63 protein-coding genes and 1 pseudogene (2 of these 64 running past the window's edge) are annotated in these 56835 nt (G+C 36.6%); 19 read left to right on the top strand and 45 right to left on the bottom strand.

The annotated features are described in order from the left end of the window. The 10 genes from mog to B9N62_RS03805 form a co-directional block, all read right to left on the bottom strand. Positions 1 to 424, bottom strand: partial view of a molybdopterin adenylyltransferase gene (gene mog, locus B9N62_RS03850; protein ID WP_087584448.1) — the 5' portion only. Its footprint begins 116 nt before the window's first position; only the first 424 of its 540 coding nucleotides appear in the window; the start codon lies at positions 422 to 424; its stop codon lies beyond the left edge, outside the window. Positions 425 to 434: 10 nt separating this feature from the next. After that, a complete protein-coding gene (locus B9N62_RS03845; protein ID WP_374188101.1) occupies positions 435 to 2111 on the bottom strand; it encodes an ATP-dependent metallopeptidase FtsH/Yme1/Tma family protein in 1677 nt (558 codons plus the stop codon). After that, on the bottom strand, positions 2074 to 3312 hold the full coding sequence (mtaB, locus tag B9N62_RS03840; protein ID WP_087584447.1) for a tRNA (N(6)-L-threonylcarbamoyladenosine(37)-C(2))-methylthiotransferase MtaB: 1239 nt from the start codon (positions 3310 to 3312) through the stop codon (positions 2074 to 2076). Before mtaB ends, B9N62_RS03845 begins: the two co-directional genes overlap by 38 nt. After that, positions 3312 to 4901 (bottom strand): mechanosensitive ion channel domain-containing protein, encoded by a 1590-nt coding sequence (locus tag B9N62_RS03835; RefSeq protein ID WP_087584446.1) that lies wholly within the window; start codon positions 4899 to 4901, stop codon positions 3312 to 3314. Before B9N62_RS03835 ends, mtaB begins: the two co-directional genes overlap by 1 nt. Beyond that, complete coding sequence (aroB, locus tag B9N62_RS03830; protein ID WP_087584445.1) at positions 4898 to 5935, bottom strand: 3-dehydroquinate synthase; 1038 nt, start codon at positions 5933 to 5935, stop codon at positions 4898 to 4900. Before aroB ends, B9N62_RS03835 begins: the two co-directional genes overlap by 4 nt. 2 nt (positions 5936 to 5937) lie before the next feature. After that, positions 5938 to 7356 (bottom strand): COG3400 family protein, encoded by a 1419-nt coding sequence (locus tag B9N62_RS03825; protein ID WP_087584444.1) that lies wholly within the window; start codon positions 7354 to 7356, stop codon positions 5938 to 5940. A gap of 93 nt (positions 7357 to 7449) precedes the next feature. Further along, positions 7450 to 8010 (bottom strand): ABC-type transport auxiliary lipoprotein family protein, encoded by a 561-nt coding sequence (locus B9N62_RS03820; RefSeq protein WP_087584443.1) that lies wholly within the window; start codon positions 8008 to 8010, stop codon positions 7450 to 7452. Beyond that, entirely contained in the window at positions 8007 to 8939 is a 933-nt protein-coding gene (locus tag B9N62_RS03815) for an MlaD family protein (protein ID WP_087584442.1), read from the bottom strand. The genes B9N62_RS03820 and B9N62_RS03815 overlap by 4 nt, the downstream gene beginning before the upstream one ends. Beyond that, a complete protein-coding gene (locus B9N62_RS03810; protein WP_087584441.1) occupies positions 8940 to 9680 on the bottom strand; it encodes an ABC transporter ATP-binding protein in 741 nt (246 codons plus the stop codon). After that, positions 9677 to 10783: an MlaE family ABC transporter permease gene (locus tag B9N62_RS03805; protein ID WP_087584440.1), complete on the bottom strand. Its 1107-nt coding sequence runs from the start codon at positions 10781 to 10783 to the stop codon at positions 9677 to 9679. Before B9N62_RS03805 ends, B9N62_RS03810 begins: the two co-directional genes overlap by 4 nt. Before the next feature lie 79 nt (positions 10784 to 10862). Between B9N62_RS03805 and tgt the strand changes: the two genes are divergently transcribed. Both tgt and B9N62_RS03795 read left to right on the top strand, forming a co-directional pair. Further along, positions 10863 to 11993, top strand: coding sequence for a tRNA guanosine(34) transglycosylase Tgt (tgt, locus tag B9N62_RS03800; protein ID WP_087584439.1), 1131 nt, complete (start codon positions 10863 to 10865; stop codon positions 11991 to 11993). After that, complete coding sequence (locus B9N62_RS03795) at positions 11983 to 12681, top strand: CorA family divalent cation transporter (protein ID WP_087584438.1); 699 nt, start codon at positions 11983 to 11985, stop codon at positions 12679 to 12681. The genes tgt and B9N62_RS03795 overlap by 11 nt, the downstream gene beginning before the upstream one ends. 198 nt (positions 12682 to 12879) lie before the next feature. On the opposite strand, the gene rplS is transcribed toward B9N62_RS03795, so the two are convergent. From rplS to B9N62_RS03710, 17 genes are all read right to left on the bottom strand, one after another. Next, positions 12880 to 13236, bottom strand: coding sequence for a 50S ribosomal protein L19 (rplS, locus tag B9N62_RS03790; RefSeq protein WP_087584437.1), 357 nt, complete (start codon positions 13234 to 13236; stop codon positions 12880 to 12882). Between the two features lie 8 nt (positions 13237 to 13244). Continuing rightward, positions 13245 to 13937, bottom strand: a complete 693-nt coding sequence (trmD, locus tag B9N62_RS03785) for a tRNA (guanosine(37)-N1)-methyltransferase TrmD (RefSeq protein WP_087584436.1) — start codon at positions 13935 to 13937, stop codon at positions 13245 to 13247. After that, positions 13934 to 14464, bottom strand: coding sequence for a ribosome maturation factor RimM (gene rimM, locus B9N62_RS03780; RefSeq protein ID WP_087584435.1), 531 nt, complete (start codon positions 14462 to 14464; stop codon positions 13934 to 13936). Before rimM ends, trmD begins: the two co-directional genes overlap by 4 nt. Continuing rightward, a complete protein-coding gene (locus B9N62_RS03775; RefSeq protein WP_054196581.1) occupies positions 14457 to 14699 on the bottom strand; it encodes a KH domain-containing protein in 243 nt (80 codons plus the stop codon). Before B9N62_RS03775 ends, rimM begins: the two co-directional genes overlap by 8 nt. Then, complete coding sequence (gene rpsP, locus B9N62_RS03770) at positions 14699 to 14926, bottom strand: 30S ribosomal protein S16 (protein WP_087584483.1); 228 nt, start codon at positions 14924 to 14926, stop codon at positions 14699 to 14701. The genes B9N62_RS03775 and rpsP overlap by 1 nt, the downstream gene beginning before the upstream one ends. A gap of 71 nt (positions 14927 to 14997) precedes the next feature. Further along, a complete protein-coding gene (gene ffh, locus B9N62_RS03765) occupies positions 14998 to 16338 on the bottom strand; it encodes a signal recognition particle protein (protein WP_087584434.1) in 1341 nt (446 codons plus the stop codon). Positions 16339 to 16400: 62 nt separating this feature from the next. Further along, positions 16401 to 17159: an RluA family pseudouridine synthase gene (locus tag B9N62_RS03760; protein ID WP_087584433.1), complete on the bottom strand. Its 759-nt coding sequence runs from the start codon at positions 17157 to 17159 to the stop codon at positions 16401 to 16403. Next, complete coding sequence (gene waaA, locus B9N62_RS03755) at positions 17156 to 18292, bottom strand: lipid IV(A) 3-deoxy-D-manno-octulosonic acid transferase (protein ID WP_087584432.1); 1137 nt, start codon at positions 18290 to 18292, stop codon at positions 17156 to 17158. The genes B9N62_RS03760 and waaA overlap by 4 nt, the downstream gene beginning before the upstream one ends. A gap of 8 nt (positions 18293 to 18300) precedes the next feature. Beyond that, positions 18301 to 19008 (bottom strand): zinc ribbon domain-containing protein, encoded by a 708-nt coding sequence (locus tag B9N62_RS03750; RefSeq protein ID WP_054196578.1) that lies wholly within the window; start codon positions 19006 to 19008, stop codon positions 18301 to 18303. 17 nt (positions 19009 to 19025) lie between these two features. After that, positions 19026 to 19748 carry a Nif3-like dinuclear metal center hexameric protein gene (locus B9N62_RS03745; protein ID WP_087584431.1) on the bottom strand — a complete coding sequence of 241 codons (723 nt, stop codon included), beginning with the start codon at positions 19746 to 19748 and terminating at the stop codon, positions 19026 to 19028. A 6-nt stretch (positions 19749 to 19754) separates the two neighbouring features. Continuing rightward, positions 19755 to 20615, bottom strand: coding sequence for a glycine--tRNA ligase subunit alpha (glyQ, locus tag B9N62_RS03740; RefSeq protein WP_087584430.1), 861 nt, complete (start codon positions 20613 to 20615; stop codon positions 19755 to 19757). An 18-nt stretch (positions 20616 to 20633) separates the two neighbouring features. Further along, positions 20634 to 22172, bottom strand: coding sequence for an AbgT family transporter (locus B9N62_RS03735; RefSeq protein WP_087584429.1), 1539 nt, complete (start codon positions 22170 to 22172; stop codon positions 20634 to 20636). 5 nt (positions 22173 to 22177) lie between these two features. Then, a complete protein-coding gene (locus tag B9N62_RS03730) occupies positions 22178 to 22597 on the bottom strand; it encodes a GyrI-like domain-containing protein (protein ID WP_087584428.1) in 420 nt (139 codons plus the stop codon). A gap of 3 nt (positions 22598 to 22600) precedes the next feature. Next, positions 22601 to 23074 (bottom strand): DUF3972 domain-containing protein, encoded by a 474-nt coding sequence (locus B9N62_RS03725; RefSeq protein ID WP_087584427.1) that lies wholly within the window; start codon positions 23072 to 23074, stop codon positions 22601 to 22603. Positions 23075 to 23086: 12 nt separating this feature from the next. After that, positions 23087 to 23581, bottom strand: coding sequence for a 5-(carboxyamino)imidazole ribonucleotide mutase (gene purE / locus B9N62_RS03720; protein WP_087584426.1), 495 nt, complete (start codon positions 23579 to 23581; stop codon positions 23087 to 23089). Continuing rightward, positions 23578 to 24837 carry a peptidase U32 family protein gene (locus B9N62_RS03715; protein WP_087584425.1) on the bottom strand — a complete coding sequence of 420 codons (1260 nt, stop codon included), beginning with the start codon at positions 24835 to 24837 and terminating at the stop codon, positions 23578 to 23580. Before B9N62_RS03715 ends, purE begins: the two co-directional genes overlap by 4 nt. Continuing rightward, positions 24837 to 25595 (bottom strand): chemotaxis protein, encoded by a 759-nt coding sequence (locus B9N62_RS03710; RefSeq protein WP_087584424.1) that lies wholly within the window; start codon positions 25593 to 25595, stop codon positions 24837 to 24839. Before B9N62_RS03710 ends, B9N62_RS03715 begins: the two co-directional genes overlap by 1 nt. 135 nt (positions 25596 to 25730) lie before the next feature. Here B9N62_RS03710 and B9N62_RS03705 point away from each other — a divergent pair, with 135 nt between their 5' ends. The 3 genes from B9N62_RS03705 (at position 25731) to B9N62_RS03695 (ending at position 29977) form a co-directional block, all read left to right on the top strand. Next, on the top strand, positions 25731 to 26510 hold the full coding sequence (locus B9N62_RS03705) for a histidinol-phosphatase (protein ID WP_087584423.1): 780 nt from the start codon (positions 25731 to 25733) through the stop codon (positions 26508 to 26510). 88 nt (positions 26511 to 26598) lie between these two features. Then, complete coding sequence (gene glnA, locus B9N62_RS03700) at positions 26599 to 28029, top strand: type I glutamate--ammonia ligase (RefSeq protein WP_087584422.1); 1431 nt, start codon at positions 26599 to 26601, stop codon at positions 28027 to 28029. Positions 28030 to 28339: 310 nt separating this feature from the next. Then, on the top strand, positions 28340 to 29977 hold the full coding sequence (locus B9N62_RS03695) for a DNA polymerase III subunit gamma/tau (protein ID WP_087584421.1): 1638 nt from the start codon (positions 28340 to 28342) through the stop codon (positions 29975 to 29977). Here B9N62_RS03695 and ccoS read toward each other — a convergent pair. Then, positions 29974 to 30204, bottom strand: a complete 231-nt coding sequence (ccoS, locus tag B9N62_RS03690; RefSeq protein ID WP_087584420.1) for a cbb3-type cytochrome oxidase assembly protein CcoS — start codon at positions 30202 to 30204, stop codon at positions 29974 to 29976. The genes B9N62_RS03695 and ccoS overlap by 4 nt on opposite strands. Then, positions 30204 to 32585: a heavy metal translocating P-type ATPase gene (locus B9N62_RS03685; protein ID WP_087584419.1), complete on the bottom strand. Its 2382-nt coding sequence runs from the start codon at positions 32583 to 32585 to the stop codon at positions 30204 to 30206. Before B9N62_RS03685 ends, ccoS begins: the two co-directional genes overlap by 1 nt. Before the next feature lie 300 nt (positions 32586 to 32885). On the opposite strand from B9N62_RS03685, the gene rho reads away from it, so the two are divergent. Next, positions 32886 to 34226, top strand: coding sequence for a transcription termination factor Rho (gene rho / locus B9N62_RS03680; protein WP_021090510.1), 1341 nt, complete (start codon positions 32886 to 32888; stop codon positions 34224 to 34226). A gap of 155 nt (positions 34227 to 34381) precedes the next feature. Here the strand turns inward: rho and B9N62_RS03675 are convergent, their stop codons facing one another. Continuing rightward, positions 34382 to 34594 carry a transcriptional regulator gene (locus B9N62_RS03675; RefSeq protein ID WP_087584418.1) on the bottom strand — a complete coding sequence of 71 codons (213 nt, stop codon included), beginning with the start codon at positions 34592 to 34594 and terminating at the stop codon, positions 34382 to 34384. A 158-nt stretch (positions 34595 to 34752) separates the two neighbouring features. Here B9N62_RS03675 and B9N62_RS03670 point away from each other — a divergent pair, with 158 nt between their 5' ends. After that, a complete protein-coding gene (locus B9N62_RS03670; RefSeq protein WP_087584417.1) occupies positions 34753 to 35355 on the top strand; it encodes an outer membrane beta-barrel protein in 603 nt (200 codons plus the stop codon). Between the two features lie 48 nt (positions 35356 to 35403). Here B9N62_RS03670 and B9N62_RS03665 read toward each other — a convergent pair whose 3' ends face one another. Together B9N62_RS03665 and nusA are read right to left on the bottom strand one after the other, a co-directional pair. Further along, positions 35404 to 35883: a GNAT family N-acetyltransferase gene (locus B9N62_RS03665; RefSeq protein WP_087584416.1), complete on the bottom strand. Its 480-nt coding sequence runs from the start codon at positions 35881 to 35883 to the stop codon at positions 35404 to 35406. Then, positions 35883 to 36986: a transcription termination factor NusA gene (nusA, locus tag B9N62_RS03660; protein WP_087584415.1), complete on the bottom strand. Its 1104-nt coding sequence runs from the start codon at positions 36984 to 36986 to the stop codon at positions 35883 to 35885. Before nusA ends, B9N62_RS03665 begins: the two co-directional genes overlap by 1 nt. Positions 36987 to 37158: 172 nt before the next feature. On the opposite strand from nusA, the gene B9N62_RS03655 reads away from it, so the two are divergent. From B9N62_RS03655 to B9N62_RS03625, 7 genes are read left to right on the top strand one after another with little or no spacing between them, the layout of a single operon-like run. Further along, positions 37159 to 37401 (top strand): HP0268 family nuclease, encoded by a 243-nt coding sequence (locus B9N62_RS03655; RefSeq protein ID WP_002941786.1) that lies wholly within the window; start codon positions 37159 to 37161, stop codon positions 37399 to 37401. After that, positions 37401 to 38702 (top strand): tRNA (N6-isopentenyl adenosine(37)-C2)-methylthiotransferase MiaB, encoded by a 1302-nt coding sequence (miaB, locus tag B9N62_RS03650; protein WP_087584414.1) that lies wholly within the window; start codon positions 37401 to 37403, stop codon positions 38700 to 38702. Before B9N62_RS03655 ends, miaB begins: the two co-directional genes overlap by 1 nt. Then, positions 38683 to 39462 carry a lysophospholipid acyltransferase family protein gene (locus tag B9N62_RS03645; RefSeq protein ID WP_087584413.1) on the top strand — a complete coding sequence of 260 codons (780 nt, stop codon included), beginning with the start codon at positions 38683 to 38685 and terminating at the stop codon, positions 39460 to 39462. Before miaB ends, B9N62_RS03645 begins: the two co-directional genes overlap by 20 nt. Further along, positions 39452 to 39898: a hypothetical protein gene (locus B9N62_RS03640; RefSeq protein WP_087584412.1), complete on the top strand. Its 447-nt coding sequence runs from the start codon at positions 39452 to 39454 to the stop codon at positions 39896 to 39898. The genes B9N62_RS03645 and B9N62_RS03640 overlap by 11 nt, the downstream gene beginning before the upstream one ends. Before the next feature lie 57 nt (positions 39899 to 39955). After that, entirely contained in the window at positions 39956 to 40960 is a 1005-nt protein-coding gene (locus tag B9N62_RS03635; protein ID WP_087584411.1) for a hypothetical protein, read from the top strand. Beyond that, the gene (locus tag B9N62_RS03630; protein WP_087584410.1) at positions 40957 to 41478 is read left to right on the top strand and encodes a hypothetical protein; all 522 of its coding nucleotides are present in this window, start codon (positions 40957 to 40959) and stop codon (positions 41476 to 41478) included. Before B9N62_RS03635 ends, B9N62_RS03630 begins: the two co-directional genes overlap by 4 nt. Next, entirely contained in the window at positions 41471 to 42007 is a 537-nt protein-coding gene (locus B9N62_RS03625) for a hypothetical protein (RefSeq protein WP_087584409.1), read from the top strand. Before B9N62_RS03630 ends, B9N62_RS03625 begins: the two co-directional genes overlap by 8 nt. A gap of 4 nt (positions 42008 to 42011) precedes the next feature. On the opposite strand, the gene B9N62_RS03620 is transcribed toward B9N62_RS03625, so the two are convergent. From B9N62_RS03620 to B9N62_RS03590, 7 genes and pseudogenes are all read right to left on the bottom strand, one after another. Further along, positions 42012 to 42530, bottom strand: coding sequence for a hypothetical protein (locus tag B9N62_RS03620; RefSeq protein WP_087584408.1), 519 nt, complete (start codon positions 42528 to 42530; stop codon positions 42012 to 42014). A 32-nt stretch (positions 42531 to 42562) separates the two neighbouring features. Then, positions 42563 to 43000 (bottom strand): hypothetical protein, encoded by a 438-nt coding sequence (locus tag B9N62_RS03615; RefSeq protein ID WP_141083199.1) that lies wholly within the window; start codon positions 42998 to 43000, stop codon positions 42563 to 42565. A gap of 40 nt (positions 43001 to 43040) precedes the next feature. After that, a pseudogene (locus B9N62_RS10735) lies at positions 43041 to 44417 on the bottom strand (MBOAT family O-acyltransferase). A gap of 2 nt (positions 44418 to 44419) precedes the next feature. After that, positions 44420 to 45049, bottom strand: a complete 630-nt coding sequence (locus tag B9N62_RS03605; protein ID WP_087584406.1) for a tetratricopeptide repeat protein — start codon at positions 45047 to 45049, stop codon at positions 44420 to 44422. Continuing rightward, the gene (locus B9N62_RS03600) at positions 45050 to 45703 is read right to left on the bottom strand and encodes a tetratricopeptide repeat protein (RefSeq protein ID WP_087584405.1); all 654 of its coding nucleotides are present in this window, start codon (positions 45701 to 45703) and stop codon (positions 45050 to 45052) included. A 10-nt stretch (positions 45704 to 45713) separates the two neighbouring features. Further along, positions 45714 to 47054: a dihydrolipoyl dehydrogenase family protein gene (locus B9N62_RS03595; protein WP_087584404.1), complete on the bottom strand. Its 1341-nt coding sequence runs from the start codon at positions 47052 to 47054 to the stop codon at positions 45714 to 45716. A 2-nt stretch (positions 47055 to 47056) separates the two neighbouring features. Further along, positions 47057 to 47377, bottom strand: a complete 321-nt coding sequence (locus B9N62_RS03590) for a type II secretion system protein (protein ID WP_087584403.1) — start codon at positions 47375 to 47377, stop codon at positions 47057 to 47059. 77 nt (positions 47378 to 47454) lie between these two features. On the opposite strand from B9N62_RS03590, the gene B9N62_RS03580 reads away from it, so the two are divergent. After that, positions 47455 to 48006, top strand: coding sequence for a tetratricopeptide repeat protein (locus B9N62_RS03580; RefSeq protein ID WP_087584402.1), 552 nt, complete (start codon positions 47455 to 47457; stop codon positions 48004 to 48006). A gap of 24 nt (positions 48007 to 48030) precedes the next feature. On the opposite strand, the gene prfB is transcribed toward B9N62_RS03580, so the two are convergent. After that, positions 48031 to 49131, bottom strand: a complete 1101-nt coding sequence (prfB, locus tag B9N62_RS03575) for a peptide chain release factor 2 (protein ID WP_087584482.1) — start codon at positions 49129 to 49131, stop codon at positions 48031 to 48033. Positions 49132 to 49253: 122 nt separating this feature from the next. Between prfB and panC the strand changes: the two genes are divergently transcribed. The 3 genes from panC to tilS are packed head-to-tail and all read left to right on the top strand — an operon-like array spanning position 49254 to position 52365. Beyond that, on the top strand, positions 49254 to 50075 hold the full coding sequence (panC, locus tag B9N62_RS03570; RefSeq protein ID WP_087584401.1) for a pantoate--beta-alanine ligase: 822 nt from the start codon (positions 49254 to 49256) through the stop codon (positions 50073 to 50075). 2 nt (positions 50076 to 50077) lie between these two features. After that, positions 50078 to 51388 (top strand): 30S ribosomal protein S12 methylthiotransferase RimO, encoded by a 1311-nt coding sequence (rimO, locus tag B9N62_RS03565; RefSeq protein WP_087584400.1) that lies wholly within the window; start codon positions 50078 to 50080, stop codon positions 51386 to 51388. Beyond that, complete coding sequence (tilS, locus tag B9N62_RS03560; RefSeq protein WP_087584399.1) at positions 51385 to 52365, top strand: tRNA lysidine(34) synthetase TilS; 981 nt, start codon at positions 51385 to 51387, stop codon at positions 52363 to 52365. Before rimO ends, tilS begins: the two co-directional genes overlap by 4 nt. 59 nt (positions 52366 to 52424) lie before the next feature. Here the strand turns inward: tilS and B9N62_RS03555 are convergent, their stop codons facing one another. Then, a complete protein-coding gene (locus tag B9N62_RS03555; RefSeq protein WP_072594149.1) occupies positions 52425 to 53351 on the bottom strand; it encodes a ribose-phosphate pyrophosphokinase in 927 nt (308 codons plus the stop codon). 226 nt (positions 53352 to 53577) lie between these two features. Between B9N62_RS03555 and B9N62_RS03550 the strand changes: the two genes are divergently transcribed. Continuing rightward, on the top strand, positions 53578 to 53937 hold the full coding sequence (locus B9N62_RS03550) for a DUF488 domain-containing protein (protein ID WP_087584398.1): 360 nt from the start codon (positions 53578 to 53580) through the stop codon (positions 53935 to 53937). 9 nt (positions 53938 to 53946) lie between these two features. On the opposite strand, the gene B9N62_RS03545 is transcribed toward B9N62_RS03550, so the two are convergent. The 4 genes from B9N62_RS03545 to B9N62_RS03530 form a co-directional block, all read right to left on the bottom strand. Continuing rightward, complete coding sequence (locus B9N62_RS03545) at positions 53947 to 54771, bottom strand: pyridoxamine kinase (RefSeq protein ID WP_087584397.1); 825 nt, start codon at positions 54769 to 54771, stop codon at positions 53947 to 53949. Further along, positions 54772 to 55689: a radical SAM protein gene (locus B9N62_RS03540; protein ID WP_087584396.1), complete on the bottom strand. Its 918-nt coding sequence runs from the start codon at positions 55687 to 55689 to the stop codon at positions 54772 to 54774. Next, positions 55679 to 56701, bottom strand: a complete 1023-nt coding sequence (gene hemE / locus B9N62_RS03535; protein ID WP_087584395.1) for a uroporphyrinogen decarboxylase — start codon at positions 56699 to 56701, stop codon at positions 55679 to 55681. Before hemE ends, B9N62_RS03540 begins: the two co-directional genes overlap by 11 nt. A gap of 92 nt (positions 56702 to 56793) precedes the next feature. Further along, positions 56794 to 56835: the final stretch of a YqhA family protein gene (locus tag B9N62_RS03530; RefSeq protein WP_087584394.1), read on the bottom strand. The gene runs 465 nt beyond the window's last position; 42 of the gene's 507 nt are visible here — the last part of the coding sequence; the start codon falls outside the window, past its right edge; the stop codon is at positions 56794 to 56796.

Genomic DNA, 56835 nt, shown 5'->3' with positions numbered 1-56835 from the left:
AGCACTCTTTTATCGCCTTTGGTTGACCTGGTAAATTTATGATGAGCGCGTGGCCTCTGATACCTGCTGTTTGGCGCGATAGGATCGCTGTTGGGACGTATTGCAGGCTTGCAGCTCTCATGAGCTCACCAAAGCCTGGCATCATCTTCTCGCAAACCGCCTCAGTAGCCTCTGGAGTAACGTCTCTCACCGCCGGTCCTGTACCACCGGTAGTTAGCACAAGGTCGCAACCAAGCACGTCCACCATGTGCACAAGCCTCTCTTTTATAAGCTCAAACTCATCTGGAATCACCTCATAAAAGTACTCATGCTCGCTCACTATCCAGCTATCAAGCACATCTTTGATCGCTGGACCTGATTTGTCCTCGTATGTGCCTTCGCTTGCACGATCAGATAGAGTTAGTATGCCTATTTTTGCTTTCACTTTTTCTCCTTTAGTAGTTTTCATTTAAAATTTTTGCCAGCGTCTCTTTATCCACGCTCTCGTAGGCCAGTAGATATGAGCTAATCTTTGCAATTTGCTCGTTTGTACCCTTTAAAAAGGACGTTATCTCTTCTTTTGCTTGCTTTAAAATTTCTTCTACATCGTTTGGATTTGGCACAAAAGAGCTTCCCATGCCATATTCATAAACCATCTTTGAAGCGATCTCTTTGGCTAAATTTAGATCGCTGCTCGAGTTTGAAAATATATCGTTCTCATCTATCTCAAGTTTGCACATACCAGCTATGAGCACCTTGATACGAGATATCATCTGTGACTTCGACTCGATCTCTTGCTCTGTGGCCATAAACCTATCTTCTATAAGAGAAATTTTTTCAAATTTTACATCAAACCAGTAAGCACTTAGTGCCTTTGCTCCTTGATAGATGGCTTGAATTTTCTTCTCGTTTTCGCTGTAGCTTAGCACCTTTTTCTTGCCAAGCAAGACCTTATTTAAAACAGCCTCAAAGTCTCTTATTTTTAGTACACTTTCATTATTTCTTAAAGCATTTATCGCAGCTTCATTTACAAGCGTACTAAGTGCTGCACCTGAAAAGCCAACGCTCATTTTAGCGATATCCTCAGCCCCTACTTCACACTTTTTATCTTTTAAATATGTGTTTAAGATCGCCACCCTGTCGTTATAATCAGGCATTGATAAAAATATACGCCTATCAAAGCGGCCAGATCTAAGCAGCGCTTCATCGATCATTTCGATCCTATTTGTTGCAGCTATGACGATGACGCCTGAGTTGTCTTCAAAGCCGTCCATCTCGGTTAGTAGCTGATTTAGAGTGGCTTCTCGCTCGTCATTTCTAGTACCACCCCTGCTCTTACCAACGGCGTCTATCTCATCGATAAAGATAATAGACGGAGCATAGGACTTAGCTTTACTAAAAAGCTCTCTTACTCTTTTTGCACCCATGCCAACATAAATTTGCACAAAACTAGCACCATTTTGATAGAAAAATGGTACATTTGCCTCGCCTGCAACGGCCTTTGCCACAAGTGTCTTGCCAACACCTGGAGGACCTACCATTAGCACACCTTTTGGCATTTTGATACCAAAATTTCTGTATTTTTGTGGATTTTTCAAAAAGTCAACTATCTCACTAAGCTCGCTTTTGACCTCACTAATGCCAGCCACATCACTAAATCTAACATTTGAAATAACTGGCATCACATTTTGATTTAGCACGCTTTCTATCTCTAAAGCACCATCTTTTTTATTAAAAAGACTCTCGCTTTTTTTATTAATACTCCTAAAAATGTAAGCGTACCAAAGAATAAAACAAACAAAGATGATAAATCCCCAAACCATACTAGGAGTAATGTATTGCTTCGTCTTTTCAACAGGCACTTTTTTGATAAGCTCTTTTAAATCAATGCCCTCTTTTATGATAGAAAAGCGATTGTTTTGTGCATAAAGCACGACTTCATCGTCATTGATTACAGCGCGGTCTATAAAATTTCCATCCATTAGCTGCATATATTGCGAATATGTGATATTTCTTGGTTCTTTACTAACGGCAAATAGCAATACGCTGATTAATGCGATAGCTGCGATTATTAGGATATTTTTCTTATTAAATTTAAATTTTTGCATAATTGGCATCTGGCTTAACTTCATATTCGCTTACCTCCACCCACTCTTTTGTTATATCTTTTTGGCTTAAAATTTTAGCTTTGTTGTAAAACTGATCAAAACCCTCGTAAAACTCACCATTTTTTTGCTCGACTAAAATTTTCAAAGCTCCGTTATGCTTTTTTCTAAAATTTTCATTATTTTGCAAAGCTATGCCTTGTAAAATTTTTAGCCTACTTTTTGCCACATCGCCGCTAACATCGCTTTTTAGCGTAGCTGAGTGCGTATCACGCCTTGGCGAATAGACAAAAGCATGCAGATGTGTGATAGGAAATTTTTTAAAATTTTCCACCGCCTCTGCCCAAATTTCCTCACTCTCGCCTGGATGACCCACGATGTAGTCCGTACCAAGCGCAAAGCCAAGTGAGCTTAGCTCATTAAAAAGCTCCAAATCGCTAAATGCGTTATTTCGTCTTCGCATGATCTTTAACATCGCCTGACTCGTGTGCTGAAGTGCGATGTGCAGATGACGCTCCAGCCACTCTTCTTTTAAAATTTCTCTAAAGCTCTCATCTATCTGGCTTGGCTCAATACTTCCAAGTCTAATGCGCCTTATGCCAGAAATTTTACCTAAGTTTGCCAAAAGCTTACCAAGAGAGCTATTTGTATCTTTGCCGTAACTGCCTATGTTTGTGCCAGTTAGTACGAGCTCATTATAGCCGTTTTGAGCTAAAATTCTTGCCTCTTTTAATATCATAGCCTCATCCATGCTTCTAGCCTTACCACGAACTGAAGGAATGATGCAGTAGCTGCAACTAAAGTTGCAGCCTTCTTGAATCTTTATAAAAGCCTTTGTGTGATTTTCGTAATTTGTAACTATATTTTTATCGACTGAGTTTAAATTCCCAAGCTCAAAAAATGGCTTTTCTTGCTTTAAAAGCTCATTTAGATCGCTCTTTTTGCTAGCTCCTAGCACACCAAATATACCGCTATTAAATAGCTCTTTGCCCTTGCTAACCGCTCCACATCCAGTCAGCACTACCTTTGCTCCACGCCTTTTTACGCCGTTTATGTAGTTTCTGACACCGCTATCGGCAGAATTTGTAACAGTGCACGAGTTTATGACCACGATATCAGCAGCATCTTCATCATTTGTAATCTCGTAGTCCTTGATGTAGCTTTTTAAAAGCTCGGTATCATAGATATTTGTGCGACATCCAAATGTTTTAAAAAATATCTTTTGCATTAAGAATTTTCGCTCTCTTGCTCACCATGGGCTGTATGATCGCTTGGATTTTCTTTTTTACCTACAAACATGGTTTGCGTTGGATAAGCGATCTTTATATCATCTTGAGCCAAAAAAGCCTCGATGATCTCAGCACTTATCGTGCTTCTAAGTGCTAACGTGGCATAGGAATTTGACATAAACCAGCATGAGATATTTATGCCATAAGGCTCAAAAAACGTATAAATTCTTGGCTCGACATTTGGATTTTTGATGCTGTATTGGCTTCTTAGCTTATTCATTTGACGTTTTGCAATATCGGTATAGCCTTTTGAGTATTTCTTGACGACATTTCTTGCTAGATAGACGGCTTTTTTATGGTTGCTATCAAAGCTTATCATGATATCTATGCCATCCCAAACGGTCTTCATGCCATAGTGAGCATAGTTTGCGATTAGGTCTGTAAAGATATAGTTATTTGGTACAAAGATGATCCTACCTGCACGGCGGTTTGTCTTATATGTTGAGTAGCTAACATCCTCAAAAACAGTTAAGCGAAGTAGCGAAATATCAATGACGTCGCCTACAAATTCGCTCCCATCATGAAATACCCTGATCCTATCGCCTACATGTATAGAGCCACCAAACATGATCACCATCCAACCAAGCATACTCATAAACATATCTTTCATTGCAATGGCGATACCAGCCGAAGCAAAACCTAGCACGGTTACTAAATATGTGACGTTTTCGATATACGAAAAAAGTAAGATTATGATGATAACGGTGATATTTAAAACGTTTAAAAATTTATTGACCGTGTAAAATCTCCCATTATCAGTAATCGTTCTTTTAACGATAAATTTAGCGATAAATGTTAGCCCGATCGTCAAAAGGATGATGATAGCTGTATAACCCATGCTTAAAAACTGAGCTTTTATATCAGAGGTGGTTAAATTTATAGCCTCATCAGCCCTTTTTTCATAGACATTATAAGTTGTATCAGCGATCTGTTTTGCCGCTTTAAAGTCGCCTATTTCTTGTTTTACCAAGTTTAGGCTTTCTCTATTTTGCTCATTTTCTTCGATCAAATTTAGTCTATTTAATAAATTTTCTTTTGTTTCAAGCTTTTCTAAAAGCGTATCGAGCTCTTTTATATGCCTTTGATACTCGATCTTATCACTCTTTATCTTTTTGATATACGAAAAGCCAGATATAAGTGCAACAGGACTTGTTATCCTTGGTGGAGTATCCATTTCAGGAGCTGCTAGCATATTTGAAAATGGCGTTTTTTCATACTCTTTTAGTAAATTTATCTGCTCTTTTAGAGTTTGGATTCTTTTTATGATATCGCTGCCTCTTCTTGAGCTTTTATCCAGTTTCTTTAGTTCATTTTCATTTTTTTCAAGCTCATCAATAAGCCTTTGATAAGTGTTATAGTTAGCATACCTTGTAATCCAGATATTGTTTTTTAGGGAGTTATCTAGATTTGAAATATCTTTTATAAGCTCGTTATTTTGTAAATTTTGCGAGCCATTTTGCTCAAGCGTAACGTTTTCTTCAGCATAAAGGGCAAAGCAAAAAAGTATTAAAACTAGGATCTTTTTCATTTAAATTCTCTTAAAATTTTTAAAACATCTTCTTTTTTGACGTCATTTTTGATGATCGCACTACCGATTTTATCTGCAATGATGAAATTTATCTTATCATCTTTTGTCTTTTTATCCATAAAAAATGCCTCGTAAAATGCATATTCATTTTCTATTTTGTAGTTTACTGGAAGGCCAAATTTTACCAAAACCTGCCTGATCTCTTCGGCATCTACCTCGCTCATGAGACCTAGTTTTACGCTTAGGCGATTTGCCATATTCATACCTATCGCCACCGCTTCGCCGTGCAAAAATTCTTTGTAATTTGTCTCATTTTCTATAACGTGAGCAAAGGTATGTCCGTAGTTTAGGATGGCTCTTAGCCATTTTTCTTTCTCGTCTTGCTCAACCACTTTTGCTTTTAAAATTACCGACTTCTCAACTAGCTTGGCTAAATTTTCATCATCTAAATTTATGCTCTTTAACCAACCAAACATCTCTTTATCAAAGGTTATCGCCATCTTTAAAGCCTCAGCCACGCCAGCTGCAAATTCTCTCTTTGGCAATGTCTTTAAGAAATTTATCTCGCAAAAAACTGCCTTTGGCTGATAAAAAGAGCCTATTAAATTTTTGCCAAATTTATTATTCACACCAGTCTTTCCGCCCACACTCGCATCAACTTGCGCTAGAAGCGTAGTTGGGATATTTATGAAATTTATTCCTCTTTCATAGATGCTCGCCGCAAAGCCAGTCATATCGCTTATGACGCCACCACCAAAGGCGATTAGCGTAGATGAGCGATCAAATTTACTCACAAAAAGATGCTCTAAAATTTGCTTTATCGTTGTTAAATTTTTATACTCCTCGCCGTCAGGCACACTTATGATAAATTTCTCATCACACTTCAAAATACTAAGTAGCTTTTCAAGATGAAGCCCCGCTACTTTAGCGTTTGTGACGATGCCAACCTTGCCTTTTATCTCTAGTCTCTCAAGCTCGTTTATATAAATTTTATAGCTTGACGCTTTTTCTTTAAGATTTAAATTTATCTGCATTTTTACTCACTTACTGGCACAAAAAGCTGTGCATTTTGGCTTAGTTTTTTATAAAGCCTATTTAAATTTGTCGATAAAAAGGCAAATGTTCCACCATTTGCCACGCTTTTAGTAAACATTACAAAATGAAGCAAATCTTTTGTATTTTTTAGTTTTACAAGCGGATTTTTAAGATTGTGATTTTCTATCTTTATACGCTTAGAAAATAGCGCGCTAATGCTCTCAAAATGCTCTCTTAACGCTTCTTCATCGCTATGTTTATTGTCAAAGTAATAAAATTTCATCTCAAGATCAAGCTGCGCACAACAATCTGTTATCACGGCTGATTGATTCTCCACTTCTTGACTTTGATCGCCTAGTATCACGCCCTCTTTTATATTTGAGAGCAAAATTTTGCCTGTTTTTAGCACTGGAAGTTTTAGCTCGTAAAATAGCTTTTTAAATTTAAAAAAGTATTTATTATCGCTTAAGATTAGGCCGATGTCGTGCTTTAAAACATCATATTTTATAGATTTGTTATCACTATTAAAATAATCCATCAAAACAATGATATTTTTCTCTTTTATCGCTTTTAAAGTATCTAAATTTTCACCTAAAGTTGGATTTATCACTCTAAAAAAAAGGCGTTTATTATTTAGCTTTGAATGCAAATACAAGCTATCCTTTATGAGCTTGCTAACACGTTCTTTATCCATTGAGATCATATCGATCAGCACATAGATGTTGCTACCAAATGGACTTGGAAACTGTCCACTTTCACGCTTGATCGAGCGATAAACATTTTGAAGCACATTTGGATCACCAACGATTAGTAATATATCGCTTGGCTGTATCATTACATTTGGCTTTGGCAAGATGATCTCACTGCCTCGATATATGAGAGCTATTCGCCATTTTTTTTGAGCTACTGAGCTAATGTGACGATACATATAAGAGCTACCTATTGGTACCTTAACTTCCATGATCTCACCCTCGCTAAGCCCGATATTATCGGCTAAAACTGGCAGATCTGGTAAATAGTCCATAAGCCTTGATGCTGCAATATCTCTGATATCAACTACACTTAAGTGTTTATCGCTTGCAAATATTTCTTTACATTTTTCATCAAGCTCCCATGAGCTCATAAAAACAGTCTCGGTCTTTGTGCTAATCTGTCTTAAATTTTCATAAACAGCAATCGCCTCATTTTTATCATCGCAAACTATACAAAACTGACTAAAATAGCCATCACTCACGCTTTTTAGCTTTGAGAAGCTAGTTGGGTCAAACTGGTAAAACGTAAAATTTTCATAATTTGATTTTTGGCTGTAATCTTCACTTGAAACAACGATATAGTGATGTAAATTTGATTTTGTTTCAAGCAGTCTGTTTAAAAAATTTCTTGCGAAAGTTCCATCTGCGATTATTAAAATTTTCTTCATCAATTCTCCGTATTTTAAAGCTCACATTATAACAAAAGGTCTTTAAAATAAGCTATTTTGGCTATAAATTTAGAAATTTACAGCCAAGAAAATTTAAGATATTATTTCAGAGATTAGCGTATCGATTGCTAAATTTGTAGCCTTATTTATCGTATCAAAAATAGTACTTGAGCTTGGATCTGGACAAAAAATTTCTTTTGTGATCATGCCAGATTTTAGCGAGGTGTTTGCATTAAACAGCTCATAAGCTAGTGAAACTTCGGCCTTGTCGCCTCTTATCTGAAGTGAGATGATGCTAACTTTTAGTCTAAGATCCTTTGCATTTGGTGAAAATATCGGCTTTGCAGCGCAGTTTGAATAAAGCCCTTTTACAAGTGATTTATAGACCATTTCGCTTGGCTCAGATACAAATTTAGCGTCGCTTAGATATCTGATTTTATTATTTTCAGCTACGATCAAAATTTTTCTAGTATCGACCATATCAAGAGCACTTACATTTTCGATGAAGACATTTTTTAGCTCTTTTTGCTTGTTTTCAGCTGAGCACTCTTTGTTTGAGTAATGAATTTCATACATCGTTGCAACTGGCACATCTGTCTTTAGCGAGCAGCCAAAAAATAAAAGCGTAGCCGTTAGAAAGATTAAATTTCTCATTTTTTATCTCCTTTGTCATTTGGCACTGGATTTGTGAAGAAAAACTCGTAAGGATTATCTTCAAGCCTTTGAAGTGCGCCTCTAAATTCACGAAGTGTCTTGTCAAATCCATTTAAAAAATCACTCGCTTCTCTTAATAACGGCCCAACCGTATTTCTAAGGTCGTATTCACCATCTTTAGCCTTTTTGGCGATGAGCTCTTGCAGCGAATTATATCCGATGATAGCCGAATTTGCCGATACAAAAACTTGGTTTGCATTTGAAATTAGTCTGTTTAAATTTTTAACCAGTTCTTTCGTGTCGGTTTTGTTTAAAGTATCTGTAAAATTTTTTACATTTTTAACGATACTATCAACCTCGCTTAATCCATCTTCGTCTGTTAAAACTTGTGTAAATTTATCGATATTTTTAAGGACTGACTCTACGTGAGCGATATTTTCAGGCGAGAAAAAGTTATCGACTTTATCAAGTGTTTGATTTATCTTTAAAGTAATGTTTTCAGCGTTGTTTCCAAGCTTTGAAAAGAGGCTCTCTTCAAGCTTTAAGATAGGCTTTTGGCCTGATGCAAAGTCTTTTGTGCCACGGCTTATATTTATACTAGCAACACCGCTGATAGCCTGAACTTCGATACTTGCTATGCTATCAGCCTTGATAGGCAGATCCTCTCTTATCTTCATCGTGATGTTTATAAGAGCGTTTTTGTCATCGACAAAATTTATATCACTAACGCTTCCTGCTGGCACGCCGATAAATTTAACCGTAGAATCAACCTTTAGCCCGCTTGGCAGCTCAGTCGTGTGGATGTAGTACTCTTTAAAATCAACCTTTGTATTATTTTTACTAGTCATCCACCAGATAAATATCGCAAATGCTGTAAGGCAAGCCATAAAAAACATGCCAACAATGGTATAAGAATTTCTATTTTCCATCTACTTTTTCCTCATTTTAAATAGCTCTTCAAGCGGGTTATTTTCGAGATATTCAAGCTCTTTTATATCTCCCTCAAAGACTATTTTTTTGTTATCTATTATCAAAAATCTATCCAAAATATCAAAAATACTATCAGCATCGTGCGTTACCATGACAACGGTCACGCCGATACTATCGCGCAGTTCTTTTATAAGAGCGTCCATTTGGCGCGAGCTAACAGGATCAAGGCCGCTGTTTGGCTCATCTAAAAACAGCACCCTTGGACTTAAAACTAAAGCCCTTGCTAGCGCGGCTCTTTTTTTCATACCGCCACTTAGCTCGCTTGGATAAAGCATCGAAACCTCTTTTTTAAGTCCAACTTTTTGTATCCAAAACATTGCTATCTCATCGATCTGGCGCTTGTTAAATTTAGAGTACTCATGGAGCAAAACGCCCACGTTATCAAGTATCGTCATCGAGCTATAAAGTGCTCCAAATTGAAACATAGTTCCGCTTTTTAGCTTTATCTCTTGCTGCTCTTCTTGGCTACTTTTCCACATATTGACGCCATCAAACGCTATATCGCCACTATCAGGTTTTTTTAGGTATATCATCGTCTTCATGAGCGTCGTTTTACCAGTGCCGCTGCCGCCCAAAAAGCCGTAAATTTCAGCCTCTTTGACGCTCCAGCTCACATTATCGTGCATGATCTTATCGCCATAACTTGTCGTTATGTTTTTTCCAACTATTATCTCGTTCATATCTTTAGCCACATAAAAATTATCGCAAAAAAGGCGTCAAGCGCGATGACCCAAAATATCGCATTTACAACGCTAACGGTTGTCATTGCTCCAAGGCTTTGGGCGTTTTGGCTAACGCCAAATCCTCTCATGCACCCAATGATCGCTATTACTGCGCCAAAAAATGGAGCTTTTATCATACCAACGGTAAAATGCCTAAGCTCAACCATCTCGCGAAATCTATTTAGATAGTCACTAAAACTAATATCAAGTATCGTTTGACAAATGATCATCTGCCCCAAAATACTTATCGCATCAGCTATAAAGATAATGACTGGCACGCAAAGCACCATGGCGATGATGCGAGGTAGCACCAAAAAGTTAAAGGGTTCAAAGCCCATCGTCTTCATCGCGTCGATCTCTTCAGTTAGCTTCATAGCGCCTATTTGTGCGGTAAAACTTGAGGCCGATCTGCCTGCTACAACGATAGCAGCGATGAGCGGAGCCACCTCTCTAAGCGTTAGCATACCCATGATCTCAACTATAAATATACTTGCCCCAAAGCTTGCAAGCATCGCACTGCCAAGATATGCAAGCACGATGCCTATCAAAAAAGCGGTGAGCGATACGATAAAAACGGCATTTACACCGCCATCTTTTATGTAGTTACTAAATTCTCTAAACCTTAAATTTGCAGGATTAAATAAAATCCTCACACTTTTTATCAAAAACTCGCCCAAAAACGAGCCAAACTCAAGCAAATTTACAAAACCTTCACAAATTTTTTCACCAAGTCGTGAGAAAAAATTTAGACTATTATGCGGTGGCATGTAATTAAAATCGATCTTTTCATCATTTAAAAGTTCGCCCATCGCTCTTATCTTGGGATCATTTGTAATAATCTCAAATTTCTTACCATTTAGTGCATTTTTTAAAAGTATCAAAACAGCATAGTCGATACTTCTGAGCTCACTAAAATCAAATTTGACACTACCTCTAAATCGTGAAATTTTCTTAAAAATACCTTGTAAATTTTTCGCATCTTTATAGCTAAACTCACCTGCAAATTTTATGGTCGCAGTGCCGTTTGCTTCGGTAAAAACGATATCATTTCTCTTTTGCAAAAAGTTCCTTTGCCTTAAAATTTCTGGATTATATTATAAATTTTGTTAAAATAAAAAATCAAAAAATTAAGGGACTTAGATGAAATTTGAAGTTATAAAAAAAGATGGCAACGCAAGGCGAGGCGTCCTAACAACCGCTCACAGCGTGATACAAACGCCAGTTTTCATGCCAGTTGGCACGGTTGGCGCAGTTAAAAGCCTTGACGCCTTTGATATGAGTGAAATTTTAGACGCAAAGATAATTTTAGCAAACACCTATCATATGTATCTGCGCCCTGGCAGCAAGGTCGTGCGTGAGTTTGGCGGACTGCATGGATTTTCTAAATTTGAGCGCTCGTTTTTAACTGATAGCGGCGGCTTTCAGGCATTTTCGCTTAGATCAAATACCAAAAATGACGATGGCGGGATAAAATTTAAAAGCCACATCGACGGCAGCACGCACTACTTCACGCCAAGATCCGTCCTTGACACACAGTATGACCTAGGCAGCGACATCATGATGATACTTGATGATCTAGTGGCTTTGCCTGCTGAGCCAAAAAGGATAGGTCTTAGCATAAAACGGACGATAAAATGGGCAAAAGAGGCTATTGATTATCACAAATTTATGCAAAAAAAGGGCGTTGGACTAAACCAAAATATCTTTGGCATCGTTCAGGGTGGAACCGATTATGCTGCGCGTAAATTTTGCGCTGAGGCTTTAAATGAGATGCCATTTGACGGCCTTGCGATCGGCGGTCTAAGCGTTGGCGAGAGCAACGAGGCTATGTATGACACGGTTGAGGCGGTTATGCCATTTATGGATGAGCTTAGACCTCGCTACCTAATGGGCGTTGGCACACCTGAAGATTTGGTCGAAAATGTCGAGCGAGGCGTTGATATGTTTGACTGCGTTATGCCAACAAGAAACGCAAGAAACGGCACGCTTTTTACTAGCTTTGGCAAGATAAATATAAAATCAGCCAGATTTATAAACGACCACGCGCCGATCGATCCAGCCTGCCAGTGCTACACCTGCAAGCTATACTCAAGAGGCTATCTAAACCACCTTTTTAAGGCTAGAGAGCTCACGTTTTTTAGACTAGCAAGCCTTCATAACCTACACTACTATCTAAATTTAATGAAAGAGATGAGAGAGGCAATAGAGGCTGGCGAATTTGCTAAATTTAAGCGAAATTTCTACGCAAAAAGGAGCACAGATGAGCTATAAAAGTTCAGTTTGTGGATATTTCTATGGCGATGAATACGACTATATTTTGCTTGTTTCTTTCACACAAAAGCAAAGCTATAAATTTTTATTTAAAAATGGCAAAATTTATAAAGAAGATTTTGATCACGAATGCGATAAAAACGAGTTTGAAGCGGCTCTTAAAAAACTATGTAATGAATATGCAAACAAAATTTTAGAACATCAAGATGAGCTAAACGAGTATGAAAAAATTTATGCTAGTCGAAAAAACTTTAATCAATTTATCAAAAGACACCACTTTCTAAAATATGAGATTAGAAAATTTCAAAACAAGATATCTCACTTTTATGAGACACTTTCGATTTGCCAAAGTGAGCAACAAAATTTAAAAAAAGAGCTTAAAAATAGTACTCATGAGGCAAATGTTTTTAGAACAATGGCTAATGAATATGCCTGTAGAATCGATGATATTTATACATTTATACAAAGTATAAAAAACGACAAAATCAATCAAAACATTTACATTTTAACAATGATATCGGCTGTAATGCTACCACTAAATCTGATAACTGGTTTTTTTGGTATGAATACACAAGGCTTGCCATTTAATGAAACCAAAAATGCTACTATGATAGTTGTATCAATAATGTTTGGAGTAATTCTTTGTTGTGTTGTTTTTTTATTTTGGTATACAAATAAGAAGAAGTAGAAAATAAATAAATTTAGTATATAAGGTATCTGAAACTTTATATAGAAATTTGTTATATATTTTAAATTTTTATAGACTAGCGGTAAAAACAATAAAAATAAATAGATATTTTAATATTAAAAAACAAAAAAAATTAAAAAAATTAAATTTAAAAAGAAGATTAAAAGTCCTGAATAGACTTCAGGACAGATAGTAAGATTATTTTCTAAGTTCGCGGATTTTAGCAGCTTTACCACGAAGGTCACGTAGATAGAATAATTTAGCTCTTCTAACACGACCTTTTCTAAGAACCTTTATCTCTTCAATAGAATCACTAAAAATTGGGAAAATTCTCTCAACGCCAACACTATTAGCGCCAATTTTTCTAATGATAAATGTTTCACCAGTACCGCTACCACGTCTAGCTATACAAATGCCTTCAAAATTTTGAATTCTAGTTTTATCACCTTCGTGAATACGAATAGCAACACGCAATGTATCTCCTGCACGGAAGTCAGGAATATTTTTACTAGCAATTTGAGCATTTTCAAATGCTTCAATGTATTTATTTCTCATGTTTTTCCTTATTTATGTGGCTTAAGCTTTTGATATAAATCAGGGCGAAAGAACCTTGTTTTGCAGTGAGCCATCTTGTTTTTTAAGTTGTGGATTTTAGCATGATTACCCTTTAAAAACTCTGAAACCACAAAGAGGGATTTAAAATTATCAGGTTTTGTAAAAGATGGAGCTTCAAGTAGATTGTCCTCAAAGCTCTCTATTTCAAGGCTCATGTCGTTTCCTAAAACACCAGGCACGTTTCTTGATATCGCATCACTCATACAAAGTGCAGGCAGCTCTCCGCCAGTTAAAATAAAATCACCTACGCAAAAAACTTCGTCCGCCCAAAGCTCGACAACTCTCTCATCAAGACCTTCATATCTACTGCAAACAAAGCAAATATGATCTTTTTTAGAAAGTCTTTTTGCGTCATTTTGGTTAAATTTTTTACCAGCTGGTGTCAAAAAGATCACGTGAGCATTTTTATCTTTTTCTTTTACAAATTTGAACGACTCATCCAAAGGCTGTGGAAACATCAAAAGCCCTGCTCCGCCTCCGATCATATAATCATCAACTTTATTGTGCTTATCGTTGGTAAAATTTCTTGGATTTATAAAATCAATTTCAATAAATTTATTACTAATCGCACGTTTTAAAATAGAATCGCAAAAGTAAGGTTTGACTAAATTTTCAAAAAGTGTAATAAATGTAAATTTCATGAATTTTCTAAGATATCTCTAGCACCTTTTACCAAAATCTTCCCACTTTCCAAATTTACGCTTTCAATAAAATGCTCCAAATATGGAATATAAAAACTCTTTGATTTTCCGACTGTAATAAGCTCTTCGTCTGTTTTTATATATAAAAGTGAATTTGCAAAATTATCTTGAATATCTTCTACAATACCCAAAATTTCACCATTTTCCACTACTTTTAATCCAATAATATCAAACTGAAAAAATTCATCTTTTTTTAGTTTACAGTTTTTTCTAGTAAGCTCTTTTGTAGTATAGATGGTTCTATTTACAAGTGTTTTGGCAAGGTCTAAGTCATCAAAATTTTCAAACAAAACCAGCTCTTTTTGCCTATTATAGTCTTTTATGATTAGCTGATCATTATTTTTATCAAAAAAAGTTGCGCCTTTTTTAAATTGTTCTGGAAAGTCGCTCTTGTTGTGAAGTTTTAAATAACCCCTTAAACCAACACATCTTCCGATAGTAGCGACTTCAACAATATCACTATTCAATAGCTTTTACCGTTACCCTATAGCTTGTATTATCCTTGGCTTTACAACCAATAATAACGGTCTTTATAGCATTTATCATTTTACCGTCTTTACCGATAAGTTTTCCAGTATCAATCTTGTCAGCATTTATAATAATTTCAACAAAATTTTCACCAAGTTCCTGACGCTCTATAGTCACCTTTTCAGGAAAGTCAGCTATTAACTTGGCGTATTCGTATAAAAAATTTTCAACCATTATTTTGTAATTTGTGCAACTCTGTCGCTAAGTTTAGCACCAACGCTTTTCCAGTAATCCAATCTCTCTTTGTTGAAATTTATAATATTTGGCTCAACCATCGGGTTGTAATAGCCAATGCTCTCTATCCAACCGCTATCGCGTCTTTTTCTACTATCTGTAACAACTATACGATAAAAAGGTCTTTTTTTACGTCCCATTCTTGTTAGTCTTACTACTGTTGCCATATTATATTCTCCTCTTGTTTTTAAATAAAGCTTAAATTTAGATAACAAATATCCAAATTTAAACCCTTTTATCAAACAGGTCTTTTTAAATTTGCTTGAGAAAGCATATTTGCAAGTCCCTTTGCTCCACCTTTTCCTGAAAATTTTTTAGCAAGCTTCGAAGCATTTTCAAACTGCTTTAAAAAACGATTTACCTCTACTTGAGATAGCCCAGAACCAGCTACCAAACGCCTTTTTCTGCTATTGTTTAAAAGGTCTGGATTTTCACGCTCTTTTTGTGTCATAGAGTTTATCATAGCCTTAATATGCAAAATTTCTTTTGAATTATCAAGATCTATATCTTTTATCTGACTTGCAATATTTGAAAGTCCAGGTATCATCCCCATCAAAGACTTCATGCTGCCAAGCTTTTTAACGCTTTCCATTTGATCTAAAAAGTCGTTAAAGTTAAACTGACCTTTTTTTATCTTTTGGTTTAGACGTTTTGCCTCTTTTTCATCTATAATAGTCGAAGTTTTCTCGACCAAAGTAGCTAAGTCGCCCTCACCCATTATACGGCTTACGATACGGTCTGGTATAAAGCTCTCGATATCAGCCACTTTCTCGCCAGTGCCAACAAATCTAAGCGGAATATTTAGCTGTTTTGCGATGCTAATAGCTACGCCACCCTTTGAATCAGAGTCAAATTTAGAAAGGATAACTCCAGAAATTCCTAAAATTTCATTAAAACTTGTAGCTGTCTTTACGGCGTCTTGACCACTCATGGCGTCAGCTACATAGAAAATTTCATGTGGATTTATCGCATTTTTTACATCTTTTATCTCTTGCATCAACTTTTCATCGATCGCAAGACGACCAGCGGTATCCACTAAAAGTACATCATAAAGGCCACTTTTTGCCTTTTCTAATGCCTCTTTTGCTACTTTTATAGGGTTGTTTTCATTTTCTATATAAAAAAGATCGATCTCGTTTGCAACACAGAGCTGTCTTAGCTGCTCAACCGCCGCTAATCTTTGCAAGTCACAAGCCGCAACTAAAACTTTTTTCTTTCTTAGTTTTAGATAATTTGCAAGCTTTATGGTTGTCGTTGTTTTACCACTACCTTGCAAACCAGCCATCAAAACAATGGTCGGTGCAACTGGTGCATAGACAAAGCCTTGATTGCCAGGAGCTGTTAAGATAGTCGTTAAATTTGACTTGATCGCATCTAGGAAATTCTTTTGACCAACTCCGGTTTGCTTTAGTTCGCTTTCGATAGACGCGAGTAGATCTTTGGTGACTTTATGGTGAACATCAGCTTTTAAAAGAGCTTTTTTGAGCACGTCAAGTGCATTTTTTAGAGCTTTTTCATCATCTACAAAACGTATCTTGCTAACGGCTAATCTAAAAGACTCGCTAATTTGTTCGAACACTAATCACCTTTCTAAGTTGTTATTAAAGGGCGTATATTACTAAATAATTTCTTTATTGCTCTTTAAATTTCAAATTTATTAGATAGCTCAAATCCAAGAGAGTTAAATTCTCTTGGGATCGGCGCTTTAAATTTATAGTTTAAAAGAGCAATAGAATAGGCATGTAAAAACATTCTATTTGCTCTATTTTTGCCGTATTTCTCATCACCAATGATAGGTAAATTTAAGCTGGCTAGATGTACTCTTATCTGGTGTGTTCTGCCTGTTTTTATGGCAACTTTTACAAGCGTTTTTTTGCCCACAACTATGAGTGGTGAAATTTCGCTGATCGCCTCTTTACCATCTTTTGATATCTTTGAAAAGGCGCCATTTTTATTTTTTATAGTTAAGATCGGCTCATTTACGACCACTTCCTCGCTCATGATGCCCCTAACTGCAGCCACGTAAATTTTCTCAACCTTCATCTTTTTAAACTCACTTATCGCAAGTGTTGCGAATTCATCATTTTTTACAAGAAGCAGTACGCCACTCGTGTCTTTATCGAGTCTATGAAGGAGTGGAAATTTATAAATTTGACTAATTTTTTCACTAGTTATGGCAGCTGGCTTACTGATTGCTATTAAATTTTCATCTTCAAAAATAATGCTTGGTTTTGGCATCTCTTCGACGCTAAATTTGGTATTTTCACTCATTAGTGCTCGAGCTATCATCACCTTTTGCCCCTTGGCATAGACTAGACCGCTATCTATTAGCTCCTTTGCCTCGTTGTTTGAGATATTTTTTTGCTTAGCTAAAATTTTATACGCTTTTTCTTCGCTCATAAAGTGCTCCTTATATCTTCTATGATCGCATCAGCACTTGCTTGCACGGCGATCTTGCTCTTTTTAGCATCACTATCTATTATGCCACTGATCTCACTGGCCTTTGCGATATAGATGTTTTCAACTAGGCTAAATAATGCCTTTTGGTTAAATATAAACTCGCCGCTAATTACCACTGGGTTAAATTGTGCGCACTCGATTGGATTGTGCCCACCGATATTTGGCACAAAACTGCCGCCAAGCACGACTACATCGCTAATAGCATAGACATTTACAAGCTCACCTAAAGTGTCAAGCAAATTTACCTTCGCTTCAAATTTATGCTTTTGACTAAATTTAGCAAAGCTAAGATTATGCTTTGTGGCATACTCGCTTGCTATTTTTGCGACCTCTGCAAATCTCTCAGGATGACGCGGCGCAACAATTAGAAGATCTTTTTCTTTTAAATTTAAATTTTCTAAAATCATCTCTTCTTCGCCCGCATGCGTGCTTGCTAGCACGATCACTCTAGCTTTTAGCTTTTCATAAATTTTACTCACGCTTGGCAAAAATGCAGCTTTTATGTTACCAACGACCTCTGTTTCACCTGCACCAAGTGACTTTAGCCGCTCTTTATCAAGCTCACTTTGAGCGTAAATCTTATCTATAAATTTAAAAAGATACCTATAAAAAAAGCCAAATTTCAAGTAGCTTTTGTAGCTTCTGTCTGAAATTCTCGCATTTATTAATATCACACGGCTGCCTTTTAGCTTTGCCATGAAAACTAGCATAAGCCAAAGCTCAGCCTCAAAAATAACTAAAATTTTGCTCTTTTTTAGCCAAAATGGCAAAAAAATTTCAAATGGCAAAAATCTCGCGTTAGAGCAAATTTTACTTGCCGCTTCAAAGCCAGTATTTGTCACCACACTTATGGCTTTGCTATCAAATTTTTGCATCAAAGGTTTAAGTGCTTGCACTTCACCAAACGAACAAGCGTGAAAATGCACATCTGCATCTTGAAATTTAGGATTATTAAAGAGGAAAAAACGTGCTGGAATCGACTTATGATACTTTTTTTTAAAACTTAAGATGAGTAGAAAGATAGCCCCAAATAGATAGAGTATTGAGGCTAGAAAGTAATATATTATTATCACGAAATGTGTTATTGCTCTTGTTTATACAAAATTCTGCCACAATGCGGACATGTAACGATATCTTCACCCTTGATAACAGCAGAGAAAGTTTTGTCATTTATCTGCATAAAGCAGCCATAACAAGCTTGTTTTTTTACAGGAACAACAGCCGTATTGTGAGCCCATTTTCTAATTTTTTCATAAAATGCGAGAATTTTTTGATTCATAGTGGCGATAAGCTTGTCTTTTTTAGCATAAACTTCTTCACGTTCTTTCCCTATATTTTCAAGCTCAGATGAAGTTTTGCTCTTTATATTTTTTAAATTCTCTTCAAGCTCAGCTTTTTTTGCACCAAGCTCATCTTTTTGACTGTTTTTACTATCTATTAGCTTCTCAAGTCTAGCAATCTCTTCATTTGCTGCTTCAAGTTGCTCTTTTGCAATATCCTCTTCAAGACTTAGAGCTTTTATCTCCTTTTCACTTTTTGCACTTGAGCTTTTTTTGGCTACATCTTTTATCTTTGCGCTAAACTCGGCAATATGAGCATTTGTGCCTGATTTTTGAGATTTTAGGTCATTTACCTCTTCATCTAGTCTTTCTATATTAACCGTTATGGTTTCGCACTCTTCTTCTATATTTTTATAAGCCTTTTCTATGTCTTGAATGCGTGGTATAAAGCCATCTATTTGTTTATCAAGATCAGATAATTCAACTAATTGTTGTAAGTATTTATTCATAATGTTTCCTTTTTTTGTTAGCAATATGTAAATGGATTTTTAGAATTGCGTATTATAACTTCAATTTTCAGATTTTGCAAATATTTTGCTAAAAAATCACCAAAATAACGTTCACTTTCATAGTGATTTATATCGATTAAATTTAGCCCGTTTTCCTTTGCATAAAGAGCTTGGTGATACTTTAGATCGCCTGTCAAAAAGGTATCTGCTTTGACTTCTTGTATGAGATCTGCGCCGCTTCCAGTGCAGATACAAATTTTAAAAATTTCATCTTTTGCATGAACTACTCTTAAATTTTCTAGCCCAAGTTTTTCTTTTACAAATTCACAAAGCTCGCTAAATTTCATCTTCACATCAGCATAGATCAAAAAGCCCTCTTTGTTTGAAATTTCAAGCCCCAAAACCTGCGTCACAAATTTTTCATTTAAAAATACGAGGTCAGCATTTGTGTGAAGCGAGATGAGCGAGATATTTTTTATCATCATCTCCCTTACGAGTGAGCTTGGATAAAGGCTGTAGTCTAGGCTTTTTAGTCCCTTAAAAATAAGCGGATGGTGAGTGATGATGAGCGAATTTGGCAAGACATTTTGCAAAAGTTCGCTATCTAAATCAAGACTTAGATAAATTCGCTCAAATTCGCTATCAAATGAGCCAACTTGTAGGCCACTATTATCCCAGGACTCTTGGCTCGCAAACGGGCAAATTTCATCTAAAATTTTATAAATTTCAGCTATTTTCATAAAATTTTACTTTTGTTCTAGGCTCTCTTTATAAGTTAGCGCACACTCTTTTGCAAGCTCTCGAATTTTTAAGATATAGTCTTGCCTTTGTGTAACACTTATCGCCCCACGAGCGTCAAGAACGTTAAATGTATGAGCCGCAAGCATGCAATAATCATATGCCGGCAGTGAAATTTTAGCCTCTAAGCAGCGTTTGCACTCGTTAAATGCGTTTTCAAACTGGTTAAAAAGCATATCAACATTTGCTACTTCGAAGTTGTATTTGCTCCACTCATACTCACCTTGTTTGTGAACGTCGGCATAGGTTACGATGTTTCCATTTGAGTCATCCCAAACGATGTCGTAGACACTATTTACATCTTGTAGATACATGGCCAAACGCTCAAGGCCGTATGTTATTTCGCCAGAGATCAGCTCGCATGCGATGCCGCCCACTTGTTGAAAATACGTAAACTGAGTCACTTCCATGCCATCTAGCCAGACCTCCCAGCCTAGCCCCCAAGCGCCCAGCGTTGGGCTCTCCCAGTTATCCTCGACAAAGCGGATGTCATGATCTTTTAAATTTAACCCAAGCTTTTCAAGACTTTTTAGATAAAGCTCTTGGATATTTTCTGGACTTGGCTTTATAAGCACCTGAAACTGATAATAAGCACCTAAGCGGTTTGGGTTTTCGCCGTATCTACCATCAGTTGGACGGCGAGATGGGGCAACGTATGCAGTAGCCCACGGCTTTGATCCGAGGCTTCTTAAAAAAGTCGCTTGATGATAAGTACCAGCACCAGCAGGCATGTCGTATGGCTGAAGTATAACGCAACCTTGCTCTTGCCAATAGTTTTGAAGGGTTAATATTATTTGTGAAAATGTCATTGCTTTCCTTTTAAAATTTTACTTTACATAGTGTATAACTGCACCAGGTCCTAGTGGTAGATCAAAAACGTACCAAAATGACATTAGTGCTGTCCAAGAAATTAAAAATGCAACCGTATAAGGAAGCATAATAGAAACCACTGATCCGATTTTTAACTCTTTATTGTATTTTTGCATAAAAGCTACTATCAAAACAAAAAATGGCATCAAAGGCGTTATGATATTTGTAGTAGAGTCGCCTATTCTAAAAGCAGCCTGTGTAAGCTCTGGCGAGAGTCCAAGATTCATAAACATTGGTACAAAAATCGGAGCCATCATCGCCCACTTTGCAGAATCAACAGCTATAAATAAATTTATAAAAGCGATCAAGAAAATAAAAACTATGATAAGGCTAAGTCCAGTCAATCCAATCTCTTTTAGAAAAATGGAACCTTTGATAGAAAGCACTAGCCCAATATTTGAGGTATTAAAAAGATATGTAAACTGAGCTGCGAAAAATATCAAAACCAAAAATCCTGATAGCTCAGAAATAGATTGCTCCATAAATTTTATGGCGTCATTACTGCTTTTTATACTCCTAGCACCTACACCGTAAGTTACGCCTACCACTATAAAAAGCAACATCATAAAAACAACAATAGAATGCATAAAAGTAGATTTCATAAAGCTTTCATTGCCTTTTGCTCCAAATAAAGAGCCTGAAGGCAAAATAGCCACAAGCAATAAAATTACAAAAACAATCAACGCTATTAGCGAAAATTTTAAGCCACGTTTTTGCTCTGCACTTATCTCGCTATGCTCTTGTAAGCTAAAATCACCCAAAAAATCAAATTTTCCAAGCCTAGGCTCTACGATTTTATCTGTCACAAACCAGCCAACAAATACGATCAAAAATGTCGAAGCGATCATAAAATACCAATTTGCAGTTGCTAGTACCACATAATCCGGATTTAGCACGCTAGCTGCTTGCATAGAAAATGCCGCAAACATCGGGTCATTTGTACCGATTAATAAATTTGCCGACCAGCCACCGCTAACACCAGCAAAAGCAGCAGCTAGTCCAGCAATTGGATGGCGACCAAATCCAGCAAATAAAATAGCTCCAAGCGGAATTAGCACGACATAGCCAACCGAGGAAGCAACATTTGACATTACGCCAAGGAAAATAACGATTGGAGTTACCCATATTTTGGAAGATTTTAAGGCAATCTTTGTCATAAGTGCTGACAAAAGTCCGGACTTGTCTGCGATACCAATACCTAGAATAATCGCAAAGACTACTCCCAAAGGATAAAAATTAGTAAAATTTTTAAGCACAGACGAAACAAAAGATCTAAGACTATCAGCAGAAAGCAAATTTATAACATTTGCATTAAGCTGTGATATTTGTCCGTCTTTGATAGCCTGATAGCTTACACCAACGCCCATCTTTTCTAATACAAACGATATTATTATCGTAATAATCGAAAGATAGATAAAAAGCATAGTTGGATTTGGTAATTTGTTACCAAAATTTTCGATAAAACTTAAGATTGAACTATTGTTTTTTTTATTCATTTTTCCTAACCCAAAATAGATATAAAAATTTTTATCTCGTCGCTGCCGTAAAGCTCAAAGTCTGTTTCATAGGCTCTTTTTAGCTCACTACTTTCAAAATGCTTCCAAATTTCACCCCAAAATTTTGCAACATTTTGTGGCTCACTCGGAAAGCTAAAAACGGCATATTTGCCACTTTTTATCTCTAAAATTTCATCACTTTTGTGGCTTGATCTTGTGCCGATGAAGTTATCGTAATATCCATCAAGATCGCTTTCATAGTTGCAGTAAACGCTATAAATTTCACTCTTGCCATCATAGTGTTCACTCATAAATTTAGACCATAAAGCCGGAATTTTACCCTTGCCGTCTATCTCATCTTTATTTTTAGTGCGAGTTTTTACTCCGTAAATTTCAAAGCTTTCCTCTAAATTTATAATCTTCATAAACTACTTTTGTCCGTTAAAATTTTCAACCGCTTGGTTCCACATGAGCTTGTATTTTCGTTTTAGAAATTCAACTTCATCCTGTGAAATTTTAAGCTGTTTTGTAAGCGTCTCGACCGTTTTTCTATCCTCATCATAGAGTTCTTGCATCGAAATGAGCGCCTCTTTTAAAAATTTATTCTCATTTCTTAAAGTCTCAAGCGTCTCATCCTTTGCGTCAAGCACCTTTTCGTGTAAATTTAGTATCGTTCCGATCGTCTTTTCAACGAAGCTGATACCATCTTGGCCTTGCGGTTGCATAGATAAATTTTGCGAAACACTAGGCACAACACTCATCGTTCCCTCGCTCGCTTCTATCAAAATTTCTCCATTTTCCTCTTTGGTTTTCAAAACGCCACGATTTATCATATCCTCGATAACTTCGCGCTCCAAGTGCACAAGTTTGCAAAATTCATCAACTCCAAGATAGGTCTGCACCGCTTCTCCTTTTTACAGTATCACTTCAACCTTTGAAGAGTCTTCCTCTAAGGCCTTTATCTTTGCCTCTCTATCGGCTTTGAGCGCATTTGCTAGCCCCTCATCTTCAAGAGCTAAAATTTGCACCGCCAAATAAGCTGCATTTATAGCACCAGCCTTGCCGATAGCTAGAGTTGCCACTGGCATACCACTTGGCATTTGTACCGTTGAGTAAAGTGCGTCAACGCCGCTCAGAGCTGAGCCTGCCATAGGTATACCGATAACTGGCTTGGTTGTATTTGCTGCGATTGCACCAGCTAGGTGAGCCGCCATACCAGCAGCCGCAATAAAGACTTTTGCACCCTTTTTCTCAGCATTTGCGACGTACTCGCTCGTTCTTTTTGGACTTCTGTGAGCTGAGCTGATTATTAGTTCATATTTTACGCCAAATTTTTCTAGAGTTTTTGCCGCTTCACTAACGATCTCGTAATCACTCTTACTTCCCATTATAATAGAAACAAATTTCATATTTTCTCCCTCAAAAAGCTAAATTTTGGTAGCTTGACACCAAGACTTATCTCGTTTTCATTGCCACTATGAATTTCGCTCATAACTTTACCTTTTTTAGTTATAAGCTGTTTAAATTTGATAAATTTCTTACCATCTTGTGAATAAATCTCAGAAATTTCATTTTCACTATCTTCTGTAATCGATCCAGTAGGAGCCACGATCTCGTAGCTATTGCCTGGAAAAATTTTATATTTACACTTAAAAAACTCGCCATCTTCGCTTATTGCATTTACCTGATGTGTACCCTCTTCTAGGCTGCTAACGTGATTTTGCGTATCGGTTCGCTCATAAGGTCTATGAACTAAGTATCCATCCGTAAAGCCACGATTTTTTAGTGTATTTATCTCATTTTCATAAATTTGTGCGTCAAATTTATCGTCCATGGCATCATCTATCGCCATTTTATAGGCTCTTGCTGTGCAAGCTGCGTAGTACTCGCTCTTTGTGCGACCTTCTATTTTTAGGCTATCTATTACGCCACTATCAACGATCTCTTTAATGTGAGAGATGAGGCAAAGATCTTTTGAGTTCATAATATGAGTACCGTTTTCGTCCTCTTCTAAGCGGAAAAGCACACCGCTCTCTTCGTTTTTAGCGTAAAGTTCATACTTAAACCTGCAGTCGTTGGCACAGCTGCCGCGATTTGACATACGTCCGCTTTGCACTGAGCTCACCAAACACCTACCAGAGTAAGCAAAGCACATCGAGCCATGTACAAAAATTTCAATATCAAGAGTTGGAATTTCTTCTTTTATCTTTATGACATCTTTTAAGTTCATCTCGCGTGCTACGACGATACGTTTTGCACCCATGTCATGATAAATTTTTGCATCAAGCACATTCATAACGTTTGCCTGAGTTGAGAGATGTATCTCGATATCAGGAGCGATGGCTTTTGCTAGGCTCATAACTCCTGGAGTTGCGATAATAAAAGCATCTGGCTTCATAGCCGAGATAGTCTGCAAGTGCCTTTTTAGTGGCTCGATCTGAGAGTTAAAAGGAAAAGCATTTATGGTCGCATAAAATTTCTTTCCCTTTGCATGCGTGTAGTCTATCGCCTCTTTGAATGTTTCAAGGTTAAACTCCCTTGCTGATCTAGTCCTTAGTGAAAAGCTAGCCACCGAGCCATAAACAGCGTCAGCTCCATACTCAATGGCGATTTTAAGTTTTGTTAAATTTCCAGCTGGAGATAAAAGCTCAGGCCTTTTTAGCACTATTTTTTACCCAAACTTTCTATCAAGGCTTCGATATCATCGTTGCTGACAAGATTTTCAGTCGTTGTATCACCAGCGATGTGAACAGCAGAGCTAACACGCTTATCATCGTCGATTTTACCTTCAAATAAGGTATTCATATATTTACTTAGCGCTCTCATAACGTTGATAACACGCTCTATCTTTTGTCTGTGGATGTCTTGATACTGCATCATATCCATAGCCATCATGATCTCATCTTGTCCCATTTGTAAATTTCCGATGATATTATCGATCGTGCCAAGAAGCGAGTTGTTTTTCTCCAAAGCCTCACTAAATGCAGCGATATTTGGAAATTTCTCGCTTAGTGTCGTAAATAGCTCAATATTTGAGTTTATTGTGTCTTTTAGGCTATTTGAGTCGCTCTCAGCGTCCATAAAAAAGTTATTTATCGTCTCAAGCTTGTCAAACATCTGAGTAGCTTTTTCTTCGCTATCTCTTGTTACGTCATCAAGCTGATGAACCATTTTGTGATCTTCCGTTGGTGGTGGTGGTGGCCAAACACCATCTGCACTTACTCTATAGTTTTCTACATTCTTTGAATTACTTTCTGATTTTGACTGTGGCTCATCTTTAGTATCAATTGCTTCTGCAACTTCTGTTACCTCGTCCGTATCCTCTTTGACGTCCGCAACCTCTTGGCCAGCATCTTCTTTAGCATTATCTAACTCATCATCTAGCCCACCTGCCATAAGTGCGTCAAGTTCCTCTTGGGTCATAAAAGCTCCTAATAAAATTTGGCTTGATTATATAGGATTTAAATAAAAAGTAAGTTTAAAGGCAATGCTTTTATCTTTAAATTTATAAATTTTTAGATAGCATTTTTAAAAATAAACGACCTTAAAAGGCTAAAAATGACCATCGATCTTCACAACCACACGCCACTTTGCAAGCACGCAGTTGGAGAGCCAAGAGAGTATGTACAAAACGCAATAAAAGCTGGCACAAAATACTTTGGCTTTAGTGATCACGCACCGATGAATTACGATGAAGCTTACAGAATGAGCTTTGATGAAATGCAAGGTTATGAAGATGAAATTTTACATTTAAGAGATGAATTTAGCGGTGAGATAGAAATTTTGCTTGGCTATGAGATGGATTTTTTAGATGGATTTATGGATGAGCGAGTTTTTGCTAGAAAGGTTGATTATCTAATAGGCTCTGTGCATTTTTTTAATGGCTGGGCATTTGACAATCCAGAATTTATCGGTGGTTACGAGGGCAAAGACTTAGATCAAATTTGGCAAGAGTATTTTGATCATGTAGAAAGATCGGCCAAGCTTGGCAAATTTGACATTATGGGGCATATTGATCTTTTAAAACTTTTTAAATTTTTGCCAAAGAAGGATGTTAGGATTTTAGCTAAAAATGCAGTAAATGCGATAAAAGAAGCAGATTTAGTTGTTGAGATAAATGCCGCTGGCTTTAGAAAACCTATCGGCGAGCAATATCCAAGCCTGAATTTACTTGAACTAATAGCCGAAAAAGATATAACCATCACCTTTGGCTCAGACGCTCACACAAAAGAAGATATCGGTAAAAATGGTGAAATTTGCGAGCAAATAGCTAGAGATTTAGGTTATTCAAAATGTGCGATATTTAAAAATAGAGATAGAGAATTAGTAAAATTTTAGATTGGGTTCAAATATAATATAAATTTAATCTTAAATATTAGGTTTTATGATAGAATACGAAAAATTTAAAAATTAAAAGGAGAAAAAAGTGGGAAAATTTGTCCAAAATATAGATCATTTTTTTGATTTTTGTAAAGAAAATGAAGTCAAATTTGTAGATTTTAGATTTACTGATTTAGGTGGTGCTTGGCATAGCATTAGCTACAACATAAAAGCTGTTACGAAAGAAAATTTTATAAATGGCATCCCAATGGACGCTAGCTCTATGCATGGCTGGCAACCAATCGATAAGAGCGACATGATAATGAAGCCAGAAGCTACAACTGCATTTTTAGACCCATTTACTTCTGATATTACAGTTGTTGTTTTTTGCGATATTTACGACATTTACAAGGGTCAAATTTATGAAAAATGCCCTCGCTCAATTGCCAAAAGAGCAATGCAATATGTAAAAGACAGTGGGCTTGGTGATGAGGCATATTTTGGTCCTGAGAATGAATTTTTTGTATTTGATAATGTCAAGATCATCGACAGCCCAAACTGCGCGATGTATCAAGTAGATAGCGAAGAAGGCGAGTGGAACGACGCTGCAGACTTCAAAGATAGCTACAACACAGGTCACCGCCCACGCAGAAAAGGTGGCTACTTGATGACTCAGCCAATCGACAGCATGGTCGATCTAAGAGCTGAGATGATGCAGGTTTTAGAGCAAGTTGGTCTTGAAGTATTTTTAGGACACCACGAAGTCGCACAAGGTCAAGGCGAGATCGGCGTGAAATTTGGTAACTTAGTCGAGGCTGCTGATAACGTTCAAATTTACAAATACGTCGTTCGCATGGTCGCTCACCTAAACGGCAAGACAGTTACATTTATGCCAAAACCACTCTATGGCGACAATGGCAGTGGCATGCATGTGCATCAATCAGTCTGGAAAAATGGTAAAAATTTATTTTACAAAGAGGGCAACTACGCAAATTTAAGTGACTTTGCAAGACACTACATCGGCGGCGTTTTAAAACACGCAAGAAGCGTTGCAGCCTTTACAAACCCGAGCACAAACAGCTACAAACGCCTAATCCCAGGCTTTGAAGCGCCATCTATCCTCACCTACTCTAGCCAAAACCGCTCAGCAAGTATCCGCATACCTTATGGCTCAGGTGAAAAGTCAGTTAGGGCTGAGATGAGATTTCCAGATAGCACAGCAAACCCTTATCTAGCCTTCTCAGCAATGCTAATGGCAGGACTTGACGGCGTCAAAAACAAATACGAGCCAGTTGGTCCGATGGATGAAAATTTATTTAAACTTCATCTTGATGAGATCAGAGAGCGTGGTATAGAGCAGCTTCCACACACACTTCGTGGCAGTTTAGAAGCACTAATTCGCGATAATGAATACTTAAAACCAATAATGACCGATCTTTTCATAGACACCTATCAGCACTTCAAATTTGAAACTCAAGTTTGGCCTTACGAAGCACGCCCAACCGCTTATGAGTTCAAAACTTGCTTCTCTTGCTAATCTAGCAAATTTTGCCTTGGCATACACGCCAAGGTATTTTTTAAAAATTCATACAAAAATACAAAATATTTAATATAAAATTTTATGTATTTTTATTATAAATTTTAAATCTAGTCGGCTATGGATCGTTATAAAAAGGGATATTTTTTATTTTTTTGCAAATACACTAGGAATTTTATGCAAACATATAAAAATTTATCCGCCTTCATTAAACTAAAATAAAAAATTTAAAGCCAATTAAATATATAAATAATCATAAATTTATGCCTTTTTTTATAAAATCCTTGAACTTTATAAAAAGGATACCGCATTGCAAGCACTAGCTTTGAAATATCGCCCTAAAAATTTTGATGAACTTATCGGTCAAGAAGCAGTTAGTAAAAGTCTTATACACGCACTTGACGAGGGTCGCATAAGCCACGCATATCTATTTTCAGGGCTTAGAGGAAGCGGTAAAACTTCAAGTGCCAGGATATTTTCAAAAGCTTTAGTGTGCGAAAAAGGACCTACTTCAAAACCATGTGAAGTATGCCCACAATGCATAATGGCAAATGAGTCAAGACATATGGACATCATCGAAATGGACGCAGCTAGCCACAGAAAGATAGATGACATAAGAGAGCTAATAGAGCAAACAAAATATGCTCCAGCAATGGCAAGATATAAAATTTTTATAATCGATGAAGTGCATATGCTAACCAAAGAGGCATTTAATGCTCTTTTGAAAACGCTTGAAGAGCCACCAAGCTATGTAAAATTTATCCTAGCGACGACTGATCCATTAAAACTCCCAACAACGGTGCTTTCAAGAACGCAGCATTTTAGGTTTAAGCAAATAAGCAGATACAGCATCATTAAACATCTTGAGTTTATTTTAAGCAAAGAAGGCATTAGCTACGAAAAAGAGGCGCTTGAAATTTTAGCAAGAAGTGGCGGTGGATCGCTAAGAGATACTTTGACACTTCTTGATCAAGCTATCATTTACGGCGCAAATAATGTCACGGCAAATGGCGTAGCATCGATGTTAGGACTTCTTGATCCAGAAAAGATCGAAGAGATAATAACTCATGTTTTAAATCATGATAAAAATGCTATCAGAGTGCTTGTAAGCGAACTTGAAAGCTATGATCCTGAGATGATAATAGATGAAATTTTGGCAAATTTAAAGCAAAAATTTATAGAAAACGACTCAAAAATTTCACTACTTGTTTATGAGAGATTTTTTAGGATTTTGGCACAAGCTAAAGGTATGTTAAACGTAAGTAGCGACAATGGCTTTGTACTAATGCTAATGCTTTTTATGATGATAGAAGCTCTAAATTTACAAGATATCGATGATGCTATAAATGAAGTGATCTCAAAAAATAGCGAAAATTCCACTCAAATCGCAGAAGTCATCACTCAAAAAAGCCAAGTAGCTCCTGCTAAAATGCAAGGTCCATACGAACTCTTTTTAACAAAAATTTATGATAGAAATTACGATCTTGGCGAGTTTTTTAAAGAATTTGTAGAATTTAGCTTTTTTAATAACAATGAGCTTGGTCTGATAGTAAATGCAAAAGATGAAAATCTTGAATATTTTAAGAAAAATTGGAAAATTTTAAATGAGATATTGCGTACGCTTTTTGGACAAAATGCAAAGATAGTAAATGCAAAGAGCGATGAACAAAAAGCACAAACTAATACGCCTAAAGCCTCTTTAGAAAACAATGAAAAAAGCGAACTAGACGAGCTTGATGAGGAAATTTCAAGACTAAATGCAAATAACGTTGAAACTAAAAATGAGCCAAAAACAGAGATAAAAAGCGAGCTGCAAAACGAGAAAAATAACTTTGCTTTGATGCTAAATAAAGAGCCAAAAACGCCAGAAGAGCTTCAAAGGCAAAGAGAACAAGGTGTGCTAAAAGAAGCCAATAGACTTTTTGGCGAGCCAACGATTGAGAGCTAAATTTTATCTTTATTAGACCCTGCTCTTTTTTTGAGAGCTTCTTTTTTGCGAAGCTCTAGCTCATAAGCTTCATTTAGCGCTTCTTCATCGTCTAAATTTGCTCCGTCTAAAAATTTTCGGTAGTCCTCAAATTGTTTATTTTTTATCCCCCAAAGCACGCCAAAAAGCAAAAATGCTCCCATCAAAACTGAGATAAAAACTAGCATCGCAAGTGTCGCACTATCCATTATTTTTCCTTAAATTTTCTAACAATATAAAGCGAGTTTAAGATAACACTTAGCGAGCTAAGCGACATAAAAAGCGCAGCAAATAGCGGAATGACGTAGCCACATACGGCAAATGGCAGAGCAAGAACATTATAAAGAAGACAAAAGAGCAAATTTTGCTTTATCGTTTTGTAAGTAAATTTTGAGATTTTTATGGCCTTTGCTAGACTTTTTAAACTATCATCAAGTAGCACTACATCGCTTCTTTCTAGGCTTATCGCTGCCCCACTTCCCATACAAATGGCAACATGAGCAAGGCTAAGCGCTGCTGCGTCGTTTATGCCATCCCCTACCATTAGCACCTTTTTGCCCTGATCTTTTAGTTCGCTTATAAATTTAGCTTTCGTTTCAGGCAACATCTCTGCTCTAAACTCACTCACGCCAAGCTCATCTGCTACGTTTTTTACTACTTTTTGTACGTCGCCACTTAAGATACACACTTTCATGCCAGCGCTCTTTAGCTCGTCTATCAAGGCCCTTGCCTCGGGCTTTACACTATCTTTTAGGTAAAATTTCGCCACTAGCTCACCATTAAGCCCCACAAAAAAGCTCACATTTTCTTCAGCTTCATCAAAACTAATACCATTTTCAACTAAAAATCGCTTGCTTCCTGCATAAAATTTTTTACCCGAAATTTCAGCCTCAACACCCTTTGCCACACTTAAATTTGTATTTTTAAGCTCTATTTTCCTTGCGCCTTTTTGCTTTAGAAATTTAGCCACTGCCACGCTTATTTGATGATTTGATATAAGAGCTAGCGAATAAATTTCATCTAAGTTTATGCTCTCTTTTATGAAAAAATCACTAACTTCAAATTCTGCCTTTGTGAGTGTACCAGTCTTGTCAAATACTGCTACATCGCACTTTGCAAGGCTTTCAAAAAATTTAGCCTCCTTAAAAAGCACTCTATTTTTAAAGGCCACACCAAGGGCACAGACACTACTAACTGGCGTGGCAAGCGCAAGCGCACAAGGGCAAGCGATCACGATGACGCTAACAGCCGTGACAATAGCTTCTGAAAAGCCAAATTTAAAGTACCAAAACCAAAATGTAAAAAATGCTAACGTCAGCACGCTAAGAGAAAATTTAGAAGCGATTTTATTGACTACTAGCTCGATATTTGGCTTTTTTAGCTCTGCATTTTGGAGCAAATTTATAAGCTGATTTAGATAAGAATTTTTAAAAATTTTCTTTGCTTCGTAGATGATTTGTCCATTTTGGCAAATGACACCACTTTTCACCTCTTGCCCCACTCCCAAGGTCACAGGCAGGCTCTCTCCCGTTAGACTTGAGCTATCCACGCTTGCCTCGCCACTAAGCACTACTCCATCAAGTAGCGCCCTCTCGCCAGATCTTAGCACGATCTTTTCGCCCAAATTTACATCTCTTGGCTCTTTTAAAACATCCTTACCATCTTCTAAAATACATACCTTTGCAAGCAGCATATCATTTAAGAAATTTGAAGTCTCAAGTGCCTTTTTCTTACCCAAAATTTCTAAAAATTTACCGATAAAAACAAAGGTGATGATCATCGCAACTGAATCAAAATAGCTCTCGCCACTCCTCGTAAACATCGCATAAATCGAGTAAATATAAGTAATGCTAGCTCCGGTGATAACAAGCAGATCCATATTTGGCGAAGTGTTTTTTATGGCTATCTTTGCTCCTTTGAAAAACTCGCTACCGGTATAAAAAAGTACAGGCGTTGCTAATACAAACTGTGCAAAGCTTAATATATCTTTTATGTCGCCTCTTATGCCACTAAAATACCCACTATACTGAGCAATAGCTAGCCACATAATGTTCATCGTAGCAAAGATACCAACTAGCGCTTTTGTGTAAAAATTTCTTCTTTTCTTGGCTAGCTCGTCCTCTTTTTGACTCGTAGCATAAGGCTTTGGAACGTAGCCAACGGCATAAATTTTTTCAATTATTTGCTCTACCAAAAGCTCTTGCTCATCAAAAACAATGACCGCTTTTTGATTAAGCGAGTTGATATTTACCTCCAAGACGCCAGGCAAGCTAAAAAGTGCCTTTTCAAGTAGCCAGATGCAAGCTGAGCAAGTGATGCCATCGATTAAAAATGAAATTTGACTAAAGTCGCCCTCTTTTGTCACAAGCTCACTAAAATTTGCCGCTAAATTTTTGATATTTGCACCGTTGCTTGCCGGTGTAAGTGTATTTTTATCAAGACGTTCATAAAACTCACTAAGCCCATTTTCATTTAAAATTTCATAAACGCCTTTGCAACCAACACAGCAAAATTTAAGTCCGCTTTCATTTGAGATCATCACGCTTTCATCAAATTTTAATCTACAATGAGCACATCTACTTTGTGGCATTTTTACTTTCTTTTATCTAAAATTTTTACCAATATTGTTGCATCGCATGCCTATTACGCACCATAATTTAAATACATAAATTTGAAGCAGACAAACTGCAAAAATAGGCACAAATTTCTTCTTTTATTATCGTTATAAAATGGCGAGATTATAGCAAATCAACCATTTTTGAGCAAAAATTTTATTTTATGCCATTTCTTGACAACAAAGTTTTATTTTTATAAAATGCCAAAACTTTCAAAAACTTCTTTTTGAAACCTAGAAATTCTGCAAAATTATCCCCGCATTTAAAGAGGAAATATGGAAAATAACCAAACCGAGCAAAGTGCTGCTCAAAACACAAAAACCACAAAAAAACATCAAGCATCAAGAACACACATACCAGTAGACGGACACAAGATCGAAGAGCTAAGAACGCTTAGCTTAGATGAGCTAGTGCAGATCGCAAATAGCGTTGGTGTCGAAAATCCACGAGAATTTCGTAGGCAGGATTTGATATTTGAGATACTAAAAACCCAGACAAAACAAGGCGGATTTATACTATTTACTGGAATTTTAGAGATCACAAATGAAGGTTATGGCTTTTTAAGGGCTGTTGATGCGAATTTAAGCGACAGTTCAAACGACGCATACGTTTCAAACTCACAGATCCGCAAATTTGCACTTCGCGTGGGCGACATCATCACCGGCCAAGTAAGAGAGCCAAAAGATCAAGAAAAATACTACGCTCTTTTAAAGATAGAAGCGGTAAACTACATGCCTCTAGCAGATGCAAAAGAGAGGCCACTCTTTGACAACCTAACCCCACTTTTCCCAACTGAAAAGCTAAATTTAGAATATGATCCGATGAAGCTAACGGGCCGCGTGCTTGATCTTTTCACGCCTATTGGCAAGGGTCAGCGTGGTCTAATCGTTGCACCTCCAAGAAGCGGTAAAACTGAGCTTATGAAAGAGCTAGCTCACGGCATCGCTAAAAATCACCCAGAAGCCCAGCTCATGGTGCTTTTGGTTGATGAGAGACCAGAAGAAGTTACCGATATGCAGCGCTGCGTAAAAGGCGAGGTATTTAGCTCGACATTTGATCTACCAGCGCTTAATCACGTCCGCGTAGCAGAGCTAGTCATCGAAAAAGCAAAACGTCTAGTTGAGATGGGCAAAGATGTCATCATCTTGCTTGACAGTATAACCCGTCTAGCACGCGCCTACAACACAGTAACCCCACCAAGCGGCAAGGTACTAACTGGTGGCGTGGATGCAAACGCACTTCACAAGCCAAAACGTTTCTTTGGCGCTGCTAGAAACATCGAACATGGCGGCTCACTAACCATCATCGCAACCGCATTAATAGACACTGGCTCACGCATGGACGAAGTTATATTTGAAGAGTTTAAAGGCACTGGAAACAGCGAGATCGTGCTTGATCGCAACATCTCAGATCGCAGAATTTACCCAGCTATCAATGTGCTAAAATCAGGCACCAGAAAAGAAGAGCTACTTCAAAAACCTGACGAGCTTCAAAAAATTTGGGCTATCCGCTCTGCGATCGCGACAATGGACGACGTCGAAGCACTTAAATTCTTATACGCAAAAATGCTAAAAACAAAAGACAACAAAGAGCTTCTTTCTATCTTAAACGAGTAAATTTAACTGAGCTTGAAGCGATTGCTTTGAGCTCAAATCACTTCATTTAAAATATATAACTCCAGCTTTCTAGCCAAAAATATTTGATAATTTTTTAAATCTCTAGCACTTTTTTAAATAACTTAATATATAAAAAGATTATGGTTTTTTAAAGACTATTTACTAAATTTTTCTATGTCTTGATTGATCAAATTTTCATACTCGCAAAGCTCGTTGCAAGTCTTTTTGCTCTGCTCGATAAGCTCATCAAATTTAAATCCAAGCATCACAATACGATAAAGGTTTGGCTTGTGTTTTCGCCAGTTGTAAAGCGTTGCGACATCAACGTCTAAAAGATAAGCCATATCACGTTTTGTCATCTTAGCCACTCTACACTCCTTTTTTGAGTGATTTTATAAATTTTATTCTGATAAGAAAACAATTGAATTATTTTATGTTTTTTAATAATTTCATTGAATATTTAAACTTTATTTAATATAAGAAAATTTAAAATAGCCACGTAACATTTTTTAAATAAGGAGTAAAAATGAAAAATGTAGTTTTAAAAGTTGCTTTAGGTTTAAGCCTAGCTAGTGCCGCTGCTTTAGCGCAAGGAGCCTTTGTTGGAGTTGAAGGAGATTACTCTTTTGGATCAAAGCTTACTTTAAAAGGTGATGACGGCTCAAAGATCAAATTTAAAAAAGCACAACCAGGTCTTGGTTTAAAAGCTGGTTATGACTTTGACATTGCTAGAGTTTATGGAGCTTACATATATGATTTTAAGGCTAGAAAAACAGCAAATGATGAAGATAAGAGCGTAGCTGAGTGGAAAACTCATAAATTTATAGTTGGAGCCGACTACACTCCAAGCGTAGCAAAAGATCTTAAACTAGTTCTTGGTGGCTATACTGGTTTTTCAAAACTCAAAATAAAAGGTGGCGATGCTGAAACTCCAATGGAAAGCGCTAGTATAAATGGCTGGATACTTGGAGCAAAAGTCGGTGCTGAATACTCTATCAATGAAAATAATGCAGTTGAGTTTGGTTTAAAGGCTGATAGAACCGACTACGGCAAGATTAGCAAATTTAAAATGATTGATGCCAAAGAGACAAATCTCGGTCTTTATATGGGATATACATATAAATTTTAATCACCAGCAAGCTCAAATTTCAAAGCAAATTTGAGCTTTTATTAGAAACTATAAATTTACTAGCTTTTCTAAATTTTCGCCGTCCAAGCGGTAGGTTCTCCACTCAAGAGATTGGTTTTTAGCGCCCATGCTTTCATAAAATTTGATACTTGACTCATTCCAGTTTAGGCAGCACCACTCAAGCCTTTTTAAATTTTCATCCTTGCAAATTTGAGCTAGAAATTTAAAAAAAGCCTTGCCGATGCCTTGATTTCTAAACTCTTTTTTGACGTAGATGTCCTCAAGATAGATCCCGCCAAGCCCTAAAAATGTAGAAAACGTATAAAAATAGATAGCATATCCTATCGCCCTGCCCTCACTCTCGCAGATAAGGGCTTTTGCGTGATTTTTATTAAAGATAGAGTCCGCAAAAATTTCATTTGTAAAAGTAACTTGTTCGCTCATCTTTTCATAAGCCGCAAGCTCTCTTACAAGCTCGCAGATCACATCCATATCGCCTTCAGTCGCTTTTCTTATTTTAAATTTCATTAGTTATCACCAAAGAGTGCTTTTAGATCTTTAACCACTTCGCCATTTTCGCTGCTGCTGCTAGTTTTTGAGCCAAACTCATTTAGCTCGATCTCATAGCCAGTTAGCATGCTTGCAAGGCGGATATTTATGCCATTTTTGCCGATAGCCTTGCTCTTTTGCTCGCTTGCAAGCGTTACGATCGCCTTGTTTTCCTCAATCTTTACAGATGTGATGATCGCAGGTGCCATAGCGCGAGCTACCAAGATCGCTGGTTCGGTGGCGTATTCGATCGCATCAATGCTTTCATTATGAAGCTCTTTGCTTACGGCATTTATCCTAACTCCTTTTGTGCCGACTGTTGCGCCGACTGGATCGATGTTTGGAGTAGTTGAAATGAGCGCTACTTTAGCCCTTTCGCCAGGGATCCTAGCACTTCCTTGGATGATAATACTGCCATCTTTTATCTCAGGCACTTCTGAAGTCAGTAGTGCTTCAAGAAATTTTGGTGAAGTTCTTGAGAGTTCTACTTTTATGCCTAAATTTTTATCTGTAAAGACTTTTCTAATAACAGCTTTTACGACATCTCCCACCTTAAATTTCTCGCCTTTTATACGGTTTTTGCGTGGTAGAACGGCGCGAAGCTCATCTATTTCAATAAATGTATTTTCATCATTGTCAACTCTAACAACTGGGCCAAAGACCATGTGACCGCTCATCTCATTATATTTTTGTAAAATTTTCTCTTCGACAAGACGCTGGATGTGGTATTCAAGCTCTTTGTGAAGTGTTTGGGCTGCGGTTCTTCCAAGATTATCAAGACTTAGCTCGTAAGTGAGCTCATCTCCGATCTCTACGCCACTATCTATCTTTTTAGCCTCTTTTAAGCTCAAAAAGTGCTCGTTGTCCTCTTCTAGCCTCTCGTCATCGTTTGCTACGATTGAAATTTTTTGATAAAGCTTTAAATTTTTATTCGCATCGATACTCACATCATACTCATAATTCTCGCCATAAACCCTTTTTGCAGTGTTTATCAAAGCCCTTATAACGCGCTCTTTTACATCTTCGATATCTAAATTTTTCTCATTTGCAATTGACTCGATGATATCTGAAATTCTTTCCATTTTTTCTCCATTGTAACGATAAATTTCGGGGATTTTTCGTGAAGTTTTGAAATTATACATAAGCCATACTTTTAATAACTTTAAGCTTATTATTAACTTTTATTTAATCCTTTTTTTATGATGTTTTGGATATATTGACCGATTAAAATTTAAGATTTTGAAAGGATTAAAAATGGAGCTAAAACTTGCAAGAGCTGAATTAGACGCAAAACCAAAAACGATTTCACTAGAAAAAATAGAGGCAGCTGTCGAAAAAGAGGGTCAGAAAATTTTCTATTTTGATAAAGAAAACACACACAAACAACTAATCGCCTTAGTCGAGCATTTTGAAGAAAAAGGGCTAAGCGTCTATCACAGAACCGTAAAATACGGACTTGATGATAGCGACTACATGTATGAAGTGCATATACTTTAATGAGTAAAAAACTCTTTATCCAAACTTTAGGCTGTGCTATGAATGTTCGTGACAGCGAGCATATCATAGCTGAGCTCTCACAAAAAGAAGACTACTCCTTAACACAAAACATAGAAGAAGCTGATTTAATCCTTATAAATACTTGCTCGGTTCGTGAAAAGCCAGTTCATAAGCTCTTTAGCGAAGTCGGCGCGTTTGAAAAAGCTAAAAAAAGAGGAGCTAAAATAGGCGTTTGTGGCTGCACTGCAAGCCATTTGGGTAGTGAAATTTTTAAGCGCGCGCCTTACGTCGATTTTGTTCTTGGCGCAAGAAATGTCAGCAAGATCACAAAGGCGGTAAATACGCCTAAATTTATCTCAACCGACATCAATCACGACGAGAGCGAATACGCATTTGGCGAGTTTAGAGGCTCACCATATAAAAGTCATATCAACATCTCGATCGGATGTGATAAAAAATGCACCTACTGCATCGTCCCACACACCAGAGGAGATGAAATTTCTATTCCTTCAAACCTCATCTTAAAAGAGGTAGAAAAGGCCGCAAAAAGCGGCGCAAAAGAGATATTTTTACTAGGACAAAATGTCAATAACTATGGCAAAAGATTTTCAGGCATGCAAGAAAATATCGATTTTAGCGACCTTTTAGTAAAGATAAGTGAGATAGATGGCGTTGAGAGAATAAGATTTACAAGCCCTCATCCACTTCACATGGATGATAAATTTCTTGAAATTTTCACTAATAATCCTAAAATTTGCAAGTCTATGCACATGCCGCTTCAAAGCGGAAACACAAAAGTTTTACGCGAAATGAAGCGCGGATACACAAAAGAGTGGTTTTTAGACCGCGCGCTAAGACTTAGAAAGATGTGCCCGGACGTGAGCATCTCAACTGATATCATCGTCGCATTTCCGGGTGAGAGTGATAGCGAGTTTGAAGACACGATGGATGTGCTTGAACAAGTTAGATTTGAGCAAATTTTTAGCTTTAAGTATTCGCCTCGTCCGCTTACAAAGGCAGCTACTTTTACAAATCAAATAGATGACAAGACCGCTTCAGCAAGGCTTACTCGCCTACAAAATCGCCACAATGAAATTTTAGACGAGATCGTAGCGGCACAAAAAGATAAAATTTTTGATGTATATTTTGAAGAGTTAAGAGCAAACGGCGGCGTTGCTGGGCGAAGTTTTAATAACTTTTTAGTTCAAGTTGATGGCAGCGAAGAGCTTCTTGGCACTACACAAAAAATCAAGATCACAAACCCAAAACGAATGGTTTTGTATGGCGAGCTGCAAATTTAAAAACGTCTATGAAAAGATGACCCTAAGCATTGGCGTCTTTTTCATCTACATTTTGATGTGGCTCATTTTTCTAACCTGCAAAAAGAGCTACACTCCAAATTTCTTACCGCAAAATGGCTGCGTCGTCGTCTTTTGGCACGGCAGGCTTAGCTTTATGAGCTTTGCTTACAGACGCTGGTGGAGCAGTCAAAATAGAAAACAAGGCAAGGTGATAATCAGCGACCACAAAGATGGCGAGCTAATCACCAGAATAATCAAATTTTTTGGCATCGGCACCATTAGAGGCAGCAGCTCAAAAGGTGGTGCAAGGGCGCTTATAGAAGCTCTAAGAGAGATAAAACAAGGCCACGACGTCATCATCACGCCAGATGGCCCACGCGGACCAAGACATAGCGTGGCAGACGGAGCCGCTGTGATCGCACAAAAGTCATCTTGCGAAATTTATACTCTAAATTTTGAAGCAAGCTCGTTTTGGGAGTTTAAAAGCTGGGATAAGATGATACTTCCAAAGCCATTTTCAACTATAAATTTTAGCCTCTCAGCCCCTTTTAGTGTGGCAAATTTAGAGCAAAAAGAGGCAAAAGAGAAGATACAAAATGAGCTTTGGCAAGCCTCACAAAATGATGGTGGCAAAAGAGTGGAGCAAAACCAAGAAGATTTTAGATCAAATTTAAAAATTTGGTGGAAAAAATATGCACATAAAAATCCACAAATAAGCAACGAGATAAAAGAAATTTTGGACGAAATTTATGAAAAATAAACTATCTATTTTTATAGCCATCTTTCTAATTATTTTATTTGGGCTATTTTTTTACAGTGACAACTCCTATAAGCTCGCCCTTGAAGCAAAATTTTTATACGAAAACAAAGAATATGAAAAGGCTTTAAATTTAAGCCAAAAAGCACTTGATATAGATATTTATAACAAAATGGCAAATACTGTACTAAACCAAAGCAAGGCTGCTATCAAATTTAGCTCATACATAAAAAATGGCAAAGAGTATCTTGAGCGTATCAAAAAAATGAGCCAAAGTAGCGTCAGCAAGGCTGATAGTGAGCGCATTAAGATGATGTGTGATGTGATGATAGAGGATTTTGACGACCTTAAAAACTCGGCCCTACTTGATAATGAGCTAAAAAATGAAGCTTTAAATACAAAAGAGATTTTCGTTAAACTTAAAAACGAGCTGTTTTAAACTTATTTAATCCCTTTTTAGCTACCATAACGAAAATTATGCAAATTTAGGAGATTTATGTCTTTTAGCGTCAAAAAGCTTTTTTCTAACCTTTTTTTAAGCGTCGTGTTGGAGGGCAATGAGTGCATATTTTTCGGTCAGGTCTTTAGAAATGGCAAACTTTTAAAAACTATAAACGCTAAATTTACAGATATAAATATCGATAATATTGATGAAAAAATCATAAAATACATAGAAGAGCAAGAAAAAACATATTTTGGCGTATATGTTTCAGTTTTTTTTAACGACGACTCACAAGGCGCGCTTCCTAGTGTTAGCTTTGACGAATACAAAAAATTTAATATAAATGCTAAAAATCTTACAAGCCTTATCATGCAGGATAGCTGGAGTATTTATGCAAATTTAAATGCTATAAAAAAATATAAAAATTTATTTGGACAAGATAGCGTGGATCTCATCTACTCACCTATTGCCCTACTCTTTCACGAGCTTTTAAAACGCGGAATTTCTCCAAAAACTACACTTTATCTTTATATCCATGCACATTCGTTTACACTTGCGATCTTTAAAGATAAGCAAATGAAATTATCTACTTTTTTAAATATGTCTGGCGTTGAAGAAACCAACCAGGAAGCTGAAAGCCTAAAAGAAGAAGATATAACAGATATTGACAACTTAATCATTAAAGAAGAAAATGACGCAACATCACTTGATGATTTTAAAAGTTTAGACGATTTTTTAAGTGATGATAAACCAAAAGAATTTGAAGACCTAAATTATGAACTAAACATGCCGGCTTCTACAAATGTAGAAAAATCGGTTGCTATTTTTGGGTATGACATGAAGATGTTTGATTACATCGTAAAGGCTGTAAAAGAATTTTACGAAAATCCTCTCTACGGCGGCGATTTTATTGAACAAATAATTGTTTTTGAAAACACAAAAACAAGTGCAACTTTTTTACAATATCTGCAATCTGAGCTTTTAGTGGAGACTTCTGTGTATCCAGTGAATACAAATCATATTATGAATGAAATCATGCAAGAAGAGATAATATTATGAGATTTAGCTTTATTGCTCCAGAACCAAGACCGCTTATATCTATCTTTAGCAAAATTTGGCTAAGTCTTATAGGTTTTGTTTTTGTAGCTCTTTTGGCAACAAATTTCTTTATACTCTATAAAAATTATTCAATTGAAAAAAATATAAATTTTTTATCAAATGAGCAAAAAGAACTTAGTCAAAAAATAGTCACAACAGATGAAATTTTGGTTAAACTAGCCGTACAAATAGAATCTGCAAATGATATTTTCACTTCAAATTCTATTCTCAAGCAAAGCTTACACAATCTTTTTGATCTAGTGCCTGATAGTATAACGCTTGAAGAGGTTTTTATGGATAAAAACTCGCTCATCATTCGCGGTATAACGCCGACAAAAGATGTATTTAATCAGCTTCTAGCTTCGCCTTTAAGATCTATTTTTACAACTTCAAATACTAGCTTTTATCAAAGTAAAAACGGCTGGTATGGCTTTATAAGTACAAATAAAATTGATAATTCTGAGGGATATAATGAGTAAAAAAGATACGAGCTTAGAAAAAATAGATCCCGTCAAGCTTTTACTTTTTATATTTGCTTTTATTGTAGTTTGCTTCATTATGATATTTGGTTTTATCGTGCCTAATATAAAAGAATTTAAAAGTCTAACTAGACAAAATTATTCACAGACCTCATCTTATACAAAAGTAAAAAATGAATTTGAAGCTAAATTTAAATCCCTTGAAGCAACTAAACAAAAAGATGGAGCTATCATTTCAGCTTTTGAGGCTAAATTTGATAAAGATAAATTTATAGAATTTGCCTCTAAATTTTTCAGTGAAGTAAGCCTTAGTAAAATAGAAGAAAGTGATAATAACGCTAGTGAGAAATTTTTTAGATTTCGCCTAAATGTAACTAGCTCTCTAAGGACACCACAAAAATTTTATGACTTTTTAGATGCACTTAGTAGCTATGACAGTATCGTAAAGGCCGAATTTCCTATCGTCATGAAAGGCGAAAAGGATAAAATCCATACTACTTTTAATATAAAAGTTTTTGGGTTGAAGTAAGAAATTAAAGTCCACCGTTAAGATAAAGTTCAACCAAAAACTCACTATATCTTTTTCTACCAAGATAGTTTAAATGTTCCCAATCAGATAATTCTTCATCGTTAAATTTTAAATTTGTAAGATCAACAATTTTGGTATTTTTGATGGCTGATGTTATTTCATTTATGTCATATTGAGGTCCTGTTCCATCAAATATTGGCTCAAATATAATAACTACTTTCACACCATTTTTAGTCAATGGATCTATTATATAATTTTGCATGTATTTTAATGTGTTTAAATTCAGCCCTTTTAATTCAAGAACCTTGCCATAATTCTCTCTCGGTATTGTATTTGCAAAAAGTATATTATCACCATTGCTACATTTTGCAACAATAATCTTTTTGTTTTTTGTAAAATTTGAATTTACTTCACTTGTGTTAATTAGCTCGCAATCACTATTTGCTTCAGTATTAAAGAAATTTTCTACACTAAAATTATTTACATTGGTTGCAGTCTTTGGTGTAAATTTACCATAAGCCATAACTACTCTATTATAGATAGCTTCAGAGTATCTTAAAACAAATGCAAGCCTGCTAAATAATCTGGCAGTGTTTTTAAAAACGTTATCTTATTTGTGCCAAAATTTGCCATTAGTTCATCAGTGGTATAAATTTTGACATCTCTCTCAATATAATCTTTAAAAAGATCGCTAACTCTTATACTAATAACAATCTCTTTTGTACCAACTTTTTTAATAGCATTTACAATAAAAGGATAGTCACCTATAAAATTTCCAGAAACGCCAAAATTATAAATACCAATATTATTTTCTTTAAAAATGTTTGTTGAAATATGATTAAACGTCCTACTGCTTCCAACAAAAACGATATCCTTTTGCTTTTCGCTATTTAGCTTAAAGTGCTCCGCTTTTGAAATTTTATTATCAACGAAATTTTTCTTACTTGTTCTACTTTCTACAAAAACATAAAGTACAACATCAAGCCCAACCATAGCAAATGCTACTAAAAATAGACATAGAAATATTTTTTTCTTAAAATCTAAAGTATAAAAATTCACTCGCATTATTAAGCCTAATTGCTAAGATTGATATAAACAAAAAGAAAGATGCTGCAAAAATTTGCAAAATAGTAAATTTAAACTTCTTATCAAATGCTATTTGTATAGAGTTTTTAAAAAGCAAAACAACCAAAAAAACCAAAACGATAAAAAACATTTCAAGATAATTAACATCTATCTTAAGTTCTCCAAAAAACATCCCTCGGATCACTTTCATAGCATCCTCAAAGCTTTTTGCTCTAAAAAATATCCATGTAAAATTTATAAAGTTAAAGGTAATGATCCAAGCAATGATTTTATTTAGTTTAAAATTTAACTTTTGCCAACATCTGTGAAAAACAATAGCAATACCATGCAAAAGCTCCCCAAGCAACAAATGTCCAAGCAGCTCCATGCCAAAGACTACCTATTAAAAATACTAAAAACAAATTTAAATAGGTGCGGTATTGACCTTTTCTATTTCCTCCAAGTGGGATATAGATATAGTCCCTTAAAAAACGCGACAATGTAATGTGCCACCTGTGCCAAAAATCCTGAATATTTAAAGCCTTATACGGAGAGTTAAAAATTTATAGGAAGTCTTATGTTAAAAAGCAACGCAAGACCTATCACCATATCACAATAACCGCTAAAATCAAAATAAAGCTGAAAGGTATATGAAAGCGATGTCACCCATGCTTGCAGAAGTCAAATTTCCTTCCACATCAAATCCAGTATTTGCAAAAATCGAAAAGTATCAGCAACCACACTCTTCTTAAATAGCCCTATGCTAAAAACAAAAAGCTCAAGAGCTATAAATTTATAGTTTTTTATAAGATTAAATTTATTTGCAAACTGCGGCATCATCTCCTTGTGATGAACTATCGGACTAGCAATAAGCTGTGGGAAAAATGTTATAAAAAGACAGTAATTTAAAAAAACTATTCTCTTTTGTCTGCTCGTTATAACTATCCACTAGATATGCTATTTGCTGAAATGTAACAAAACTAAGCGCAAGCGGCAAAGCGATATGAAGTAAACTTAAATTTGTACTTGCAACAGCATTTAAATTTGATATTAAAAAATCAGCATATTTAAAATATCCAAGCAAAGCAAGATTACAAACTATGCCAAGAATCAAAATAGCTTTGTTTTTATATTTTGCTAAAAATTTTGAAACAAAGAAGTTAAAAACAATACTTCCTAGCAAAATCGGCAGATAATAAACATTCCAATAAGCATAGAAAAATAGACTAGCACTCACCAAAAAAGCTTTTGCAAGACTGCTTAACCTCTTTTTATTTAGAAAAAAATATACAAAAAATACAAGTGGTAAAAATACAAATATAAAGGCATATGAGTTAAAAAGCAAGTTTATTCCTTGCTTTTATCCGCACATTTGCCAAGCTGACAAGCTCTTTTGTAAAGTGCGTCTGCTTTTGCTTCATCGCCGCTTAGCTTTGCAAGCAAAAAGCATGACTGAGCATACTCAAGCTCGCAGCTCTTAGCCAAAAGCCTTAGCACTCTAGCCTCAGCCTTGTTTCTATCTATCTTATGAGTTTTTAAATTTTCGCTTTCGATGTAAGACTTTAGCCCCATTGCCTCGTTGTAGCAGCCAACGCCATCACCGCTATCACAAGCTAGTTTATAAAGCTTTAGAGCTTTTTCCATATCTTTTTGCTCATCAACAAGCCCTTGCTCATAAATTTGGCCTAAATTTGAACAAGCCGTCGCAAGCCCAGCATTGCAAGCTTTTTCGTAGTAGCCTTTTGCCTTTACAAAGTCTTTTTCGTTACTAAAATTTACAGCTAGGTTGTTGCAGTCGATGCTATTTCCACTTTCACAGTTTTGCACCATCTTCTCTTTTTCAAGCTCAAGACGCTCTGCCCTCGCCTCTTCATCACTTTGCCAAAAGCCAAAGCTTACCATCTTTTGCCACGACCAGCAACCACTAAGCATAAAGCCCATAGTCAAAATAAGACCAAAATTTAAGACCTTTTTCACTTACATTCCCAGCTTTGTGCCTAGTCTTTTCATCTGCGGGCATGCCTTGCTTAGCCCACGAAAGCAAGCAACTTTATAAATTCCATAAGCCCTTTTTTCATCTTTATTGACACCAAGACCAAGCTCATACATCGCTCCGATATTGGCGCAACTTGGCAAATCGCCAGCATTGCATGCATTCGTATAAGCTTGCATTGCTAAGTAATAATCTCGCTTAACGATCTCGCCTTTTCTATAAGCATTGCCTAAGTGATAGCAAGCTTGCATACCTCCGCCATTGCAACTTTCTTTATAAATCGAAATTGCCTTTTTTGGATTTTTTTTAACTCCAAGTCCAAGCTCATAAAGAATACCCAAATTTGCACAACCGACTTGCACCTTAGCATCGCAAGCCTTCTTATAATTTGTTAAAGCATTTTCATATTCTTTTAAAAGCTCGTAATTTACACCCAAATCGTTGCAAGCTTCCGCATCGCCTTCTTCGCATTTAGGTATTAAAATTTCGATCGCATTTCTTGAAATTTGCTCTTTATTTTGCACTATTTTTTCATCCTTTGGTTGCTGCCACGAATCATCTTGTTTTTGTCCTACACCAATCACGTTTAAGCAGCCAGTGAAAAATAAAGCTGATAAAAGCAATAAATATTTTTTCATTCTTTTCCTTTTAAAATTGTCCAAATAAGTCATTTAGTGCTTCACTGATACTTGGATGAGTGAAAATTTGATTTTTAAAGAAATTTGCATTTGCTTTTAAATTCATTGCAATTGCGATTTCATTTATCAGCTCATTTGCATAGATGCAGTGAAAGCTAGCACCTAAAATTTCGCCACTTTGTGCATCAACGATAGCTTTTAGCATACCTACATCGTGATTTAGGACTTTTGCGCCTGGTACTGTTGCCATGCTAAGCTTTAGCTCTTTAAAATTTAGCCCAAATTTACTAGCCTCTTTTGCATTTACTCCAACTCTTGCTAGTGGAGTGTCGGTAAATAGCACATTTGCGTGAATGCTTCTATTTTTAGTATTTCTCTTTTTATCACCAAAAATTTGTGAATAAACTATCCTAAAATCATCTAAGCTCGTATAAGTAAAAAGCTCTCCGCCGCGCACGTCGCCTACCGCATAGATGTTTGGCACATTTGTTTGAAGATTTTCATTTGTCTTTATAAAACCTTTTTCATTTAGCTCAGCTCCAGCAGCTTTTAAATTTAAATCATCTACATTTGCCACTCTGCCAAGCGCGATCAAAAATGCATCAGCTCTAAGGCATCTTTGCTCGCCATTTTGCTTGAAATTTAATATATTTTCTTTAATGCACTCTATCTCGCAACCCTCTAAAATTTCAACGCCTTGGACTCTAAGAGCTTCTTTTACGCTATTAGCTATATCATCATCTTCGTTTTTAAGTAGTTTTGAACGTCCTACGATAGTCACTTTTGAGCCAAAATTTGCAAACATTGATGCAAACTCTATACCGATAAAACCACTACCGATAATGACAAAATGCTTTGGTAAATTTTTTAGATCAAGCAAAGTTTGGCTTGAAAATACATTTGAGTTTACAACCTCAAAAGGAGTATCTGCCTCTTTTGAGCCGCTATTTATGATGATAAAGTCGCCCTCTATTATCTTTTTCTCACCACTTGGCGTTGTTACAAGTACGCTATTTTCACTAGCAAATGAGCCAACACCATCGATCACATCAATATTTTCTTTATCATTTAGCATTGCATAGTTTTTAGCATTCAAAGCTGAGATTAGTTTATTTTTATTTTCCACACTAAGTGTGTAATATTCGCTTTCAACGCTATTATTTACAAATTTTGCCTCTTTAGCGGCTGTTATTAGACGTTTGGTTGGTATGCAGCCAACATTTATGCAAGTGCCTCCATACATCTTTGGTGATCTCTCTACAAGAGCCACTTTTTTGCCAATTGTGGCAGCTTTAACCGCTAGCGTTTTGCCAGCCTTTCCAAAACCAATAATTACAATATCATATTTCATTTTTAGTCCCTTATCTTTCCCATTATATAGTAAGTTGTTTCATTTATCTTTTTTAGCTCCATTTTATATTTATTAGCCCAGTTTTTTATGATTTCATCAACTTGCTCTTTTATTTCATTAACGGTAGCTACATTTTTTATCTTTAGTCTATCTTCACTTCCACTCATCGCCACAAAACAAAGGTGTGGCTTTAAATGATCATTTAGTTCGATTATGCTCTTTGGCAAAAGACCATCAGTATTGTTTAAAATTCTACACATTTGAGCAGTGGTCGTTTCATTGACGTTATAGCCAAGCTGGATTAAAAGTGCATTATGATCCATATCGTTCCTTTTGCTTAAAATTTGCGGGCATTATAAGATAAAATTGGATAAAATCGCCTAAATTTTCAAGGACAAATATGAAAAAATTTATCATTTTTGTATTTAGTATTTTGCTATTTTGGGGATGTTCGTTAGATCAAATTTCACAAAATTTTGGCCTTAGCGAGCTACCACTTGATCCAGAGGTCGAGCAAATAGCAGACGCCATCTATCTATACAATGAAGGCAACTATCCAAAAGCTTGCAAGAGATTTTATGATTATGCAAAAGATGGAAATGTGCTTGCCATGCAACAAACTGGCGTTTGTTTTCGTGACGGCAAAGGCTTTAGTAAAGATATCTTAAGAGCACTTTTTTGGTTTGAAACAGCTGGCAGATACGGCAACATAGATGGCCTAAGAAGTGCCGGATATATCTACGAGTATGGCCTTGGTGTAAACAAAAATTTAGAAAAAGCGATATATTTTTACGAAAAAGCCACAAGCCTTGGCTCAAGCGAGGCCAGCTACGATCTAGGGCTTATCTATCTAGGCAAAAATGACTATAAAAAAGCAAGAATTTATCTTGATGAGGCTTGCTTTAAAGGCAAAGAAGAAGCGTGCATGAAGCTAAAAGAGATGAAATTTTAGCTCTCATCTCTTTTTATAAATTTACTATGCCTCAGCCTTTTGAGCGATCAAGACGCCCTCTATCATCTTTTTGATATCTCCATCAAGTATCGCATCAGTTTGTGAGTATGCCTCGCCGCTGCGATTGTCTTTTACCTGCTGGTATGGGAAAAGCACGTATGATCTTATCTGGTGTCCCCAGCCGATCTCGCTCTTTTCGACGCTGTTGCTCGCCTCTTGCTGTTTCATCAGCTCAAGCTCGTAAAGGCGAGACTTTAGCATCTTCATCGCTGTGGCTCTGTTTTTATGCTGGCTGCGGTCATTTTGGCACTGCACGACGATGCCAGTTGGCATATGCGTGATACGGATGGCTGACTCTGTTTTATTTACGTGCTGACCGCCCGCGCCGCTAGCTCTATAAGTATCTATCTTTAGATCTTTCTCTTCGATCTCGATCTCGATATCATCATCTACTTCAGGGCTTACCATGACACTAGAAAAGCTTGTGTGGCGGCGTCCTGCACTATCAAATGGGCTTGTGCGAACGAGCCTGTGGATGCCATTTTCTGCTTTGAAGTATCCATAAGCATTTTCACCTTTTACGATAAAGCTCACATCCTTTAGCCCTGCCTCTTCGCCCTCTTGAAAGTCTAGAGTTTCGACCTTAAAGCCCTCACGCTCGCAAAATCTAAGATACATCCTATAAAGCATGCTCGCCCAGTCATTACTCTCAGTGCCACCAGCTCCAGGATGGATTGATACGATCGCATTTTTGCCATCATCTTCGCCACTTAAAAGCATAGAAATTTCAAGATTTACTATCTTTTCATCTAAATTTTTAGCATCTTCAAATAAAGAATTTATAGTCTCCTCGTCATTTTCAGAATTTGCTAGCTCAAAGAGCTCCTTTGCGTCGCTAACTGCTTGATGAGCATCGTTAAATTTTGCAAGCATATTTGAAATTTTTGTCTTTTCTTTATTTAGCGCCCCTGCTTTAGCGATATCTTGCCAAAAATCAGGGTCTTGCTCGGTGGCCTCGATCTCTTTTAGTCTAGCCTTGATCTCTTCAGGCTTTACGATAGAGCCTATGTTTTCAACTTTTGTTTGTAGCTTCTTTAAAAGCTCGTTGTATTCGTAACTATCCAAGTTTTTCTCCAAAAAATTTTTGCCGATTTTAGCCAAAAGTTGCTTACATTTTTAAATTTACGCCCTTTTAATCCTTTTTTGTTACAATGCCAAATTAAATTTTAAAACAAAAAGAGTCAAAAATGCAAATCATAAGAACTATAAAAGAACTTGAAAATTTCGTCTCTAGCACAAGCGCAAAGATCGGTTTTGTGCCGACCATGGGCGCACTTCATGACGGACATGTTAGCCTTATTAAAAAATGCGTGAACGAAAATGAGATAAGTATCGTCTCAACATTCGTTAATCCAACTCAATTTTTACCAGGCGAAGATCTAGACAAATATCCAAGAAACGAGCAAAACGACATTAAAATTTGCGAGCAAAATGGCGTTAGTGCTATTTTTATCCCAGATGCTAATGAGCTTTACTTTGAAGATGAACCTCTAATCGTCGCTCCAAAGAAATTTTCAGCCATCTTAGAGGGCAAAACTAGGCCAGGCCACTTTGATGGCGTGCTAAGAGTGCTAAACAAGCTATTTCGCCTAACTCGTGCAAATAGCGTCTATATGGGCAAAAAAGATACACAACAATTAATCATCGTGCAAAATATGATAAAGACATTTTTTCTTAATACCAGCCTAGTGGCTTGCGATATCGTTAGAGAGCCAGATGGCTTAGCGCTTTCAAGTAGAAACGTCTATATCTGTGACGAAGATAAATGTAATGCTCTAAGGCTTTCAAGATCACTAAATAAAGCACAAAATTTGATCCAAAATGGCGAGGAAGACACAAGCGAGATCAAAACAAAGATGCTTGAAGTGCTAGAGCCACTAAAGGTTGATTATGTCGCTATTACGGATAGAAATTTAAATGAAATTTCAAAAGTAGAAAAAGGCAACACCATCATTTTAGTAGCAGCTTATGTTGGCAAAACTAGACTAATAGATAATATCTGGATATAAAAATGCCAAAACTTCACTTAATTTCACTTGGCTGTAACAAAAATTTAGTTGATTCTGAGATCATGCTTGGCAGATTACAAAACTACGATATCACAGACGATATCAGTGACGCTGACGTTATCATCGTAAATACCTGTGGCTTTATCAAATCCGCCAAAGAAGAGAGTATCCAAACCATACTTGAGATGCACGAAGCCCGTAAGAATGGCTCCTTGCTAGTAGTGACTGGCTGTCTTATGCAGCGATATAAAGATGAGCTAATAAAAGAGCTACCAGAGGTCGATCTCTTTACCGGTGTGGCTGACTACGACAAGATCGATGAGATCATCTTGAAAAAGCAAAATTTATTTAGTCCGCAAACTTATCTGCAAGCAAATGAAGAGCGTGTGATAACTGGCTCAAACTACCACGCCTACATCAAAATTTCAGAGGGCTGTAACCAAAAATGCAGTTTTTGTGCCATTCCAACTTTTAAAGGCAAGCTAAAATCGCGCTCGCTTGAAAACATCGTAAATGAGGTTAAGAATTTAGTCAAAAAAGGCTACTACGACTTTAGCTTTTTATCTCAAGACTCAAGCTCATATATGCGCGATCAAGGCGTTAGCGACGGGCTTATAAATTTAATAGACGAGATAGAAAAGATAAAGGGCGTAAGGAGTGCCAGGATACTTTATCTCTATCCAAGCACGACTAGTAAGGAGCTAATTGAGCGTATCATCGCCTCGCCTATCTTTCACAACTACTTTGACATGCCTATCCAGCACATCAGCGAAGACATGCTAAAGATAATGAAGCGTGGAAGTGGCGCTAAAAAGATAAAAGAGATTTTAAATTTGATGAGGAATGCCGAGAATTCATTCTTACGAACTGGTGTCATCGTGGGTCATCCAGGAGAGAGTGAGGAGGATTTTGAGGAGCTTTGCGAATTTTTAGAAGAGTTTAATTTCGATAGAATTTCAGCCTTTGCCTACTCGAAAGAAGAAGACACAGCATCTTTTGAAATGGAGCAAATCCCGGCCAAAATCATTTCAAAAAGACTAAACAAGATAGAAAAGATCACCAAAAAATCGATAAATGAGAGCTTGCAAAAAGAGATAGGTAAGCAAATTTATGCTTCTCTTGAGGGCGAAAGTAGCGAGGGTGAGATGTTTTACGCAGCCAAAAAAGATATCTGGGATAAAGACATAGACGGCGAAATTTTGATCAATGAAAGCGACGTAAAAGAGCTTGAGATAGGCTCGCTTTATCTTTGCGAAGCAAGCGACGTAGTCGATCAAAAACTAATCGCTAAAATCATCAAAAAAGCAAAATGATAAGCCAAAATGTGCGAGAAAAGCTAAACTCAGGTGCAAACCTGCTTGCATTCTCGCACGGTATAGACAGCACTGCACTTTTTTACATTTTAGAAGATGCTGGGATCAAATTTGATCTAGCGATAGTTGATTACAATGTTCGAGAGCAAAGCAAAAACGAAATAAAAAGTGCAAAAGAGCTCGCAGATAAATTTGGTAAAAAAATTTATACCAAAAGCGTTTTTTTAGATAAGTCAAATTTTGAAAAAAACGCGCGCGAGGCAAGATATGAGTTTTTTGGAGAAATTTGCCAAAAATTTGGCTACGAAAATTTGATCCTAGCGCATCAGTTTGACGATAAATTTGAGTGGTTTTTGATGCAGATTAGTAAGGGTGCTGGGCTAAAAGAGCTCTTTAGCATGAGCGATCTTGAAAAAAGAAAGCACTTTTGGTTAGTTAGGCCACTTTTAAATTTGCGCAAAAAAGAGCTTCAAAACTATCTTGACGAGAGAAATTTACGCTATTTTATTGATGAGACAAATTTAAAAGGCGAGTTAAAAAGAAGCTTTGTTCGGCTAAATTTTAGTGAGCCATTTTTGGATAGATATTTTAGTGGCGTGCGAAAGAGCTTTGAGTTTTTAGAAACCGATAGACAAATTTTAATACCAAATATCACAAAAATAAGTGATGAAATTTTTATTATAAAAAATGATAGTAATGTGATACGAGGCGTTGATATGGCGGCAAAAGAGCTAAACGTGCTTCTAAGCAAAGCTCAAAAAGATGAGCTAAGCACAAATTTAGCAAAGCAAACAAGCGTGGTGCTAAGCGGCAAGATCGCTATCGGATACGCAGACACTTACCTTTTAGTAACTCCATTTTGCAAAGCCATAATGCCAAAAATTTTTAAAGAGAAGGCTAGAATTTTAAAAATTCCAGCTATAAATAGAGGCTATCTTTTTACTACAAATTTTGATCTATCAAAAATTAAATTCTAATAATCATTGAAAGATTTGGCTTTTGCCTGAAATGCTCAAAACAAAAGCCAAAATTTTAATTAAAATAAGCTATTTACGCTTTCATTGTGATATACACGACGTATCACTTCGCCAAATAAAGAAGCTGCGCTTAACACTTTTATACAAGGAAGCTCCTCTGCTAAAGGTATCGTATCTGTTACCACTAGTTCATCTAAAAAGCCTAGTCTTAGCCTATCGTAAGCTGGTCCGCTAAGAACTGGATGCGTGCAAAATGCCATAACACTAGTTGCGCCACGCTCTTTAAAAATTTCAGCTGCTTTTACGATCGTACCAGCTGTATCGATCATATCATCGACTAAAATCACATCTTTGCCATTTACGTCACCGATTATATTCATCACTTCGCTCTCGTTTGCTTTTTCGCGACGTTTATCTACGATAACCATGTCAAGATTTAGATTTTTAGCCAAAGCCCTAGCACGAGCCACGCCGCCTACATCAGGACTTGCAACGATTGGATTTGGTAAATTTTTAGCTCTTACATAGTCATTAAAAATGATACTTCCATAAAGGTTATCAACCGGAATATCAAAAAATCCTTGAATTTGTCCTGCGTGAAGATCCATAGTGACGACTCTATCGATACCTGCTGTTTGCATCATGTTCGCCACTAGCTTTGCAGTGATCGGCACTCTAGGGGCTGCTTTTCTATCTTGTCTAGCATAGCCAAAGTAAGGCACGATCGCTGTTATTGAGCTTGCACTACTACGTCTTAAAGCATCAGTTAAAATAAGCAGCTCCATTAAATTTGTATTTGTCGGTGCACATGTTGGCTGAATGACAAAAACATCTTTTCCGCGCACGCTCTCGCCGATTTGCACGCTGATCTCTCCATCGCTAAATCTTTTTATACTTGCCTCGCTAAGAGGAAGTGAAAGATATTGCGAAATTTTCTTTGAAAGCTCAATATTAGCCGTTCCTGAGAAAATTTTATAGCCTCTCATAATGATAACCTTTTTAGTGATTTTTATGTTGGGATTTTATCAAAACGAGCTTTAATTTAAATTTATTCTTTTTAGGACTTTTTCTAGCCCTAATTTAATTCTTATCGCCACAATCAAAATTTTAAGCTTTGATTTTACAAACCTTAAAATTTAAACAAGTATAAAAAATATAAGATAACTAAGAATATTTTTTTATTTATAAACATTATAGGACTACAATCACAACATGTTTAAAGCTTATAGAATTTATGATTTTATCAAAGATGATAGTTTGGATATGAAGGCGGCTTTTGTTGATAGACTCTATCCAAGAGGTATAAGAAAAGAGATATTTTCAAATTTCCTTTGGTTAAAAGATATTACACCAAGCACTACTTTAAGAGAGTGGTTTCATAAAGATAGAGAAGCTAGATTTGATGAGTTTTGTGAGAAATTTGAGCTCGAGCTTGATAATGAAAAAGCGCAATCTTGCTTTAAAATGCTAAAAAAACTAGAAAAAGAGCATGGCGATATAGCACTTCTAACAGCTAGCAAAGATATAAATCTTTGCCATATCGTTGTGTTATTAAAAATTTTAAATAAGTAGTTTGCTAGCCTATTTTGAAAGAGTGCCAAGCACCTTTTCAAACTGCACACCATACCATGCACGACTCTTATCTTTTAGCGTGACTTTAATGCTACTAAGCACAAAGTTTGCTGCCTTTTTGATGGCATTTTGCATGCTTTCGCCATTTATGAGTGAGCCAAAAAGCACAGAAGCAAATATATCTCCGGTTCCACTCGTGTGAAATGGCAAAAACTCGTGAAAATACTCTACTTTCTCTTTTGTCTTTGCGTCGTAAGCTATGATGCCACATTCATTTTGCTTGTATCTAATACCCTTTAATACGATCTTTCTAGCTCCAAAGCTAGCTAAGCCTTCAAGCAACTCTAAAATATAATCTTGCGTATAGTCACTGCCTAAAAACGGCATCCCGCACATAAAGCTTGCTTCGGTTATATTTGGCGTAATAACATGAGCTTTTGAGCAAAGTTCGCGCATTTTCATAACAAATTTTTCATCAAATCCGTGATAGAGCTTGCCATTGTCGCCCATGCAAGGATCTACAAGTATTAGTGGAGCAGAGTCATTAAACTCATTAAAAATTTTCTCTATCAGCTCAAGCTGACTAAAGCTACCTAAAAATCCAGTATAAATTCCATCAAATGTGATATTTTCTTTGTGCCATACTTGTGTTACCGCGTCAAATTCATCAGTCAGATCACGAAATGTGAAATTTTTAAAGCCAGTATGAGTCGAAAGTAGCGCAGTAGGCAATATACACGCCTCAACGCCTTGAGCGCTAATTATCGGAAGCGCGACGGTAAGGGAGCATTTGCCAACGCATGAGATGTCTTGTATTGTAAGGATTCTTTTCATTTATGCTCTTAGTTTGTAAAATTTTACTCCAGCAACATCTGCTAGATAAACCACATCTTGTTGCAAGAATTTTGCTAGAGTTTGCTTTGAAGAGTCAGAAAAATTCTCTTCAACATTTGCGATAGTTTGCGGACGACGCCTTAGCATTTCTAAAATTTCATCCTCACTAAAGTTATACTTTTGCTCTATCTTATGAGCCCTAGCTATGGTGACTGGCACGCCTTTTATCTTGTTTGCAAGCTCTTCAAGCCTACTAGCATCAACGCCTTTTACGTTGTAAGCTGGCGGACGATCTATCGTGCCCACATCCACTCGGTGCGGAGCTATCTCATTTATAGCCTCATTAAGCGCTATAAATTCCTCTTCTTTGTCGTTAAATCCAGCTACGACCAAAATTTCAAGTACAAGCTCACCCTTAAAGTCCTTGCGAAATTTAGCCATTGCCTCTATAAGCTCACTAACTTCTATGCCACTTTTGTTGCGGTCTATCTTTTTAAATGTGCTTTGCACGGCGCTATCAAGGCTAAATTTCACTATATCAAGCCCATGTAGCGCGTCACAAATTTTTTGATCTCTCGCGCCTGAGCCGTTGCTTAGGATTAGAGTTTTTGCCCTGCCTTTTATCTCATTTGCTTTTGCCACCAGCTCTTTTAAGTGCGGATAAAGAGTTGGCTCGCCATTTGCTGTAAGCGTGATGACGTCGATATTTTGATGAACTTTTAAAGCTTCTTTTAAAGCGCTTATGATCCCATCAACACTTGGTGGATTTTCTATCTCTTCAACTGGCTTTGCGCCCTTTAGTTCACAATAAACACAGTCAAAATTACATGATTTTTGCTTTGGGCTTAGATCGATGCCAAGGCTCATGCCAAAACGGCGCGAATTTATCGGCCCAAAGACTGGAGTGCTATCTTGCACTTTTTCTTTGAACCTCTTTTATGAAATATTTTGCGTTTTCAACTGGCACATCAGGCAAGATCCCATGACCAAGGTTAAAAATGTGAGGCGCGCCTTTCATCGTGCTTAAAATTTTATCCACACCTTCATCGATCGCTTTTTTGCTATAAAGCCTTGTTGGCTCCATATTGCCCTGAAGGACGTATCTTGGGCTAAGTTTTTCTTTTGCTAGATCGATCGGCGTGCTCCAATCAACGCCAAAAACGTCAAATTTACCTGAAATTTTATCTAAATATCCACTTATACCTTTTGGGAAAACGATGACTGGGATCTCTGGGAATTCAGCCTTGACGCTATCAACTATCTTGTTTATGTAGTTAAATCCAAACTCAAAATATGCCTGCTCTTCAAGTGCAGCCGCCCAGCTATCAAAAATTTGCACCGCATTTACGCCAGCTTTTATCTGCTCTTTGACGTAAAGGATGAGCGCTTGCGTCACTTTTTCTAAAATTTGATGTAAAAATTCTGGATTTTGATAGAGCATCTTTTTGCAGATCGCATAGTTTTTGCTGCCGCCACCCTCTATCATATATGTAGCTATCGTCCAAGGTGCGCCACAAAAGCCAATTAGCGCCTTATCTTTGGCTAAATTTTCTCTTGTGAGCTTGATCGTATCGTAGACGTATGCTAAATTTTTAGTCGATTTTTCGATACTAAGTACGTCAAGTGCAGCTTTATCACGCAAAGGCTCTGTAAAAACTGGCCCTTCTCCCTTTTCAAAACGTAGATCCATGCCCATTTCAAGAGGCACGACCAAGATATCGCTAAATAAAATCGCTGCATCAACGCCAAGAATTTCAACTGGCTGAAGTGTGACTTCACTAGCCTTTTTGTAGTCTTTACAAAGTGATAAAAAATCCCCTGCTTGCGCGCGTACTCGCATATACTCTGGCAAATATCTACCAGCTTGGCGCATCATCCAAACAGGCGTATAAGGGGTAGGTTTTTTAAGACAAGCGTCTATAAAAATCATTAAATTTCCTTTAAATTTTTAAATGGATATTACCTAAAAATAGCTAAAGAAAAGATGTAGGAGAAATTTTAAGCGTAAAAACGCTTAAAATTTTAGTGATCTCCCTTGTGAAGGAAGTAAAGTCCAAGGCAAAG

The sequence above is a fragment of the Campylobacter concisus genome (assembly GCF_002165785.1).
Lineage (GTDB): Bacteria > Campylobacterota > Campylobacteria > Campylobacterales > Campylobacteraceae > Campylobacter_A > Campylobacter_A concisus_W.
The sequence above is the reverse complement of the archived record's forward strand: the minus strand, read 5'-3'. Positions and strand labels throughout refer to the sequence as shown.

What these genes read in the sequence shown, in the direction of transcription:
- tgt (WP_087584439.1), top strand. Translation starts at nt 10,863, where the DNA reads ATGAAATTTGAAGTTATAAAAAAAGATGGCAACGCAAGGCGAGGCGTC.
- B9N62_RS03705 (WP_087584423.1), top strand. Translation starts at nt 25,731, where the DNA reads ATGACCATCGATCTTCACAACCACACGCCACTTTGCAAGCACGCAGTT.
- rimO (WP_087584400.1), top strand. Translation starts at nt 50,078, where the DNA reads ATGCCAAAACTTCACTTAATTTCACTTGGCTGTAACAAAAATTTAGTT.
- B9N62_RS03595 (WP_087584404.1), bottom strand. Translation starts at nt 47,054, where the DNA reads ATGAAATATGATATTGTAATTATTGGTTTTGGAAAGGCTGGCAAAACG.
- B9N62_RS03825 (WP_087584444.1), bottom strand. Translation starts at nt 7,356, where the DNA reads ATGAAGAAAATTTTAATAATCGCAGATGGAACTTTCGCAAGAAATTTT.
- B9N62_RS03635 (WP_087584411.1), top strand. Translation starts at nt 39,956, where the DNA reads ATGTCTTTTAGCGTCAAAAAGCTTTTTTCTAACCTTTTTTTAAGCGTC.
- B9N62_RS03670 (WP_087584417.1), top strand. Translation starts at nt 34,753, where the DNA reads ATGAAAAATGTAGTTTTAAAAGTTGCTTTAGGTTTAAGCCTAGCTAGT.
- hemE (WP_087584395.1), bottom strand. Translation starts at nt 56,701, where the DNA reads ATGATTTTTATAGACGCTTGTCTTAAAAAACCTACCCCTTATACGCCT.
- B9N62_RS03665 (WP_087584416.1), bottom strand. Translation starts at nt 35,883, where the DNA reads ATGAAATTTAAAATAAGAAAAGCGACTGAAGGCGATATGGATGTGATC.
- B9N62_RS03685 (WP_087584419.1), bottom strand. Translation starts at nt 32,585, where the DNA reads ATGCCACAAAGTAGATGTGCTCATTGTAGATTAAAATTTGATGAAAGC.
- aroB (WP_087584445.1), bottom strand. Translation starts at nt 5,935, where the DNA reads ATGCAGATAAATTTAAATCTTAAAGAAAAAGCGTCAAGCTATAAAATT.
- B9N62_RS03620 (WP_087584408.1), bottom strand. Translation starts at nt 42,530, where the DNA reads ATGGCTTATGGTAAATTTACACCAAAGACTGCAACCAATGTAAATAAT.
- B9N62_RS03810 (WP_087584441.1), bottom strand. Translation starts at nt 9,680, where the DNA reads ATGAACGAGATAATAGTTGGAAAAAACATAACGACAAGTTATGGCGAT.
- B9N62_RS03545 (WP_087584397.1), bottom strand. Translation starts at nt 54,771, where the DNA reads ATGAAAAGAATCCTTACAATACAAGACATCTCATGCGTTGGCAAATGC.
- B9N62_RS03710 (WP_087584424.1), bottom strand. Translation starts at nt 25,595, where the DNA reads ATGACCCAAGAGGAACTTGACGCACTTATGGCAGGTGGGCTAGATGAT.
- B9N62_RS03625 (WP_087584409.1), top strand. Translation starts at nt 41,471, where the DNA reads ATGAGTAAAAAAGATACGAGCTTAGAAAAAATAGATCCCGTCAAGCTT.
- B9N62_RS03845 (WP_374188101.1), bottom strand. Translation starts at nt 2,111, where the DNA reads ATGAAGTTAAGCCAGATGCCAATTATGCAAAAATTTAAATTTAATAAG.
- trmD (WP_087584436.1), bottom strand. Translation starts at nt 13,937, where the DNA reads ATGAAATTTACATTTATTACACTTTTTGAAAATTTAGTCAAACCTTAC.
- B9N62_RS03640 (WP_087584412.1), top strand. Translation starts at nt 39,452, where the DNA reads ATGAAAAATAAACTATCTATTTTTATAGCCATCTTTCTAATTATTTTA.
- B9N62_RS03775 (WP_054196581.1), bottom strand. Translation starts at nt 14,699, where the DNA reads ATGGTTGAAAATTTTTTATACGAATACGCCAAGTTAATAGCTGACTTT.
- glyQ (WP_087584430.1), bottom strand. Translation starts at nt 20,615, where the DNA reads ATGACATTTTCACAAATAATATTAACCCTTCAAAACTATTGGCAAGAG.
- B9N62_RS03820 (WP_087584443.1), bottom strand. Translation starts at nt 8,010, where the DNA reads ATGAGAAATTTAATCTTTCTAACGGCTACGCTTTTATTTTTTGGCTGC.
- ccoS (WP_087584420.1), bottom strand. Translation starts at nt 30,204, where the DNA reads ATGGATAGTGCGACACTTGCGATGCTAGTTTTTATCTCAGTTTTGATG.
- rho (WP_021090510.1), top strand. Translation starts at nt 32,886, where the DNA reads ATGGAAAATAACCAAACCGAGCAAAGTGCTGCTCAAAACACAAAAACC.
- B9N62_RS03615 (WP_141083199.1), bottom strand. Translation starts at nt 43,000, where the DNA reads ATGGTTGGGCTTGATGTTGTACTTTATGTTTTTGTAGAAAGTAGAACA.
- B9N62_RS03730 (WP_087584428.1), bottom strand. Translation starts at nt 22,597, where the DNA reads ATGAAGATTATAAATTTAGAGGAAAGCTTTGAAATTTACGGAGTAAAA.
- B9N62_RS03550 (WP_087584398.1), top strand. Translation starts at nt 53,578, where the DNA reads ATGTTTAAAGCTTATAGAATTTATGATTTTATCAAAGATGATAGTTTG.
- rpsP (WP_087584483.1), bottom strand. Translation starts at nt 14,926, where the DNA reads ATGGCAACAGTAGTAAGACTAACAAGAATGGGACGTAAAAAAAGACCT.
- B9N62_RS03630 (WP_087584410.1), top strand. Translation starts at nt 40,957, where the DNA reads ATGAGATTTAGCTTTATTGCTCCAGAACCAAGACCGCTTATATCTATC.
- B9N62_RS03760 (WP_087584433.1), bottom strand. Translation starts at nt 17,159, where the DNA reads ATGAGCGAAGAAAAAGCGTATAAAATTTTAGCTAAGCAAAAAAATATC.
- purE (WP_087584426.1), bottom strand. Translation starts at nt 23,581, where the DNA reads ATGAAATTTGTTTCTATTATAATGGGAAGTAAGAGTGATTACGAGATC.
- B9N62_RS03815 (WP_087584442.1), bottom strand. Translation starts at nt 8,939, where the DNA reads ATGGAAAATAGAAATTCTTATACCATTGTTGGCATGTTTTTTATGGCT.
- B9N62_RS03555 (WP_072594149.1), bottom strand. Translation starts at nt 53,351, where the DNA reads ATGAGAGGCTATAAAATTTTCTCAGGAACGGCTAATATTGAGCTTTCA.
- B9N62_RS03600 (WP_087584405.1), bottom strand. Translation starts at nt 45,703, where the DNA reads ATGAAAAAATATTTATTGCTTTTATCAGCTTTATTTTTCACTGGCTGC.
- B9N62_RS03645 (WP_087584413.1), top strand. Translation starts at nt 38,683, where the DNA reads ATGGCGAGCTGCAAATTTAAAAACGTCTATGAAAAGATGACCCTAAGC.
- B9N62_RS03580 (WP_087584402.1), top strand. Translation starts at nt 47,455, where the DNA reads ATGAAAAAATTTATCATTTTTGTATTTAGTATTTTGCTATTTTGGGGA.
- B9N62_RS03795 (WP_087584438.1), top strand. Translation starts at nt 11,983, where the DNA reads ATGAGCTATAAAAGTTCAGTTTGTGGATATTTCTATGGCGATGAATAC.
- B9N62_RS03655 (WP_002941786.1), top strand. Translation starts at nt 37,159, where the DNA reads ATGGAGCTAAAACTTGCAAGAGCTGAATTAGACGCAAAACCAAAAACG.
- panC (WP_087584401.1), top strand. Translation starts at nt 49,254, where the DNA reads ATGCAAATCATAAGAACTATAAAAGAACTTGAAAATTTCGTCTCTAGC.
- tilS (WP_087584399.1), top strand. Translation starts at nt 51,385, where the DNA reads ATGATAAGCCAAAATGTGCGAGAAAAGCTAAACTCAGGTGCAAACCTG.
- mtaB (WP_087584447.1), bottom strand. Translation starts at nt 3,312, where the DNA reads ATGCAAAAGATATTTTTTAAAACATTTGGATGTCGCACAAATATCTAT.
- B9N62_RS03750 (WP_054196578.1), bottom strand. Translation starts at nt 19,008, where the DNA reads ATGAATAAATACTTACAACAATTAGTTGAATTATCTGATCTTGATAAA.
- rplS (WP_087584437.1), bottom strand. Translation starts at nt 13,236, where the DNA reads ATGAGAAATAAATACATTGAAGCATTTGAAAATGCTCAAATTGCTAGT.
- B9N62_RS03745 (WP_087584431.1), bottom strand. Translation starts at nt 19,748, where the DNA reads ATGAAAATAGCTGAAATTTATAAAATTTTAGATGAAATTTGCCCGTTT.
- miaB (WP_087584414.1), top strand. Translation starts at nt 37,401, where the DNA reads ATGAGTAAAAAACTCTTTATCCAAACTTTAGGCTGTGCTATGAATGTT.
- B9N62_RS03735 (WP_087584429.1), bottom strand. Translation starts at nt 22,172, where the DNA reads ATGAATAAAAAAAACAATAGTTCAATCTTAAGTTTTATCGAAAATTTT.
- nusA (WP_087584415.1), bottom strand. Translation starts at nt 36,986, where the DNA reads ATGGAAAGAATTTCAGATATCATCGAGTCAATTGCAAATGAGAAAAAT.
- B9N62_RS03590 (WP_087584403.1), bottom strand. Translation starts at nt 47,377, where the DNA reads ATGGATCATAATGCACTTTTAATCCAGCTTGGCTATAACGTCAATGAA.
- B9N62_RS03835 (WP_087584446.1), bottom strand. Translation starts at nt 4,901, where the DNA reads ATGAAAAAGATCCTAGTTTTAATACTTTTTTGCTTTGCCCTTTATGCT.